Genomic DNA, 55,519 nt, shown 5'->3' on the forward strand with positions numbered 1-55,519 from the left:
TTACCGAATCATTTTTTAAAGTTTATATCTGAGCAAAGACAACCAGCTGCGAAGAGAATACTAGATGATATGCATTATGCGATTAGTTCGTATATTAGAGGCCAAATTATTGTTAGTTTATTTATCGGTATTATGCTATTAATCGGTTATCTTATTATTGGTATTAAATATGCGGTACTACTTGCTATTTTAGCGATGATTGTAAATATCGTTCCGTACGTAGGACCAATCATTGCAATTACACCAGCTTTAATTATCGCATTTATCGACTCGCCATCAATGGTGTTAAAAGTAATTATCGTTATGATGATTGTACAATTAGCAGAAGGTAAATTTATTTCTCCGCAAGTCATGGGGAAAAAGTTAGATATTCACCCGATTACTATTATATTTATCATTTTAACTGCGGGAAATTTATTTGGAATTATGGGGATTATTTTAGCAATTCCAGGGTATGCGATATTAAAAGTTTTAGTTACGCACGGTTATAGATTTGTGAAGTTGAATACGTGAAAAAAGAGCTAAAACAGAGAAACCTGTTTTAGCTCTTTTTCATTAACAATTGATTTGCGTATTGGCGTGCCCATTGATCAGCTTCTAATATATCATCGAGTGAAGGATCTTTTACGTTATGATGAGCTTCAACTGTATTGTAAATTGTTTTTTCGATATCGAAAAATGCAATTTCATTTTTAAGAAATAGTGCATTTGCAATTTCGTTCGCTGCATTTAATACGGCTGGAGTTGTACCGCCAATTTTTCCACATTCAAATGCATATTGTAGACAGGGGAACTTCTCTAAATTTGGTTTTTCAAAATGCAAACTACCAATTTCTAATAAATTTAATCTTTCATAGGATGAAGGTAGTCGAGTAGGGTAGTGAAACGCATATTGAATCGGCATTCTCATATCAGGAGCACCGAGCTGTGCCATGACTGATCCATCAATAAATTCCACTAAAGAGTGGATGATACTTTCTTTATGAATCATAACATCAATTTTTTCATAAGGAATATCGAATAGCCACTTAGCTTCCATCACTTCAAACCCTTTATTCATTAACGTGGCAGAATCTATCGTTAGTTTTGCGCCCATTAACCAGTTTGGGTGTTTTAAAGCATCCTTCGCTTGTAATGTTTTCATTTCTTCACGTGTTTTATCACGAAAAGCGCCGCCAGAAGCTGTAACAATTAATTTTTCGATTTCCTTATTATTTTCCCCATTTAAACATTGGAAAATGGCTGAATGTTCACTATCAACTGGAATTAGGCGGCATCCGTTTTGTTTCGCTAGTTCGGTGACAATATGTCCAGCTGCAACTAAAGTTTCTTTGTTAGCGATAGCGATATCTTTCTTCGCCTTTAATGCTTCAATTGTTGGGAGTAAACCTGAAACACCGACAACTGAACTTAATACAAGATTTGTATCAGGATGGGTAGATACTTCAATTAAACCATCAGTTCCATATGTAATTTTTGTATTTGTTGAAATACGAGAACGTAATGTATCCGCTAATTCTTTTGTCGCTACGCTTACAATACGAGGCTGAAACGATTCGATTTGTTTTTCGAGAAGATCGATATTATAATTCGCGGTTAAACCGACGATTTTAAAATGTTCAGGATGAGCGGAAACGACATCTAATGCAGATGTGCCAATGGATCCTGTTGAACCTAAAATGGATATATATTTTACCATGAAAAAACCTCCAAAGTTGTTTCGAGTATTTCTGCAAACCTATATATTATTAGACAATCAAGGTGGAAATTCCTGCTATATAAAACAGAAAATTAGGGTTTAATTGGAAAGGGAATGTGATAAACTGTAAAAAACGAAAAAGCAATGAAAGAGAAGAGTACATGTTCAAAACTTTTCAGAGAGCTGATATGTGGTGGGAATCAGTAAGGGATGAATATGGAATGGGCTCTGGAGCTTCTAACTGAAATGAGTAGGTAAAGACGGTTACTTCACGTTATCGAAGTATGAAGTGAGCTAATGATAGCTAATAAAGGTGGTACCGCGGGAGTCTCTCGTCCTTTTTTAAGGATGAGAGGCTCTTTTTGTTTTTTATTTTGAGAAAGGAGGAGTTAGTATGAGTGGGAAAATAATGTTAACAGGAATTAAGCCGACAGGTTATCCGCATTTAGGAAATTATATTGGTGCAATTAAACCTGCATTGCAAATGTCAAAAAATAATGAAGGAAAAGCATTGTACTTTATAGCTGATTATCATGCGTTAAATGCTGTGCATGATCCAGCAAAGTTCAGTAGTTATACGAAAGAGGTAGCAGCTACTTGGTTATCACTTGGACTTAGCGAAGACGTTATTTTTTACCGACAAACGGAAGTGCCGGAAATTCTAGAATTAGCTTGGATATTAGCTTGTCTAACTCCGAAAGGGCTTATGAACCGTGCCCATGCGTATAAAGCGAAGGTAGAGCAAAATAAAGAAGCGGGATTAGAAATTGATGCAGGTGTGAATATGGGATTATATACGTATCCGATTTTAATGGCAGCTGACATATTACTATTTCAAGCTACTCATGTACCAGTTGGAAAAGACCAAATTCAGCATATTGAAATTACGCGTGATATTGCGGCGTACTTTAATCATACATTCGGCACGACATTTACACTTCCGGAGTATGTCATACAAGAAGAAGGTGCAATATTACCTGGTCTTGATGGAAGAAAGATGAGTAAAAGTTATGGGAATGTTATCCCGTTATTTGCAGAGCAAGAAAAGCTACGAAAGTTAATATTTAAAATCAAAACAGATTCTTCACTTCCGAATGAACTGAAAGAGCTAGAAACGTTATTTACGATATATAAAGAATTTGCGGCAGAAGATGAAATGCAGTCAATGCGTGAAAAGTATGAAACTGGCATTGGATGGGGCGATGTGAAAAAAGAGTTGTTTCGCGTTGTAGAACGTGAATTAGCCGGACCTCGTGAGAAATATGAGATGTATATGAATGAGCCGCATTTATTATATGAAGCGTTAGAGAGAGGTGCTGAGAGGGCACGAGCTATCGCAAAGGTAAATTTAGCAGAAATAAAAAAACGGATTGGATTTGAGAGGGAACGTTAAGCGTTCCCTTGTTTTTGCTGGTAATCTGTAATAATCCTATCAATAACAGGAGGGAGATTACTAGGTAATTCATCAAGTGAAAAGAAGCGCAGTTCTTTCGATTCCGTTTGATCGCATACAAGCTCACCGTGGAATTCTCGGCAAATATAAACAGCGAGTACACCGTGTACTTGATCGCCGTTTGGATAGATTTGAAAGAAATCAGGTCCTGAGTATGTACGGAGTAGTTCTGGATTTTTAATGATAAGTCCAGTTTCTTCATATACTTCTCGTTGTAAAGCGTCTTCTAACGTTTCGTTATATTCTAAGGCGCCACCAATAATACCCCAGCGGTTAAAATCTGTACGGAGCTGCAGTAATATTTCATTTTTCTCATTTAATATAATGGCGTGTGATCCGATTAAAATGAGTGGATGATTTCCTACTAGATTTCTCATGTCTTCAATATAGCCCATAATTCTTCTCCTTATATTTAGTAATAATTAGGCAGTTCTTTTAACATTTTTTCTGTTTTACGTGCTGTAAATGCTAAGTTATGATCATCTTTTGTTCTAAAAAATAATGTGCGTAAAAAGATTTTAATGTTTGCGCATAAAATACAATACTCATTAAGGGAAAGGCGTTTTCTAATTTGAGGAAGCCTTTTTATTTTTTTATAAATAATTGAAATTAACTCATCTTGCGGAAAGTCATGATATAGCATAGATAGTAACGGTGTAACAATTCGTTCATCTTCATTATTATGAAAAAGATCCGATGGGATGAAAATTTTATTTAATAAACAATGAATTAATTCCTCGTACCATTCAAAGGTCGTATAGGAATTGTGAACAATTTCAGAAAAGGCATCAGATACGTGGGCAAGACAATGAGCCCATCCTTTATTTTCAATATAGCCTCGAAAATCCATTTCTAAGTTTGTGTATGTAATGAGTTTGTTTTTTATTTCTTCGATATCCTCTTCTGTAAAAAAGTAGTGCGAGTTAGCGAATTGGAGTATTAATGCAAGTAACGAAACAGTATAAGAACGTGTGAAAACCCCATCTGTAAGTGGGGAGTGAATGTCACAATATAAATACTCATCACTTAAACAAGTTTGTAGAAGTAATTTCAACTGATCATCCATAAGGAATTCATGATGAATGAAATGTGCAAAACATTTATATATAAGTTGGTAACGAACGTAACTATCAGTTGTTCCGATATACTGAAGCATATTGAGCGTTAACTCATTAATATCTATATGTTGCAGTTGCGTATAGTCATTTTGTTGTATAAGCTCTAACTGTTGTTGCAATGCTGTAATATCCAATGGAGAACCTCCTCCGCACTTTAAAGATGCGATGTTTTCTAGTATTCTATATATTCAAGGACAATCCTGCTCATGCAAGGAGAACAAGTAGAAATTCGAGTATGACATAGATGAGGGAAGTATATGATGACTATAGAACAGTTAGAAAAACATTTTAAAATAAGAAAAAATGCTTCTTCTATAATGATAAAAGAAAATGATGCAGAGGTTTTTACAGAAGAGCAATTAGAAGAGATAATGCAATATTGCGTTGCTGAAGCTGAAAAAGATGGAATAGAAGAATTGCAATTTGAGATTTCTTCAAAAAGCCCAAATTATGATGTGTATAAGAAATGTTTCGAAACGTATTCATTTGAATATATTACTGAAAACATGATTGTATTTAAGGATATATATGAAGTAGAAGATATAGAAAGTGAAATTGATTTTAAGCTTATTGAAGAGATAGGCGAAGCCGCTTTTTATTCACTGTGGAATGAAGTGACGGGAGAACAAATCGATTATGATCAATTTGTAAATACGATGCTACAAGAAATAGGTGGGCAATGGAAAGAACATTGTTTAACAGCAAGTATCGATGAAGAGCCAATAGGAATTGTAATCCCGCATATTGAAAGAGGTACGTTAGAAGAAGGAAAACTTATGTATTTCGCAGTCGCTCCAAATATGCGAAATAAAGGGTATGAAGCAGCATTCTTTACAGGGGCAATGTTTGTCTTAAAAGAAATAGGCGCATCTTATTATATTGGCGAGACAAATGTACAAAACGAGTGGATGAAGGATGTCTTTGAAAAGAACGGATGTCAGCAGCTGAGCTCTACTGAGCGATATGTGAGAAGGTTTTAGAAGGATGGATGGCTTACTCTCTCGAACTCATTTAGCGGGAATCCATGTACAAATTTTGAACAAGTAAAAGAACTTTTTGCATGTTTGTAAGATAAAAAGAAAAATCGAAACGACAAAGTAAGCTTTCCTATAATACAATAGAGAAGGATTAGACTATAAGAAGAAAGCGTTGGTGAAAGTATGAAGCAGCAAAGAAATTGGCTACAAGCAACTGTAGAACGAAATGAAGATAATACGTTACATATAAAGTGGGAAAATAATATAGAAGAAGTTCGTATTTATTGGAGTACTTCACCAGATCATATTGAAGAAAATGGAGAATTACTTGTAACAGTAAGTGGGGATGCATGTACAATTGAAAACCCGAGTGAAAATGAGCGTCCATATTTTAGATTAGTAGGAAGTAATGGACAAGCAGTCACAGTAGCTGAGCGTAGATTGCCATTACAAGGAGCGTTTAACTTCCGTGATATGGGAGGATATGAAACGACTGAAGGCTGTAAAGTAAAATGGGGCAAGTTGTACCGTTCTGAAGAATTAGCAGGATTAACAGAATGGGATATCGAGTATTTACAGAAGTCGGGCTTAAAGTTAATTTGTGATTACCGTACAGATTTTGAAGTGAAACATAAGCCGAATCCAGGCATTACAGGTGCTCGCCAAGTATGCTTACCAGTAATGCAAGAATTAGCGAAAGATTTAAATATAAATGAATTTTTCCAAGTTGGTGACCTTTCTATGTTAGGGAAACCAGGCGAGTATCTTGTGAAAATGAATCAAGATTTCGTAAGTGGTAATGAAGCATTCGTGAGCTTCTTAAAACTGGCGCAAAACCCGGAAAACTTACCGTTAGTAAACCACTGTACAGCTGGAAAAGACCGTACAGGATTTGGCTCAGCATTATTATTACTTTTACTAGGTGTACCGGAAAAAACAGTAATGGAAGACTACTTACTAAGTAACGGTTTCCGTGAAAAGTTAAATGAAAAAATGATGGCATTTTTAGGCGCAAAATTACAGAACGACGAAAGTAGAGCAATATTAGGTGCGATGTTTGAAGCTCGTGCTGAATATTTACAAGCTGCGATTGATGAAGTTAAAAAGCAATATGGATCAGTTGAAGTATACGCTGAAAAAGCTCTTGGCTATACGAAGGAATCGTTAGAGGAAATGAAAGTGTTATTGCTAGAAGATAAAGTGAAACTTTAATCAGTGTGGGGGGGCATCCCCACTGATTATTAGCCTTCACCAATCGGACTGCCCGTTAATGCGGGATAAATAATGAGGAGGGAGGCTGATTGGATTAGCCTCCTTTTATTATTGTTGCTATAATTTTGTTTATGAGGATTGTTGTGCACCGGGGAGAAAATGGATGAAAAGAACTTACGAATCGGGGGATAAAATGATTCATACACGTTTAAAAGCAGAGGGGTTAAGAGGAAAGCTAGCAACAATACTAAGTCAAGATTATAAGGAACTAGCTGTTCAGGATTTAAAGGTGATTGGAACGGGAGTGCAAAATATTGTTTTTCGCGGAGATTCAGAAAAGGGAGCTTTAGCTTTTCGAGTGCCGTGGGAAAGAGAAGTAGAAAATATAAATGAAGATTTATTTAATAGTCGGATTTCATTGCAAAAGGAAACAGAGCTTTCTAAGTTTTGTTATTCAAAAGGTATTCCAGTGCCAAAGATACATGGATTGCATCTTTCTGCCGAACTTGATTTTTTAATATCGGATTATGTATCTACTGATCATATGCCAATTTCTGCATGTAAAATAGGGAAGTTAGTTAGTGAGCTTCATAGTATACCAATCGATGGTTTACAATATGAGCAGAACATTAGAGAGCCGATTAGTAAGTATATAGCGGAACGCATTGTGAAACGGATAGAAGGTTTTAATACAATTACGAACTGTGGAATTAAACTTCCAGAGACAAAAACAATTGAACATATTCTTAGTACAGCTGATCATATAAAGAGTTTATTGCATATGGACATTCGACCAGCCAATTTAATTGGATATAATGGAGAAATTAAAGCGATAGTGGATTGGGATAACGCTCTAATTGGTCATCCATTATTGGAGCTTATGAGAATAGCTGAAACGAATGAGGTGAATTGGGACGAATTTGAAGAGGGATATAAGAATGATAGTATCTTTAACGCTCCCCCGCATATTGTTAGTTTATTTTATAGGTTAGATACAGCAGTCATGCTTGCAAACTTATTTATAGCACATTTGAAAATAGAAGATAAAGGTGTATTCTATAAAGAGCGGGTTAAAGCACTTTATAATGAAATATATATAAGCTTATAATTAAGCTATGAGAATGAAGTTTTTAAATTAAGAATTGAGGCGAACATCATGAAATACAAAGTAATACTATTCGACGTAGACGATACATTATTAGATTTCCCTGAAACAGAAAGAAACGCATTACATAACGCGTTTGTACAATTTGGCATGCCTACAGGATATAATGATTATCTTGCAAGTTATAAAGAGATTAGTAATGGATTATGGAGAGATTTAGAGAATAAAATGATTACGCTAAGTGAATTAGCGGTAGATCGATTTAGACAATTATTTGCTCTTCATAATATAGAAGTAGACACGCAGCATTTTAGTGACGTATACCTTGAAAACTTAGGAAAAGAAGTACATCTTATAGATGGTGCAGTGAAACTATGTGAGAATCTTCAAGATTGTAAGTTAGGTATAATTACGAATGGATACACTAAGGTACAGCAATCTAGAATTGGAAATTCGCCTTTATGTAACTTCTTTGATCATATTATTATTTCTGAAGAAGTCGGCCATCAAAAACCAGCGCGTGAGATTTTTGATTATGCTTTTGAGAAGTTTGGGATTACTGATAAATCAAGTGTACTAATGGTTGGAGATTCGCTAACTTCTGATATGAAAGGCGGAGAAGATTACGGTATTGATACGTGTTGGTATAATCCGAGTCTGAAAGAAAATACGGCAGGCGTTAAGCCGACCTATGAAGTGGAGAACCTGCTACAAATTTTAGAAATTGCGGAAGTGGCGGAAGAAAAGGTAGCTTCATTTTAATAGAGTTAAGATTTTTCGATTAGTTGATATATATTAAGTTACGGTAGATATATTTGAAAAATCGTTCATATAAGTTCATATACTATGATATGGAACAAAAAAAGATGGTACCAAGTCAAAATAATTTTACTGAAAGAAAACAGAAATAACACTAAATAATATATTTAGCTGTTTGTAATTGGTCATTACAAACAGCTAAAAAAAACGATTGCCTCTTAGGATCCAAGCAATCGTTTTTTTATTTTTTTCGGAGATGAAATTTGTATTTTTATACCCTATCTCCATCAAGTTTAAAAAATGTTTGTTCCCCAGTAATGAAAAAAATGAATTTAATTCTCATAAATAACTGTAAAGTGGTAAAAATTTCGTTTTGGGTGTAATTTAAAATCTTAAGTTAATGGGCATGGGGTGGAACCCTTTCCTTGTTTAGACCGGATATCCGCCTGTTGGCGGTGGCCAAGCACTAAATAATCTGCGAATCAGCACAATTTCTCCTAAATGGTAGGAGTTATGAGATGCAATATTCCGTAGAACACCGCCAGGGGTTTCACCAGGCCATTCCTCCAATGTTTTGTCCAATTGAACAGTTTGGGCGATCGTGCATGCCTGTTCAATCCCTTGAAGAAAATACTGAATAATCTGTTGCCACTCTTCCTCACTGCCAGGGCATTCTTCTTCAGGCCAGCTCTCTTTTACATGGGCAGGCAATGCAGGCTTCTTCCCCTGAGCGGATAATAAGAGAAAATCTTGCCAATAGGTCATGTGTTTCACTAATTGATAAATAGAATAAGGCAGTTCCTCTCTGCGTTTTCCCGCAAGCGCCACGTCTATATCCGATAAAGCATTCTTGATGGGAAGATGTCCTCGTTCTCCTATTAATGATTTTACTAATGCCTGGCTAAACGCTTTATTTGATTGCTCCATAATAACTGACTCCCATCCTGTTTTATTTTCTAATTTGCTGATTTTATGATTCCGTCTTTTTTATATGTACTAAATAAATTATAGAAGCTTTACGACTATTAAGAGAAAGTAAAATAAGGCAAGAATCACTGACTTCTTAACGTACAGGAAATCGTAGGTTTTTATTTGATTAGTACCTTAATGTACAATTGTATTAACAGATAAATCAAAGGTTCGAATGACAACATTCAGGTCTGCGTTAATGTCAGCCACTTTTGATTTTAGCTTTTCCGATCCCTCCTGAATTTTATCCAATTGATTTTATTGTGAATGAACTATGAGTTGATTATAATAATTAGAGTGAACTCTAAGTCAAGAAAAAAATAATAAAAGGATAGTTATTCTATTATGAGGGAGTTCGCGAAGCAAAAATAGCGCTACTATACTAAGGTCTTTCACGTGTTATAATGCGATAATTAAATATTTATATATACATAGTTTCTCAGAGTGATGCGATGTCATGTATGAGCTGTGTAACAACTAGAGGTGAGTGAAGGATGTTAACGTTTTTATTTGAGTTAGACAAGGCTATCCCGCAGAAGGATGAGCCACGGTATGCCGCTTATGCAAATGGCTTTATTGAAGGGGATTTAACAATTCGCGTGAGTGACAGCGTATTTTTTCAGAGGTCATGCATGAAGGTTGCAGAGCTTGGCATTTATTTAGGACAGTGGATGGAACAAGTGCAACATGGGCAGAAAGAACAATTGAATTATGAAACGAGTGACCGTGAGGAAGTAATTCTCGGATTCGTATATGAAGAGGAAGATCAGTGGAGAGTTTTTTCCAGTTGGCAGCAATTTGAACTTCAAGAGCGTATATCAACTACAACATTAGTAGAGAGCGTTCAACACTATTTATATGAGCTAAATAAGGAACTGCGCGCGATAGGATATCCTGTGACGTTTGATCAGTACTTAAGAGGAGAGCGAATGATGCAGCTTTCTTATAAACGACTGTGTGATAGTAAAGCGGATACGACTTTGATAGAGGTTTACAATGGAAGCGAAGGAGTAGGCGCAGTACGGGGCTATTATAAAAATACGTTGATGAAAGTGCTAGACTTCATTCCGAAAGTCGGTAGTAATATCATTTATGAAATAAAGGATAGTAAGAACAATATTCGCGTCATTGCAAAGGATGTAAGTAGGCAGCGTCAAAGAAGGATTTTAGTAACGTACATCGATAATAATGATGCAGAGCATGAAATACTTGTATGTGACGGAAAGTTATTAGATGCAAATTTCTTATTTACTTTTACATATAAGACAGAAGAATATGTTGTTCACAAAACTTCAATTGGGCTTGGAAAATTATTACGAAACGGCTATGTAATCGCAGATTGGAATATTCGTCTTGAGGAAGATATGTATTATATCGAGATGGATGTATATGATGAGGATTATATAGAGGATCAATACTTACTGTTAGGTGTATTTCATGCTGTTTTGTATGGGTGATAAAGTGAAACTTTAATCAGTGGGGGTCTTATTGCCCGTAAATAGTGGGATAAATGAGAAGTACCGGTATTCTTCATGGAAAGAATACTGGTATTTTTTATTTGGTTCTGGAAAAAGTACGGTATTTTCGTTGCAACATACTGGTCGCTTTGATGAATGTAGTGATAAAAACCATAAAAAATAGGCGTATCAAGCAAAGTGTTGATACACCTTAAAACTACATTGTTAAACAACATGCGTCGTCTAGTATATCTTTAATTACTTTAGATTCAGTATTATATATTAAACTTGGTGCCCTTTATTAATCCTCAAAAATAAAAACCTCATCAATCGTACTATGAAGTGCTCTCGCTATATCATGAGCAAGCTGTAAAGAAGGGTTATACTTTCCTTTTTCAAGGTGGCTAATCGTTTCACGACGTACACCAACGCTTTTCGCTAAATCTTCCTGCGTCATATGCACTTTGGCGCGGTATTCTTTTATCTTCGTTACGAACGCCATGGTGCATCTTCCATTTCATCAACTGGTTTATCGTAAAAGAAGATAGAGAATCCGAATGTAAGAATGAGTGTGCTGAAAATAAGAGCAATATCAATCTCTTGTAGTGTAGGATTCGGAAATAACATTTCAATAAAGATAATGATAGCTGTTGTTAATATTGTAATAATGAATGCATTTCGGCACGATTTATTGACAATTTGTTCAAAAAGCTCATCGTGATGAACTTTTCTATACGTCGTGAAAAAGGAGAAGAAACAGAACATAGGAAACAATCCTTTTTCATAAAAAAATCCGAGAAACCCAAAGAAACCGAAAAATCCTAAATATTTTATCCAAGTCGTTTTCATGATAGATTCTCCTTTCGATGTTAGAAATAAAGTGAAACTTTAATCAGTGGGGGGGGGTTCTTCCCCCACTGATTATTAGCCTTTACCAATCGGGCGTTTACGGGCAGCCCGACTCCTACCTAACTTCTTTGCTCCAGCCGAATTTTGAGGTGGGAGTCTTACTGCCAGTTAATGCGGGATAAATCACTATATGTTATAAATATATCACATATGGAAATTCATAGTAATAATAGTTTTGCGATTTATTTCATAATAATAGTAAAAAAGGTTAAATATTCTGTAAAATAAAAAGGGAAATATCGTAAAATGGATGTAAGGAGGGGGAGGACGAAATGTTAACTGGGATAATGATCGTTATATTACTTGTAGTTATTACTGTAATTGGAACGGTGTTAATTGGGCGAAATGGTGATGCGAATTATAGTAAAGCGACAAAAGGAAATATTAAACGACTTACGATGATTTATATAATACTAGCTGTTGTTTTAATTGTTGGATTAGGAGTTTATATTTATTTTAAAGGTTAAAAAAACTGAAAAATGTAAAAATCTAAAAATATAAGTATGCTATAATGTTAATATAGTTAATTGGTAATTAAGGAAAGGATTGGATGTAATGATCGAAATTTTGAATGTGTCAAAAAGTTATAATGGATCTACCTATGCAGTAAAAGATTTAAGTTTATCTGTACCGAGCGGAGAAATTTTTGGGTTTTTAGGACCGAATGGTGCGGGTAAATCAACGACAATTAAGATGATTACTGGTATTCATGGGGTGGACAAAGGAACCATTACAATCAACGGTAAAGATATTATGAAAAATCCGATGGAAGCGAAGAAAACATTTGGCTATGTTCCAGATAGCCCGGATATGTTTTTACGATTAAAAGGGATTGAATATTTAAACTTTATGGCTGATATGTATGAAGTACCGAAGGAAGTAAGACAAGAACGAATAGAGTCATTAGCGAAGAAGTTTGATCTGTACAATGCTTTATCTGATCAAATTCAAAGTTATTCACACGGTATGAGACAAAAGATTGTTATTATAGGTGTGCTCGTACATGAACCAGATGTGTGGATTTTAGATGAACCGTTAACAGGTCTTGATCCGAAATCTGCATATATTTTAAAAGAAATGATGAGAGAACATGCTGATAAAGGGAAGATTGTATTTTTCTCGACACACGTATTAGAAGTAGCTGAAAAAATATGTGACCGCGTCGCGATTATTAATAAGGGAAATCTTCAGTTTAAAGGGAATTTAAATGAAATGAGAGATCATTTTGAATCCAATGAATCACTTGAAAAAATGTTCTTGGAGATGACGGGCAATGAGTAAAATTTGGACGTTAACGAAAGTATTATTGAAATTAAATTATGCAGATTTCATAACAGATAAAAAGAAAAGATGGGCGTATTTATTTTCATTTGCAGCCATTTTATTTGTAGGTTTTTTAATATTCGGTTCGATGACCCATGGAATATATGAAGGAATGATACACCTCGGACAGGATCCAGGAATTGTTATTGCGATGGGATTAGCAGTTGCTAGTATATGGGTATTTTTGATGAGTATTATGAACATTTTAACAGTGTTTTACTATAGTAATGATGTTGAAATGTTGCTACCGTTACCGTTAAAACCAGCGCAAATTATTTCGGCAAAGTTCTTTACAGTGTTAATTACACAATACGTAATGAGCTCGTTTATTTTATTGCCTATCTTTATTACTTACGGTTTAAAGAGTGGTGCTTTCATTACATATTACATTTATATGATTGTCATTTACTTATTCTTCCCGATCATTCCGCTAGTTTTAGCTTCGTTAATTATGACAATTATTATGAGGTATACGAATATAGCGAAAAATAAAGATCGAGGAAGTATATTTATTGGAATCGTAAGTATACTATTTATCGTCGGAATCAATGTATTTATGCAATGGAGAAATAAAAGTGCAGTATCTGGAGCTGGAGATTCAGTTGCGAATTATCTTACAAATAATCAATCCTCCCTTTTCATACAAATGACAAATTATTTTCCAACTACATATTTTGGTGCAATGGGATTAGTAGAAAATGCATCGTGGAAGGGAATATTATACGTACTAATATACATTCTTATTTCTATCGCATTTTTCGGTTTGTTTTATTACATTGCAGAGCGTACATATTTAAAAGGGGTTATTGGACTTTCAACGAGTACAGCAAAAAAAGAGGTAATTTCAGCAGAAGGTTTACAGAAATCAACAGTACAAAGTTCTCATTTAAAAGCATATGTGAAAAAAGAATTTAAAACGTTATTCCGTACGCCACAATTTTTCTTAAATTGTATTGTGCAAACTTTCGTTATGCCAATTATGCTGTTCTTTGTTTTGTTTGTACAAGATGGAAATTTAAAATGGATTACAGGGTATATTGATAATCCAGAATCAGCAGGTTTCGCAATTGGTGTTGGCCTTTGTGCATCCTTATTTTTAATGGGGAGTAACGTTATTGCAACAACCTCATTCTCACGAGATGGAAGCTCTTGGTTTGTGAATCGTTACTTACCAGTAAAGGCTTCGGATATCTTTTTTGCGAAAGCGATAACGGCCTGGTTAATTAATGTAGTCATTTTAGGAGTATTCGGTATTACAATGGCATTTGTAGCAGGTATTTCGCCAGTCTTCATGATACTTTGGTTCTTACTAAGTGCGAACGGTTTATTGTTAATTAATTTAATCGGTACACGCTGGGATGCACAAACTGCAGATATTCATTGGGATACAGAACAGAAATTATTTAAAAGTCGATATACAACTTTGTGGAATTTTTTAGCTAATATTTTAATAGCTTTAGTTATTGTAGCAGGTGTAAGTGTATTATACTTCTTCCTTCAAGTAGGACTTTGGATTATGTTTATCGTTTTATTTGTAATGTTTACGATTGTAAATTATATCTTTATTAAAATTTTAAAATTAGGCGCTGAGCGTATATTGTCAAATATTAATTAAAAAGGTAGATCCTCTGTATTCGTGCAGGGGATTTATCCATAGATGGAGGAGAAAAGGTGAAGAAAATAGCAATTGTAACAGGGGCAACTCGTCTGAATGGAATTGGTGCAGCTGTATGCAAGGTGCTTGCTCAAAATGGGATAGACATTTTTTTCACGTACTGGCCTCGGTATGATAAAGCGATGCCATGGGGAATGAATGATCAAGAGCCCTTTTTGTTGAAAAAGGAAATTGAAAGTTACGGCGTTCGATGTGAAATGGCAGAAATAAACTTATCGCAGTCTTATTCGCCTAATCGTGTATTGTATATGGTATCAGAACGTTTAGGGGATCCATCTATTCTTATTAATAATGCGGCGTATTCTACTCCTACGAAAATTGAAGAGTTAGATGTAGAACAGCTAGATAAACATTATACGGTTAATGTTCGTGCTCCTATGCTATTAAGTTCATTATTTATTAAACATTTTTCACTTAAAACGAGTGGAAGTATTATAAATCTTACTTCCGGGCAGTCATTAGGCCCGATGCCAGATGAACTAGCATACGTAGCAACGAAAGGAGCAATAGAAGCATTTACAAAGTCAGTTGCACCAGTAGCTATGAAGAAGGGGATTACAGTCAATGCTGTTGATCCAGGACCAACGAATACAGGATGGATTACAGAGGAATTACAGCATCATTTAGTATGGAAATTCCCGCAAGGAAGAGTTGGAGAACCGGTGGATGCGGCACGCTTAATTGCTTTTTTAGTAAGTGAAGAAGCGAAGTGGGTTACTGGGCAAGTCATTCATTCGAACGGTGGTTATTCATAAAAATATTATGTTAACAAGTGTTGAGAAATAAAAAAATTAGTAATTATTTTGTTTTTTGTATAAATAAAATGTCAAGAAAGATAAAAAATTGATAGGGGAGTATGTTGTCATTTGTAGATTGTAAATCTTCATGTGACAACATACTCTTTTTCTTTTGCTACAGAGGAGGAAAATGTAGTAGAAAAAACTCGAATATTAAAATAAATTTATCGTTTTTTGTACGTATTATTATGAAGATTACTGTCGGAAAGATGGTGATTCGTATGAAAAGGGATTTTTTAAGGGGAAATAGAATCGTAAAGAGAAGGATAAAATTGTAAACATAGGGGGATTTTTATGAAAATGAAAAAGGTCGCTATCGCATCAGTAGCAATTGGTACAATGCTTTCAATGGCAGCTTGTAGTACCTTCACAGATAAAGATGAAGCGAGGAAGGATCAGGTAACTGCACAAAATGAAGAGCAATCAAAAACGACAAGTGCAGATGAAGCGTCAAAAACAACGAAAGATACTGAAAAAGACACAAATACTTCTTCGAATGAAAAAACAGATAAGGATGCAAAAAATACAAAGGAATCATCAGGAACAGAAAGTAACGGCAAAACGTCAACTCAAAACCAAAATGGAAAAACGACAGATAAAGAAACGACAGGAAAAACGAAGGATCAAACTACTAGCGGAAAAACAACAGATCAAAGCACAAGTACAAACAATAACGGAAAGACAACGAAAGATCCGAAGAAAAACGTCGCTGTGAAAGCAAATGTAAAAGAAGTGGTTACATTAATTGAAAGCCTAGATAAGCAATTAGCTGCAAATCCTAAATTAGAAACAGTAAATAAACTTGGAAAACAAATTAATGAGAAGTGGGATGTAATTGAAAAAGATATAGAAGCATCACATCCAACTGAATACAAAACAATTGAACAAAGTTTGTATCCATTAATTATAAGAGCGGAGAAAGAAAATATCGATATTAATAAAATGAAGTCATTAACGACGAAAACGAAAAAAGATTTAAATCAGTTATTGACGAAGCTTTCATAGTTTCAAAAGCCTACTCGTGTGAGTAGGCTTTCTTAGTTTGTTGTACATTCTCGTTGGGTGTTAAGAAATAAAGACTTCATTTAAAAGGAACATCACAATGATAAAAACGAGTGATAACTATTAAAGATATTTTTTGATAGGAAGTCATATAAAACGCTCCCTTGTATTTATATTTGCAATTTAGTAGTTTTTAAAGTTCATTATTCTCTACAAAAATTTCATTTTGTAGAAAAGGAGAATGAATTGAGATGTACGATAAAGAGGAAGTTTATGATGAAGAAATTGCACCGTTAATGCAGCAGATTCTTGAAATCTGTAAAAGAGAAGAACTTCCAATGGTAGTTCAGTTTTATCTCGCTGAAGAGTCGCCATATGATGAGGAGTCAGTTACACCATTATATTGCACATCAATTATTATTCCTGGTGATCGTAACGATGAGGAAGGTATCCAACAATTGCAGGATATTGACGAGGTAATGAAATATGGAAAGAATGGTCCTCCATACTTTATGGCAGCAACAATACGAAAAGAATAAAAGAGCAGCTAGCAAAAGCTAACTGCTCCAATCGGTAATATTATTCCAAAAGTACTATTTTTCAAACTCGTCTAGTGCTCTTGCAGCAATTTTGACTTTAGAAAATGCACCACTGTTATTTTTAAATACAATCTGGTATTTACCATTAGGAAGCAAATCAGACCACTCAGTACTAAATTCATTAATAGTTTGTTGTCCAGGTGTTAACTTTCCGTTTGATAACCATCCACCTTTAGAATTATATAAATCATAACTGAAAGTTTCATTACCAATATTTTTAAGGAAAACTCTTAGATCCTTCCCGCCTTCATGGTGAAATTTGTAAATTCCTGAACCGTAAAAAGCGAACTCTTCATTAGCCTCTAAAGCATATTGAACTGGTGGAAGTTGCACTTGATTAGACTCAGTACTTGCAGGACTTACCTTTGTTTCTTCGGTTGCCGCGAATGTTGAAGTTTGACCTAAGCCGATAAGAGATGCAGCAATTACAGGGATAGCTAAGAATTTTTTCAAGATAAACACTCCTTATGGTTTTTAATTGAGATTTGCTCTCAAACACATAATAACCAATTAAGGTGAATAAGTTAATAGATGAATATTGTGTTTTACAAAAGTAAGCAATAATTTACAAATAACGCAACATATTGACAAAAAGTTAAATAAAATAATCCTTTTACTCAAAAAAGATTGCCAGTATCCTAAGAGGCAATCTTTTTTGAGTTGTTTGTAATGGCTGATTACAGGTTTTAAATACTATTTAGTGTTATCTCTACTTTCCAAAACCTGCTCCATATTATTAGTCGCCCATTCCATCATTAAAAGGATAATTGGACGTAATGACTCGCCAAGTACAGTTAACGAATATTCTACTTTAGGGGGCACTTCACGATATACCTCCCGATGTACGATGCCATCTGCTTCAAGTTCTCTAAGTTGAAGTGTTAACATTCTTTGGGTGATATTAGGTTTTAATCTTTTTAATTCATTAAATCGTTTCTTACCATCTAATAAATGATAAAGAATAACACCTTTCCATTTCCCGCCAATAACCTCGACCATAGCTTCTACTGGACAAGAATATTTATTTAAAAATGGATAATTTACATCATCTTCTTTTGAACTAATCATAAAAAGACTCTCCCTTAACAATAGTATCTTTTTTGATACTATAGCACATAAATGTGCGTACTTGTATCATTGTTACTTTAAAAATATAATTTGGTTAAATAATAATTTAATGAAAAGGGGATCTTTTATGACTAACACAAAACAAAATACAAAACAAAAAATTATTGAGGCTTTTAACTTTAGACATGCAAGTAAAGAATTTGATCCTATGAAGAAAATTTCAGAAGATGATTTTAAATTTATTTTAGAAACAGGAAGATTATCTCCTTCTTCTTTTGGATATGAGCCTTGGAAATTTATTGTGGTACAAAATAAAGAATTAAGAGAAAAACTATTACCATATTCATGGGGAGCAGGTGGGCAACTTTCAACAGCAAGTCATTTTGTCATTGTTCTTTCAAGAAACATCAAAGATATGCACTATGATGCAGAGTATATTCAGCACATGATGAAAGATATTATTGGATTGCCTGAAGAAGCCCAACAAATGAGATATGAATTCTTCAAAAAATTCCAAGAATCGGATTTTAAATTGTTAGACTCCGAACGTGCTGTATTTGATTGGTCATCGAAGCAATCTTATATTGCTTTAGCTAATATGATGACTAGTGCAGCTCAAATCGGTATTGATTCTTGTCCAATGGAAGGATTCGATAAAGAAAAAGTAGATTCTTTACTTCGTCAAGAAGGAATTTTAAAAGATGATAATCTTGAGGTATCAGTTATGGTTGCATTTGGATACCGTAAAGGAGAACCAAAATTTAATAAAACAAGACAAACTATGGATACTATTGTTGAATGGATTTAATAAGATAAATTTGTATCCATATAACGAAAAAAACGCTACCCTTTCTATAGAAAGGATAGCGTTTTTTTATGTCTGTTTTTAAATTTAGCGAGAATGCTTTGTGAATAGTAGAAGTGCTTTTTCAGGTACATAGAATTTCTCGTTGCTTTCTACAACGATGCCTCCTAATTCATAATCTTTCCTACCAATATAGATAATGCTTTTATTAACAAACAATTTGGCCTCCGTATTATTGCGTTTTACTACAAGCACCGGGTTTCGTACATCTTTTTTGTCAATCGTTACAGTTGCACCAATTTGTTTAAAGGATGTTTCAGCATCTAAGAATAATTTCTTAGTTAATTCTTCTAATTGAAAGCCCATTGCTTTGGCCATTATTTTCGCAATGTCTGTATTTTGGACTAAACCGTATGGCTTTTGAGGACCGTAAGAGTATAAGAATACATCTTCACCCGTATGACCACCAGTTGTAAAACCGATGTTCGCACGGTTGGCCAATAATTTAGTAAGGATTGGACCTACATCAGCTTTCTTTTTTGCAACTTTTAACCTTTCTCTTTCGTCATCAGTTAACTTGTCTAAACCGTAAAGAGCAGCAACTTCTTTTATATTAGATAAATCATCTTTTAGTTTATTTGTAGCACCCTCAAGTGTCATTTTCGCCTTTTTCAGTGGGGCAATGTAAGCTGATACTGGTGTGGTATCATATCCTTTTGTGGTATTGCTGTTGCCAATGGAAATACCGCTATTACCATGATCCGCTAATGCAATGACCATAGTGTTACCGTCTTTCTTCGCAAATTCTAATGCTTCTGTAACTGCATCATCAAATGCCAATACATCGCTAATCATCCCGATTGGGTCATTTGCATGTGCTGCCCAATCTGCCTTACTACCTTCTACAAATAAGAAGAAACCATCTTTATCTTTTGATAATGTTTGAATTGCTTTTCTCGTCATCTGGGAAAGAGTTGGCTGCTTAGGATTGGTTATTCTACGATCCATATCGAACGCAAGGGCAGTATTAGAGAAAGAACCCCAGATTTCCTTTGATTTGGAGTTTAATAACGCATCTTTTGTTTCGACAAAGTCATACCCTTTGTCTTGAATCACTTTTACTAAATCTTCGTTGTCTTTACGAATTCCGTTGCTTGTCGTAGGCTGAAGTGCTGCTTTTCCACCACCTAATACAACTTCTATATTTTGATAAACTTGCTGTTCACCAAGTACTTCGAAATCTTTACGGTTAACGTGGTGGGCAGAGAAACTAGCAGGAGTAGCATGCTGAATTTCTGATGTAGCAATGATTCCTGTCGCGCGGCCGGAACTTTTTGCGCCTTCTAAGACGTTGGCAACTGGACGAAACTTGCATTCTTCTTTAACTGGTTCTAAGCCAGGTGAATTCACAACAGAAGGTAATACGCCCACGTAGCCGGAATTTGATTTATTTCCTGTCGCTAAAGCTGTGGCTGCTGGTGCAGAGTCCGTAATAGCTGATTCTGCGGAATACGTACGAACACCTCCGGATACAATTTGATCTAGTGCAAGAGGTGAACCTTTATACCAGCGGGCTAATGTTGTAGCAGAAGAACTTGTCCCATCTATAACCATGAAAATCACATTTTTAGGTTGCTTTCCTGCTTTTTTCACCTCAGCTTTTACCTCGTTATCGTTCATTATGCTTCCTGTTGCTAATGTAAATAGTGCTACCGTTCCCGCTAATGTTAGTCCCATTATTTTTTTTCGAAGAGTAGTCATTGTGGTTCCTCCATAGGTCGTTTTCGATATCCCAATCTAACGTTCGTATGTAAACAAGATTTATTATTAGTAGTACCCCATTGCAACGAAACTAACAATAACGATTGAGTCAAAATGTTGGGCACAAAAAGTTAAATTAAAGCTATTTCTTCAGCAAAATATTCTCTTCATATAAAACTTCTTTGCACCCTTAGTTACATGGTCTTTCCTATAAAAAGAATCTTCTCTTTATTTTATGGGAAACATTTAAAAAAGGATGGTGGGGACATGACAATTGATCGAGTTTGTACAATTGGGCCAGCGAGTAATAATGAAGAAACGTTAGCGCAGTTAATAAACAATGGTATGAAAATTGTTCGGTTAAATTTATCACATGGTACGCATGAAAGTCATAAAGACATCATTCGTTTAGTAAAATCGTTAGACGATTCTATTAAAATTCTAGGGGATGTACAAGGTCCTAAAATAAGATTGGGTGAAATGAAAGAGGAACAAATTACACTTGAAGCAGGGGAGTTATTTACTTTACATACCAATCCAGTTCAAGGGAATAAAGAAGAAGCAAGTGTTGATTATGTAGGGATCGCGAATGACGTGAAAGTTGGAAGTAGAATTCTTATTAATGATGGAGAAGTTGAGTTAATCGTTGAAAAGATAAGTTCGGAAAAAATAGAAACAAGAATAAAAACAGGTGGAAATATTTCCTCTCATAAAGGGGTGAACTTACCAGGTACAATTGTTAGTTTGCCAGCTATTACGGAGAAAGATAAAAAAGATATTCAATTTCTTCTAGAAGAGGAAGTTGATTTTATTGCGTGTTCTTTCGTTCGAAAACCTAGTCATATAAAGGAAATACGAAGTTTTATACATGAACATAAAGAAACTTCCCCAAATTTAATTGCAAAAATAGAAACGATGGAAGCAATCGAGAATTTTCAAGACATATGCAAAGAAGCGGATGGCATTATGATCGCAAGGGGAGATTTAGGTGTGGAATTGCCGTATCAATTTATTCCGCTTTTGCAAAAAATGATGATTCGTGAGTGCAATCAAACGAATACATATGTCATTACAGCGACACAAATGCTTCAATCTATGGTAGATCATTCTATTCCTACAAGAGCTGAGGTGACAGATGTATTTCAAGCTGTATTGGACGGAACGAATGCTGTTATGCTTTCTGCTGAAAGTGCGTCAGGAGATCATCCAATCGAAAGTGTGAAAACATTACGTCTCGTTTCTGAATTCGCTGAGCATGTAAAAAAAGACGGTCCTTTTGCGATGAAAGATGTATTGGAATTGCTGCATAAGTCTCTTTAGTTTATATAGAAGGATTTATCTCTCATCCTAAAAACGTACGGAAAGGAATCAGGATAGGAGGTGCTATTTTAGTATTTACTTACAGATTGAAAGGTGGCATTCCAGCTGCCTATATGAAAGAATCATTATGGAACATGGAGGTCTTTCGGAAATCTAAAGAAGGATTTTAAATTAATTAATCCAATTATCTCATTTAAAATATGTTCATTCCTATTCATAAATGATATCCTTATAGTTGAATACTTTTGCTGAATCAGCAAGAATTTGTTGTTCTTTCTGTATGAATTCAACTTTTTTATGGAAAGATATGTTAGTAAGTGTGCAATTTGAACGTTTTATTTTTTAGAGTATGATAGGAGGAGAATGAATATGGAAGCAATTGAAGTAGGCGAAATTTTTAGTCTTACCGATGAGAATAATGAAGAACAGGAAGTTGAAGTGCTTGGAGCGATGGATGTCGAAGGTGCAGAATACATTGCAGTTGCCTTTGTAGAAGACATTCAAACAGAAACTGAGGAAGACATTGATATCTTCTTTTTAAAAGTAGAAGAAGATAATGAATTCTCATACATAGAGAATGACGAGGAATTTGAAAAAGTATCTGCGGCGTTCGAGAAGATTATGGACGAGCAAGAACAAGAATAATAATAAAAAGAGTTAGACAAAAGAGGGAGATGCATATCTGCCCTCTTTTTTTTATATGGTTGAAAATTACATTTATAGAAATCAATAATTATATTATGTAAACTGAATGACTCTTTATTTATGCACTAGAAAAACCACCCAAATGAGGGTGGCGCTTATTATATATAGTTATTAAATGTGTTATTTTCCAAGGAAGAGAGGGGAATCTTCACTTCAGTACCTTCCTTCATATTGCGCAATACAACGGTTTCTATAACAATTTCCTCTTCACCAATTATTAGCACATACGGGATATTTTCTTTATTTGCATAATTAAGGGCACGTTTCAATTTACGTCCAGCTAGTTCAAGTTCGATTTTTAAGGAAGTAGTAGAACGCAATTGCTGGGCGATTTGTAAACATTGTAATTCTGTCCCGAGTGGAATGATAAAAAGATCTGCTGTAGATGATATGGTTTCTTTCTGTGATAGTGCTGTATAAATAACGTCTAAACCGAATGAAATACCGACTGTTGGATAGTTCATATTATCACCACGGAATGCTCCGATAATATTATCGTATCGACCACCGCTACCGATGCTAGATGTAATCGTGCCATCTTTTAGAAAGATTTCATACACAGTGCCTGTATACATTGTGAGTCCTCTTGCTAAAAACGGATTGAATATCGTATTTTCATTTATTCCGAGAGCGAGTAAGTATTGCTGTAGTTGTTGTAGTTCTTCTACTCCATCGGCGACAAGTGTATTATTGAAAGTGTCTTTAAAGTCGGCTATAGGGAGCTTTAGGCAAGATAAAACAGTATTACATATTGTATCGGCCATTTCTACAGTAATCCCGCGCTCCAATACATCTTTTCGTACACCATCAATCCCAATCTTTTCGATTTTATCCAATGATAAAATTACGTCACTCGTTAGTTCAGTAGGGATGTTAATAGACTGGAGAATACCGTTTAACAATTTTCGGTTATTATATTGGATCGTTACTTCTAAGTTTAACGTTCGGAACAGCTCAAACGCCATGCTCATGAGTTCAGCTTCCGCCATGACTGATTCTACACCGACTATATCAACGTCACATTGAATGAACTCACGGAATCTTCCTTGTTTAATTGGCCCATCTCGAAATACTTTCCCAATTTCATAGCGTTTAAAGGGTAGGCGGATGTTCGGATTCATCGCCACGACTTTTGCGAATGGAATTGTTAAATCATAACGTAAGGCAAGATCGCGTTTTCCTTGATCCTTAAGTGTATATATTTCTTTTAAAATTTCATCGCCACCACCGTACTTGTATGACATAAGTTCATACATATTTAACGTTGGAGTTTCTAAAGGTTTACACCCATATCGTTCAAATGTATCTTCACATGCTCTTTTAATTTTATTCCTTAATACTTGTTCCTCTGGTAAATAGTCTTTTGTCCCTTTTACATTTTTCATTTCCACCATAATCACTCCTCTTTTAAATTAAAAAAAGCTATGCGGGTATAAAAATACCCACATAGCTTTATGAACGCTTCGTGGGTCAACAGGAAAAGCCCTGTACCCACGAAGAAAAATTTTTCTTCGGATACACGGCGTTACGTATGATGATGAAGTTGGAAAGACGTATTAAAAGTTCGCATTAAAAATCTCTCCTTAACATAAGTTTTTCCAAATTATATCAGATGAATTTGGAAATATCAATATTTTCAGTTTTAAAGGGAAGCCTATTAATTCCACAGTAGCTACAAGATATCTTCTGTTCGTGCCATTTTTACCGCCTCTTCACGATTGCTGACACCTAGCTTTGAATAGAGATTTGAACAGTAATTACGGATCGTTCCTTCAGATAAAAATAGCTTAGCAGCAATAGATTTATAGCGTAATCCTTTTGATAGATGCTCTAAAATTTCTATTTCGCGTTTTGTAAGTCCGTACGGGTAAGTTTGTTTAGTCGATCCGATTTTTTCTAATTGCTCACGTTGAAGTTTCATTTCCTCGAAAACTCGTGTAGCAACCGATTGATCGATCCAAGTCCCACCATTATAAATAAGCTTCAAGGCTTCCTTCATTTCTTGTGGATGAATAGACTTCAACATGTAACCTTCGGCTCCATGCTCTAGTGCAGTTGCTGCTTGTAAGGAATCTTCAAATGTTGTCATAAGAACAATTTTCATATTAGGCCAACGTCGCTTCATTTCTAGTAAAGCTTCAATACCATTCATTTCTGGCATTTGAATGTCCATTAGTACAATGCCAGGCTGTAATTGTTCACATAGTTTTAAAGCTTCAGCTCCATCGTGTGCTTTACCAACAACAGTAAAATCAGTGTGATGCTCTAAAATTTGCTCTAAACTATTTGTAATAAGTTCCTGATCATCAACGACCAATAAGCGAATTATGTTATGTACAAACTCTGTTTGTAATGGAATATTACAAACGATGAATGTTCCTTGCTCAGTACTAGAATGAACAGATAATGTACCGTGAAATTGTTCAAGTCGTTCTTTCATTCCACTGAGGCCAAAGCCAAATTGAATTTCTTCCATTCCAATACCGTTATCTTCAATTTGCAATCGAAGTTGTTGTCCGTCGAAATGCAGTTGAACGGATATGGTGCTCGCTTTACCGTGCCGAACAGCGTTTGTTAACGACTCCTGAAGACAACGATATAAGCAAAAATTCACTTTTTGCATCACAAGAGTTTCATTGCCAATCGTACGAAATGTAACGGTTGTACCTGTAGATTTTATAAATTCTTCTGTTAATTGTTGCAGTGATTCACTTAATGAATTACTAAGTGGATTATGAGATAGCTCGTGTAGATGCTTTCGAATGTCATCTAGACTATGCTGAGCAATGCTGATAAGTGAATCAATTCTTTCAAACTGTGAATTCGGTACTGATGATTTTAGTGATGTGACACCAGCGATGAGAGAAGTAAGTGTATGACCAATTGTGTCATGTAGCTCATGTGACAATCGATTACGCTCTTCTATTAGAGTAAGCTCTTCAATCCTTTTAATATGTTGTTCTAATAGTAGTTTTTGCTCTTCAATAATTCGAGATTGTTTATGATACTGAATTAATATATTAAAAGAAACACCAATTGCAAAACCGATACTACAACTAACAATCATTTCGTATGGCGACCGCCCGGCAATCAAGGCGTTCAATAATGGGAATACAAATCCACAAAAAATACCGCTCCATATATAATTATTTTGATTACTACATAGGCCAATAGTGATTACGAGTAAAATGAAAGGCCAAAGTAAATTTGGGGCTACGGATGCTAAATAAAGATAAAAACAACCTGTGGTGATAATATCGAATGCAGGGTACCATTCTGCTTTCTTATATCGAATAATTAATGGTACAAGGTAAACGACAAAAGCGAGAGCAAGTACGATTATACTTGACGTATGAATGAATGATGGAAACATAAAATTAGTACCGATGATAATGAATAGCCAAAACGTTCGTACTAATATAAATATCCAATCATACCAAAACCATTTTTTTGTGAATGAGAACATGAATTATGCACCTACTTATATTTTAAGATTAATTATCTAATGATTCAGATTCATCATGTAACATATCTTTTAAATCGTCAATAGAAAGACAGACAACAAAGCATGTCATATGAAGCAGTTGACAGTTTGTCACATGTTTTATGTGACAGAGTTGCACATAGTGTCACGAGTAAATTAAAGCATTTTGTCACTATGTTATTTAACAATATTGAAGTTAAGGTGAGGGAGTGAGGCAACAGAAAAATTCAAAATAATAGGAGCGATGTATAATGAAGTCATTTTTCTTAAAAAAAGGAACGGTCCTTACTTTAACAGGGACTATATTGGTTGGAGCGTTAGCAATACCTTCTTATGGAAACACACATGCGGTGAATAAAAAGACATCAACCGAGCAAGCTGTTGATAAAGCTGCCGATGCGGCAAATATTCCAGGAGTTATTGTTACTGTAAAAAATGGAGAGGCCAGCTGGTCATATGCTTCTGGTGAAGCAAATATTGAGAGGAATCATAAGGTAGATGCTGACTCTGCTTTCAGAATCGGGAGCACAACGAAGACGTTTGTAGCTACGGTTGCATTGCAGCTTGCTGGAGAGAAGAAACTAAGTCTAGATGATACGGTAGAGAAATGGTTGCCGGAACTTATAAAAGGGAAAGGCCATGATGGTAACAAAATTACGATTCGTCAATTATTAAATCATACAAGCGGAATTGCAGATTACTTGACTCCAGATCTTAAAGCGAAATTAATAGAGAATCCAAGTGAGAATTATACAGCGGAACAATTAATTTCCCGTGCCTTAGAATTAGAACCGGTAAAAGGCTGGTCATACTCGAATACGAATATGGTTATTGTAGGATTGATTATTCAGAAGATAACAGGGGAATCATATGCCGAGCAGATAAAAAAACGAATTATTGAACCTCTTAGTTTAACAGAAACAGTCCTTCCTGGAAGTTCGATGGATATTCCGAAAAAAAATGCCCGTGGCTACTTGAATACGGGAGATAAATTAGTAGATATTACTTTGTTTAATCCATCATTTGCTAATGCTAGTGGTGAAATGATTTCGACAGGAGAAGATATAACAACGTTTTTCCGTGCCTTATTAGGTGGGAAATTACTGACACCGGAAATGCAGAAGGAGATGGTGACTAACACAGTAGATACCCCATTAGGAAAGTATGGGCTTGGTATTCACGCAACAAAATTGCCAGATGGTACTGAAGTATGGGGACATGGTGGTGGTATTCCTGGTTTTACTAATTTTGCTGGTGGAACGAAAGATGGTCAACATGTTATCTCGATAAATATTAATGTATTAGGGGCAGAAAAACAGATTAACAATATTTTAGCTTCAGAATTTGCAGCGAAATCAAAAAAGGAACCCACAGATAAGGAAAAGAAAAGTAAACATCGAGAAGAAGTGCAAAATGTAATAGATCAAGTAGTAACGAATAAAAAAATTCCAAGTGTTATAGCTGGCGGATTAAAGGATGGAAAGCGTTGGTCGTATGCCACCGGAACAGCTAGTTATGAGATGCCACGCCCCGTAGAGCCGAATTTTTCTTTCCGTATCGGAAGTATAACGAAGACATTCACTGCTTCTGTTGTACTGCAATTGGCTGAAGAGAAACAATTAAACCTTGATGATACAGTTGAAAAATGGTTACCGGGAGCTGTACAGGGTAACGGATATGATGGGAGTAAAATTACAATTCGTCAGTTATTAAACCATACAAGTGGGATTGCGGCGTATACAGATTTAGATATGCGAGATATTACATTGCCTCAAAACCCATTTCGTTATTATAGTACCGATGAGCTCATAAGTTTAGCACTTGCAAAGCCGCCTGTATTTGCACCAGGGGAGGGCTGGGACTATTCGAACACAAATACTGTTATAGCCGGGGAAATTATTCGGAAGGTAACAGGAGACACGTATGCGGAGCAAATTAGAAAAAGATTCATTGAACCGCTCGGGTTAAAAGAGACTTTCGTAATGGAAGCAAGTTCGCACATACCGGGTAAGCATGCTAATGGATATAATATGGATAGATCAGGTCGTTTATATGATTTGACAGAAATTAATCAGTCATGGGCAAATGCAGCTGGAGATATGGTTTCAACAGTGAAAGATTTGACTACATTCTTCAGTGCACTGTTGGGTGGAAAGCTCTTAAATCAAGAGCTAATGAATCAGATGTTCACAACAGTAGATTCACCTATAGGTAAGGTTGGACTGGGAGTTTATGAAGAGAAAACACCAGACGGGCAATCGTATTGGGGGCATGCTGGTGGGACTTTTGGATTTGAAACAAGGGTCGGTGGACCTATTGGGGGAGAACATATTTTAGTAACTGCTATTAATGCAGTAGGTCCAGAAGTCATTACAGGCAGGGATAAAATATTTAATAAAGAGTTTGGACGTTAAATGTAAAACCGACATCAAGCCTTTTATTTGAAGGTGAGAGTCGGTTTTCTTTTTGCTCTCTTAGTACCTTTAAGTTGAGGATGTTTAGAGTCAAAACCTAATAATTAAAGTTTTACTTTAAATTGAATAAAATAATATGTGAAGTTTTGTAGGAGAATTTGAAAAAGGTGTATAATAAAAGGAAAATTAATGATGTGAAATAAATTTCTATGTATTAAAAGGAGAACCTCATGAAAAAAGATAAAACAAATGCGATGCGAATATTGGATAAAGAAAAAATTGAATATTCCATGATGTCATACGATCCAAACGACGGGAAAATTGATGGAGTATCAGTAGCGGAGAAGATTGGACGAGAAGTGAGAGAAGTATATAAAACACTTGTCGCTCAAGGGAATAGTAAAGATTATCATGTGTTCATTATCCCGGTAGATGAGGAACTCAATTTAAAAGCAGCCGCAAAAGCAGTAAGTGAAAAGAAGATTGAAATGATTCCTGTTAAAGATATTACGAAAGTTTCAGGATACATTCGCGGCGGTTGTTCACCAGTAGGAATGAAGAAGTTATTTTCTACATGTATTGATGGAAGCGCCCAATCACTTGAAACGATAATTGTAAGCGGCGGGAAAATTGGCGTGCAAATTGAGCTTAAAGTTGAAGATTTGATGAAAGTGACGAGAGCGCAGTTTGGTGAGATAACGAAGTAAATAGTGGAATTTAAAGGGACATAGAAGCCTTACATATTTGAAAAAAGAACCTGTGAATTTGAAATAAAGTCATTTAGCAATGCTTATCAAGACTTAATTTCTAAAAAACACTTTAATATCAATCCCACAGCATGTTATATGTGTATAACATGCTGTGGGATTTTTCTACTTGAAATGTAAATCTTTGTTTTTGATAAATGAAATAATTTTTGTTTGGTATATAGATTTTAAGTTTTTTGCGACAGAATCCATTGGGAAACAAAAAAACTATACCTGTTATTCCGATAAAAACGAACATTTTTTAATGAACATTAAAAAATGTTCATATTTTCATTGTGTATTTACTAATAGTTTGTTATATTACCAATATAATAATTTTAAATAACATCACTCGTATATACTCGGTAATATGGTCCGAGCGTTTCTACCTAGTTCCCAATGAAAGAACTGGACTACGGGTTAAAGTATTCGGTCGTTCGGTGTATTGAGCCGCTACCGATCTATAATTTAGCATTGGCCTCATCTTTTGCTTAATTAACTTTGACTACCGTAGTTCTAGAAAGTAGAGATTCTTCTACAATTTCTAGAGCTTTTTTCTTTGGACCAAAACTTCGAGTATAGAAAACAACAAGAGAAAGAGGAGAGATTATTTATGAAGAAAAATCTGTTGAAAAAATATGGTGCCCTAGCAACTACTATCGCATTGTCATTCTCAATACTTGCAGGATGTAATGCTAGTCCAAAACAAGTAGCAGAGGCAAAAAGCACTCAAAATCCTATCTTAATTCAAGGCCCAATGCCAATAGAAGCTGAAAAATTTGCAAAAAGGTTAAAAAATGTGAAAGAAGAAAAATCTGGGAGTTTTGTATTTTATAAAGGAACTGTAGACAATTATCCTGTAATCGTTGCGAAAACAGGTAAAGGAATGGAAAATACAGCAGCCGCTACAGCAGTGGCTATTGAAAAATATAAGCCTATAGCGATTATTAACCAAGGAACATCAGGTGGACATGATCCTAATTTAAACGTATTTGATATTGTTTTAGGAAAACAAGTGACGAATATAGGTTCGTTAAAAACAACAAATATGAATGAGAACCAAGGGATTGAGCCGGCAAAATGGATATCTATGGACCTGATGGCTTCTGAAGGAAGTGCAGGAGAAGATCCAAATGCTGAGAAAATCCGATACTACGAGGGAGATAAGGATTTACTTGCAGCAGCTAATGCAGTAAAAGACAAGTATACAAAAGGTAAAGTGGTGGAAGGTACTATAGGTTCAGCAGACGTTTGGAATAATGAAGTTGATAGAATTAAGTGGTTCCATACAAAATACGGTACATCTGTAGAAGAAATGGAAGGCGCTGCCGCAGCGCAAATCGCAAAAGCTTATGACGTACCATTTTTAGGAATTCGAGTATTATCTAACAATAAAACAAACGGCGGAAAATACAACCCGAATACAGCAGCGGCAAATCAAGAATATGTATATGAAGTAGTTAAAAAGTATATAGATTCGATACCAAATAAATAGTAGTAGTTCTGTCTCAATATAAAAATGGTATCATTACTGCACAATGTGTTGTGAACTCAGAATTACCAAAGTTTCTTTAATTAAAATAGATTGGTGCCTTACATGGTATCCAATCTATTTTTGTACTTATTCTACAGAGGAAGAAGGGTTTTACACAAAAAATAAAGACAGTTATAGAAAAAAGAAAAGTCGAACGATTTATCAAATATGCATAATTGCATAAAAAAATTGAAATTTATAAGTTAACATTAAACTACTTTTTAATTGTAAAGAATATTTTAATAATCTTTACTAGAGAAGGATATTCCTTGTGAAAAGTAGATAAACAAAAAGTGTGGAAATAATACAGACTCAATAGAGTTTTGTATTAAATAAAAAGAAAAGGATGGGTATGGCTTTCTAAAAGTTTTTGGGGGCTAGAAAGCATTTTTTAGTTAATAGCTTCAAATTATATTTTAAAGGGGAAATGGGTATATGAAGTTTAGAAATACAAGGCTTGCTATGGTTACACTATCTTCATTTTTTATTTTAGGTACTGCATCTCTATCATTCACAGATATCATACACGGTGAAGTAGCTTCTGCATCACCACAAGAGATTATTGTAAAAAGCTATGACGATACATATTATAATAATGCAATAGGAAAAATGGGTTTAGAATTAAAGAAGGAACTTCATAATATTATTGATGATCATACAAAGTTATCATACAGTGCGGTTTGGGAAGCACTAAGAGATACTGATGAAGATCCAAATAATAAAAACAATGTGCTACTCTTATATACTGGGCGTTCGCAAGGGAAACTTACGAATGGTTCAGGAGTTGATAATTGGAACCGAGAGCATGTTTGGGCAAAATCTCACGGTGATTTTGGAACGACTGCAGGAGCTGGAACAGATTTGCATCATTTAAGAGCGACGGATGTATCTGTAAATAGCTCACGTGGAAATCTTTATTTTGATAATGGTGGTGTGAATCATTCAGAAGCGACAGAATGTAAGTACGATAGTGATTCTTGGGAACCTCGTGATAGTGTAAAAGGAGATATCGCTAGAATGCTATTTTACATGGCTGTTCGTTATGAAGGAGACAACGGCGAAATAGACTTAGAATTAAATGAAAAGGTGAATAACAATAAAGATCCATACATGGGTAAACTATCCGTTTTACTAAAATGGAATGAACAAGACCCGGTAGATGATTTAGAGCGAAAGCGTAATGAAGTGATTTTTACGAAATATCAACATAATCGTAATCCTTTTATTGATCATCCAGAATGGGTAAATAAAATTTGGAATTAAAATATTTAAAGGTATTTTGCTTTGAGAGAAGGGATTGATCACTATGATCAATCCCTGTTTATATCTATACTAGAATAAGTGATTTTTATAGGATTGGAGAATAGAATAGATATTTTATTAAGTTAAGTATAATATGAGTCTTTTAATACGGTCCCCACTCAATATTCACGCCAACAATAAGAAAAATAAGTCCAATGATAAACCAAATGAATGCAAGTGGAGCCATGAAGCGAATCCATTTTCCATAAGAAATGCCGCTCGCTGCGAGAACGCCCATTAAAACACCGGAAGTTGGATTGAGGCAGTTCACTACACCTTCTCCAAGCATAACAGCCTGTACTGTAACTTGGCGTGTAATATGCATGAAATCGGCTAATGGAGCTAATATCGGAATGAAAATAACAGATTCTCCTGTCCCGGATGAAATGAGGAAATGTAATGCGGCACTACTTACATACATGCCGAGAACGCCAAATACAGGGCTATGTCCTTCGAGAGACTGTGCGAGTTGATTAACGATTGTATCAAGTAATTTGCCTTGTTCTAAAATGACTGAAATACAACGAGCCATTCCGACGATCAAAGCACCGTATATGAGATTTTGGCAGCCTGCTAGAAAAGTAGAAGCGATATCGTTTGCTTTCATACCACCTATTATTCCCGCTGTAATTGCTATGAATATAAAAGTAGCGGTCATTTCTGCGTCCGTCCAATGTAGACGAAAAGCGCCTATTAAAAATGCAATTAATGATAAAGCTGAAACGAATAAAATTAATTTATGACGTATTGTCCAAGGAACTTCTGTTTTCCCTGTTTCTTTCTCACTTGAAAGAGCATTACTTGGAAACCAGTTATCTCCGAGTATGCTTCCTTTATTCGATTTTTTTAAGCGTTTTACATACCAATTAATATACAAAATGGTAGCAATTAAAAAAGAGATATAAATTGCCGTACGTAAACCAATTCCTGAAAACATCGGGAGTTCTGCGATTTTTTGTGAAATGCCTAAAGGTGAGGGAGATAAAATAGTAGCATTAAAACCAGCATAAGTGCCTAAATAAATAATTGCTACGCCGACGATAGCGTCCCATTTTAATGTGCGCGCAACGATGATGCCGATGGGGATAAAGCCAATAACTGAGTTAACGATAATGCCAGTTGTGCCGAGAATAGAAAAGAGTGCGGCGACAATGCAAATGAAAAGTAATTGCTGATTACGAAATTTGTTAATCACATGATAGATTAAACCGTCAAGAGCACCTGTTTTTTCAAGAATCGCAATAGCTCCACCTGTAAATAAAATTAAGAAGATGATCGGAGCAGCAAGTGTCATTCCTTTTTCAATAGCGGTAAAAAAAGAAACAAACCCTACCGGCGATTGTGGAACAGAATGATAACTTCCTGGTATTGTCGTTGTAACAGTACCGTTTGTAACTCTTTTAAATTCTCCAGCAGGAACGAAATATGTAGCAATGGCACAAAGTAAGGCGATAAAAAATAGTAGTACGTACGCGTCAGGCATTTTAAACTTTCGTTTACTCGGCTGTTTTTTTACCTCGGTCTGTAATTGCATAAAACCCCTCCTTTTTCACCTGGTTAATTTTTAATATTCTGAAATTTATCTGTGAAATAGATTATAATAAAGGTGGCTTCTTAAGGCAATAGTTTTTCTATCCTTTTTCTGCACATACAAATTCTTGCAACGTTTGACAGGGAAACGAAAAAAATCCAAGAATATGTAATATAAAAGGAAAAGAAAAGAGGGAAAGAGATGTGGAAAACTACGGATCTATGTGATGAATTTGAAAAGGAATTACAAATATGTCGCCAGTCTTTTCGGTCTTTCGGGAAGAAAAAACAATTCTATGGGAAAATCGCAACGGTAAAAGTGAAGGATGATAATGTGCTAGTAAAAGAGGGGTTACAAACACTGCCGGAAGGTACAGTATTAGTTGTTGATGGCGGAGCTTCTAAAAATTGTGCGTTACTCGGTGATAATTTGGCCGCTATTGCGGAAGAAAGAAACTTAGCAGGAATTATTGTAAATGGGTATGTTCGTGATTCTAGTGAATTAAAAAATATTAATATTGGTATTGTAGCGTTAGGGACAATGCCAAATAGAAGTGTAAAAGAAGGAAAAGGAGAAAGAAATATTCCGGTGCAATTTGGTGAAGTTGAATGGAAACCGAATGAATATGTTTATGTAGATGAAGATGGAATTATTGTTAGTGATAAAAGCTTACATAGTGAGGGATGACTTCTAATAATGGAAGGCTATTAAGCTATTATTCTTAGAAAATAAATCCGATAAAGCATGGACAAAATTCTTTGTCAATAGTAAAATAATACAGAATTTAAAAATTACAGAATGTATAGGTTTATCGATTTACGATAAAGTGAAACTTTAATCAGTGGGGATTTTGTTCATCCCCACTGATTATTAACCTTCACCAATCGGGCATTTACGGGCAGTTGATCCCCACCTAACTTCTTTGCTTTCGCTGAATTTGAGGTGGGGGTCTTACTGCTCGGCGAATAGCGGGATGACTTGAAAAGGGAGTAAATTTTGCCTAGAAAAGTGAATGTTATCACAATGGTGCGTTCATAAACGAAATTATTTTTCCTATACAAATATAGCCGCGAATAATGCGGGTAGGAGGTGTTGTACATTTTTGTTCGACACTTACAAAAAGAGAGTGTCAACCGCATGCCCTTAAAGGGTCTTTTTTTGTGTGAATGTTAGTAAAGGGAGGGAATTTTGGGATGGCAATGTTAAAGAAATGGCTGCTTACATCATTAATGGCAGTGGCACTTGTATTTGTTTCTTTTGCGAATACAGTACATATTACGTTTGCTGAAGGAAAGACAGCGAAACTTGCAATTATTGGTGAATCACAAAAAGGAATTATGTTATGTCCGAAAGAAGTTTCCATTGAAGATGGAGAAACAGCTTTTAGTTTGCTACAAAAAGTTATGGGTGACAAAGTAACATCTGAAAGTATGTCATTTGGAACGTATATAAAGGGCATCGATGGATTAATGGCCGGAGCAACGAGCGGTTGGTTGTATGATGTAAATGATAAATCTGCAGAAGTTGGGGCGGATAGTTATAAATTAGAGTCTGGGGATGTTGTTGCATTTCGTTACGTTGCAGACTGGAGCAATATGAGTCAACAAACGTTGCAACAAACGTTAGATAAATTTGGCACTTGTAAAACTGTAGAAGAGCCAAAACCAGAGGAACCGAAAACAGAAAAACCAGATGGTAAACCAGAGGAACCGAAAACAGAAAAGCCAGATGATAAACCAGAAGAACCGAAAACAGAAAAGCCAGATGGTAAGCCAGAAGAACCGAAAACAGAAAAGCCAGATGGTAAACCAGAAGATAAAGTAACAGAACAACCAAAGCAAGAAAAAGTCGAAATTCCAGCAGCACAATTAAACGAAGCGATTTCTAAAACGTCAGAAAAGATGTTACAAGATGGAATTGGTAGTGATTGGGTTGCGATTGGACTTGCTCGTTCAGGTGTAAATGTTCCGCTTGAAACGAAAATAAACTATGTTAAGCCAGTAGCTGAAAAGGTTAAGAAGCGTTTAAATCGTTTTTCAGCAACAGATTTAGCTAGAACGATTATTATGATGAATGCAATGAATGTTGATCCTACAAAGGTAGAGGGACAAAATTTAGTACAAAATTTATTTGAATCAGATAAAGTGAATTCTGTTACAGGATACGCATTTACATTACTTGCATTAGATACAAAGAAATATGAGATTCCGGCCGAAGCAAAATGGAATCGAGCTGCTTTAGTACAAGCACTTTTACAAGCGCAGCATACAGACGGTGGCTGGACATATGATAGTTCAAGTAGTAAAGAAAGTGCTAGTAACGTTGATGTAACAAGTATGGTATTAGCAGCATTAGCTCCTTATCAAGATCAAGCAGATGTAAAGCCAGCTATTCAAAAAGCTGTTGATTATTTATACAAGCAGCAGCTAGGTAATGGTGGTTTTGCCGCTGATGGACAAGAGAATTCTAATAGTACTGCACAAGCAATTATTGGACTATCGCTAGTTAAAGATTTAGATCACGATCGTCTTAATAAAGCAGTACAAAATTTAATGTCATACCAGCTTCCAAATGGTGAGTTCAAATGGTTACCAAGTGATCAAAAAGGTAGCGGAATGGCTACAGAGCAAGCATTTTTAGCGTTACTTCAGTTTAAAGATCTCGGGAAATCGATTTATGATTGGTCAAATGTAGTAGAGAATGAAATTGATACGAAACCAATTGTAGAGCCAGAGACAACTGTAGAAGAAAAAGAAGTTGTAGAACAGCCGAAACAACAAGAAGAGTTACAAAAACAACCAAAAGATGAAAATCTAAAAGTTGTTGTAGATAACGAACGAGTTAATAAAGAAACAAACAAGAATAAGAATCAATTACCACAAACAGGAGCATCTTCTCATAGTGCAGCAACACAAGTAGGTATGGGTGTATTATGTATCGCTTCTGCATATGTATTATGGAGACGTAAAGCAGCTTAACAAAAATTAGGAGCAATCATTTGCTCCTAATTTTATTATAAAAGTGAGGGCTAATAATGAGTGGGGATGAACAAAATCTCCACTCATTAAAGTTTCACTTTAATATGAAAGGTGAGGGACAGCATGAGTAAGATGAAATGGTTCATTTCTTTAGTTCTTTCATTGGGATTATTAGCCGGATGTGAAGAAACGGCTGTAAAACCTGAGAAGAAGGCAGAACCGAAGCAAGAAGAGCAAAAAGAAGTAGCGAAACAGGAAGAACAAAAAGATGTACCGAAACCGGAAGAGAAGCAAGCTGAACCGGAACCGGAACAGAAACAACAAGAAGAGCAGAAAGATAAACAAGAACAAAAAGTAGAAGAGAAACCGAAAGAAGAAAAAGCGCAGGAACAACCTGAAGTAAAGAAAGAAGAGAAACAAAAGGAACAGCCTGCTGCAAATAAACAACCAGAGCAACAAAAAGTACAAGAAGAGAAACCCCAGCAGCCGAAAGCGCCAGAGGTTAAAGAAGAAGCAAAGGTTGTTAATCAGCCGAAAGAAACACCAAAGCAGGAGCAAAAAGTAGACCCGAATAAAGAGGAGAAAAACATACCAGCTCCGCCAGTACCAACACCGGTACCGCCACCACCGCCACCACCAGTACCTAAAGCAAAACAAGTTACTATCTCCGTAAAAGGAAATGAAGGGTACTTATTAGGTGCGAAAAAGGTTGATGTTCAAGAAGGCGATACAGTTTACAGTGTGTTAAAGAGTACAGGATTAGATGTTGATGCAATGGGCTCTAAAGGTGATATTTATGTAAAAGGTATTGAAAACTTATATGAAAAAGATGTAAATGATAATAGTGGATGGAAATATCGTGTGAACGGTGCATTTCCGAACCGTAGCGCAGGTGTAGTTACAGTTAAGCCTGGAGATAAAGTCGAGTGGGTGTATGTATACTAAATTAAGAAAGGATCTTCGGTAAAGGACTATGAAAATAAGCTTTTCTTCTTTACATCCTTTTGTGAATTTTTTCTATTATATTGGGGTGATGATACTATGTATGATGTGTCTTCATCCTCTTTTTTTAATTGGAGCGATTATACTAATCCTTATTATAAATATCATGCAAGGGAATAGCGAAAAGATAAGAAAGATGTTACCGGGTACAATCGTTTTCTTTCTTATGGTAATTTTATTTAATTCTTTATTAACACATAGAGGTGCAACTACTTTATTCTGGTTAGGAGATAGCCGAATTAAGCTTGAGGCCTGTATGTATGGACTTGTTATGGGATTATTATTAGTTGCGATTATGTTTATGTTTGCTTCTTATAACGATATTATTTCGAGTCATAAATTTTTATATTTATTTTCAAGAATTTCACCGAAAGTTGCATTGTTAACGATGATTACAGTGAGGTTTGTTCCTTTGTTTATTAGGCGGTTAAAGAAAATTACACTCGTCCAAAAAACGAAAGGTGTGCAATTAGATTCAGGTTCACTCATTGAGCGTATAAAAAATGGAATGAAATTACTGCAAGTGTTATTAGTTTGTTCGTTAGAAGATGCACTACAAACAGCAGATTCTATGCAAGCTCGTGGGTTTGGTGTAACGAAGCGTACGACATATATTCGATATAGAATGGAAAGACGTGATTTGTATACGCTAAGTTATTTAGTTTTTCTATTAATAACTTCATTTATATTTAGTTATTATGGCGGAGGGAAATTGATTATCTATCCGAAAGTGGAATCAATACTGTTCCAGCAATACGATGGAATTATGTTTATATTATTTATGATGTTTGTTAGTTTACCAATTATGATGGAAGGAAGGGAATGGATATGGTGGCGCATGCAGAAATGAAGAATTTATCATTTATATATACTGATGAAAATGAAGAAGCGTTACAGCATATTTCTCTTTCTGTTCAAAAAGGAGAATTTATAGTACTTGCTGGCGGTTCAGGTTCTGGGAAGACAACTTTATTAAAACATTTTAAAAAGGAGTTACTTCCAATTGGCACGCGTTCTGGACATACATATTATGATGGTGCTTTATTAGAAGAAGTACCAGATTTATTATCTGCCCAAGAAATTGGTATGGTATTTCAAAATCCAGAAAATCAGATCGTAATGGATACCGTTATTCAAGAATTAGCATTCTCTTTAGAAAATATCGGATTACCATCACATATTATTCAACAAAGAATAGCGGAACTCATTAGCTTTTTGGGATTTCAAGATTTATTACATCAATCTGTTCATACTTTATCTGGTGGTCAAAAACAACTTGTAAATTTAGCTGCGGTGTTAGTCATGCAGCCGAAACTATTATTACTGGATGAACCGACAGCACAACTAGATCCGATTGCTGCGAAAGAGTTTTTAGGATTATTAAAACGTATTAATGAAGAACTTGGAATTACGATTATTTTAAGTGAACATCGTTTAGATGAAGTTATACCGCTCGCAACACGCGTTGTTTGTATGGATAATGGCAGAATCATTTATGATGGTACTTCTAAAAGTGTGATAGCGAACATGTGGGAAGTAGAAAAGTTTCGTCCATTCATTCCGCAAATTCCAAGATTGTTTTTAGAGTGGAATGTGAAAGAGATTCCATTTACAGTGCGAGAAGCACAAATGAAAATGAATGATTTTTCAGCGATATCATATAGGAATGGGCAAGTAGAACAATATGAAAAGCAAGAAGTAATTTTAAGTGCAGAACATATATCTTTTCAATATGAAAAAAATAGTCCACTTATTTTACGAGATTTAACAGTGAACATCGAAAAGGGAAAATGGACAGCTCTAGTTGGGAAAAACGGAACAGGGAAGTCTACACTGTTAACGATTTTAGCAGGATTGCAAAAAGCTAGAAGAGGTAAGGTAAATTGGAATGGGAAAGTGGTACATAAAATTGATTCGAAAGAACGATTTAAAAGTATAGGGTACGTATCGCAACATCCGTACTATCATTTTACTTTTGATACAGTATGGGAAGAGGTTTATGAGCGTGCGCGTGAATTATATGGTGAAGAGGGAAAAACAATAGCAGAAGAAATGTTGAAAAAGTTCTGGTTAGATTCACTTAAAGAGCGCCATCCACATGATTGTAGCGGAGGAGAGCAACAATTACTCGCATTATGTACAACGTTATTATCAAAGCCAACTTTATTATTACTCGATGAGCCGACAAAGGGACTAGATCCATGGAAAAAGGAAAGAGTAGGAGAGCTATTTAAACAGTTGCAAAAAGAAGGTACAACAATTGTAATGGCAACGCATGATATTGAGTTTGCAGCGAAATACGTTGATCAGTGCATGATGTTATTTGACGGGAAAGTCATTATGAATGATGCACCGAAGGAGTTCTTTAGTGGTAACTTCTTTTATACAACATCTATTAATCGATTCATCCGTAGAGAGTTGCCATTTGCATTAACGTGGGAGGATGTGTACGAAGCGTGTCCAAACGATATGTTGCATTCATAATATTTATTTTTGCTGTTGTAATATGTACACTACTCTTTACGACTTTTATTATGGACGGGTATTACATGGTAAGTAGTTTGTTTTTATTAGCTGTCATTATGTTACCTTTCTATGTTCGTTTTGAAAGGAAGGCGTTTGTTTCACGTGAAATTGTTATCGTTGCTGTGTTAGCCGCGATTGCAGCGGTTAGCCGGGTACCATTTTCTATTTTACCAAGTGTACAACCGACTTCTTTTGTCATTATCGTTTCTGCAATTGTTTTTGGGAGTGAAACTGGCTTTATGATTGGGGCAACGGCGGCTATTGTATCTAATATTTTTTTAGGACAAGGTCCGTGGACGCCGTGGCAAATGTTCTCTTGGGGCATGATCGGGTTTATAGCAGGACTATTACGTAATACATTTTTAATGAAAAAACTGTGGGGAAGATTGTTGTACGGATTTGCCGTTGGATTTCTATTTGGCTGGATTATGAATTTTTGGGGTCTTCTTGGTTTTATACAGGAAGCAACGTGGGAAACAGTTATTGCTTACTATGTCGCAAGTTTTTCTTTCGATCTTAGTCACGCGATATCGAATGTTATTTTCCTTCTGTTATTTAGTACGTCATGGATTACGATCCTCACAAGATTTAAAAAGAAATACGGTATATTAGATGAGCATAACGTGACATAGAAAAGCATACTCATATAAGGTAGGGTCGCGACTTACATATTCGTTTGCCTCTTTCATGCTTCTTACATATTGTAAGAAGCATTTTTTATTGTCAAAAAATAGATTCAATATATATCCGTTATTATATGAAATTATTTGTATAATAGTAGGTGAGAATTATTTTCAAGAGGGAGGTGTATAGTTAATGAAGTTAGTTATTCCGAAGCAACATGGAGCATGGGCGATGCTTGTCATCCCATTTCTATTAAGTGTATTACTTGGTAAACCTACTTTTTATCATATCCCATTGTTTTTAGCCTGGTTCTTTATCTATCTAGCCACGTATCCATTTCTCATGTACATAAGGCAAAGACGAAAAAAAGAATTTCTACACGCCGCAATTGTTTATTTTATCATTGCATTTATATTTGGGATGATTTCTTTATTATATGAATGGCGAATTCTTTTATTCGCAGTATTAATGATTCCATTGTTTATTGTAAATATGTATTACGCTCGTCAAAAAAATGAACGAGCATTACTAAATGATGTTTGTGCGATTATAGTGTTTTGTATAGGTGGTTTAATCAGTTATTATTTCTCCGTGAAATTCATAGATAAAACAGCATTATTCATTGCGCTTATTTCATTTCTATATTTTTTAGGAAGTACGTTTTATGTGAAAACGATGATTCGTGAAAAAAATAATCCGAAGTATCGTTTTATATCTTGGGGATACCATATTGTATTAACGGTAATTGTATTTGCTATAAATCCATGGTGTTCACTCATATTTTTACCAAGTGTAATTCGGGCCATTATGTTGTATGGCAAAAAGATTTCTATATTAAAAGTAGGGATTTTAGAAATTGTTAATTCTGTATATTTTTTTATAATAACGGTAATAATGATGAAGTATGCCATTTGAAAAAAACTTCCCATTTTTTGATGGGAAGTTTTCATTCTTGTTCTAAAATGTGAACGGTATAATCGCATCTTTGTAATGCTTGCTCTACAGCGTAAAGGGATTGTTCAATACGTGCGCGATTAAAATCTTCTTCAACAGTTTGTAATGCATCTTCTAAACAATGTTTCGCTTCTTGTAAGGAATGAAAAGAATCTTGTACGTATCCACGAGCATTCTTTTTCAAAGTAGTAGCCTCCTTTTGTACATCTTTTTGTAGTATGAACAATAAAGAAGAAAATATAGTTTTTTATATTTATTTGACAATTATAATAAAATTACGTATAGTTAAATTTAAAGTGAATATTTTCTTATCCAGAGAGGTGGAGGGACTGGCCCGATGAAACCCAGCAACCGCGATGCAGGTGCTAATTCCAGCAGAACATATTTGTTCTGGGAGATAAGACGAAGATATACGTAACTTCTTCTTATCGGAGAGGTTTTTTTGTTGCAAAAAAACCGATTACGAAAACATATAATAAGAAGAAAGGGGTTGCGAAGTACTGTGACACTCGAAAAATACGTAAAACTGCGTAGTACAGTTTATGAATATATGATAGAGCAAGATAAGCCAATATCATTGTTAGATATTCAAGAACATATCGTTTCGCATCATGAAGGAAAATTCACTAAAAAAATGTTACATCAATTTTATTTATCAAGACTATTAGATGAACTCAAACTGGATGGGAAAATTACTTTAGCTGATGATGAATATCGCTATGCTGAAAAAGGGGTATTTTATAAAGCGGGAAAAGGGAGCTAGGCTCTCTTTTTTTCTTGAAATAACAAAGTATGTAGCGTAAAAGACTGCTAAAGCAGCCTGATACAAGGGAATGGTGTTGAGTGTGTAGTGTCAAAGATTGAATGTGCCTGAAAGAGGCACTTCATATCGGCTGCAAATGAAAAGAGACACCTCCGCCGAATAGGTGTCAGTCGTTTTGTCACGTAGACTCGCTACTTGACAGTTATTAGAATAACATGCAGGATTTTGGAAGTCAAAAGGGAATTAGAGGAAGAGGTGTTGTTATGTACGCTTACTTATTAAAAGATATAATGAAATGGATTCCAAAGTACATTATAGATAGAGGATATGAATATTATGAAGAGGGACATGTAGAAGATGTTGAAATACACGACAAGAAAGTATCTGCGTTCGTTACTGGAAATGCAGGGAATTATGAAGTGATTATTGATCTTGAAGATTTTGCAGAAAGTAGCTGTGAGTGTCCTTATGAAAATTATTGTAAACATATGGCGGCAGTTGTGTATGAAATTCAAGGTGCTGGTGAGGGTACAGTTAAAGAGCAATTGAAAGGTCTAGAAAAAGAAGAGTTACTAACAGTATTAAATCGTTTGTTACAAAGTTCGAAAAATGTGCAAATTGTAGAGACGATGTTAAAGAAGGGGAAACTTTAACTAAAGAGGGAGTTGTTTTGTAATGAACGTACTAATTATATATGCTCACCCTAATCCTTCAAGCTTTAATGGGGCAATTTTAGAGCATGTGCAAAAAGGACTTGAGAAAACAAATCACTCTGTTACGCTACTTGATTTATATAAAGAACAATTTGATCCAGTGCTTGTATTTAATGAAGAGAAGAAAAGACGTGATTTACTAAATGAAGAAGAGACGAAGCGATATAGAGAATTAGTGCAGAAAGCGGATATTCTTCTTTTCATATATCCGATATGGTGGTGGGGCATGCCTGCTATTTTAAAAGGATTTATCGATCGTATTTTTGTAGCTGGATTTGCTTATAAATATGAGGGGTCATTACCGAAAGGCTTATTTAAAGGAAAGAAAGCATGGGTTATTAATACGTTAGACTCACCGTTATGGTACGTGGCCCTATTATATCGATCAGCGGATTGGATTATGATGAAAAGAGGGGTTTTACGTTTTTGTGGTATTCGCGATATAAAACGTTCTGCTTTTCAATCTGTGAAAACGAGTAAACAAGAGAAGCGTGAAAAATGGCTGTTACAAATAGAAGAAGCGGCTCGTACATTATGAATGAAATCGATCGTATTATAAAGTGTTGCAATTGTGATGACGAACTTTTGCGTACGTATATTAATTGTTTAGTCCAATTGAAGAAATACAGCGAAACGTTTCAACAAATTCAAATACAATTAAGAAATGATTATTTAATAAGAGGGATTTGTGAAAGAGAAGTTGATGAGGTAATAAAGGGAAGTAAAGAATATGAAACGTATGTTCTCCCTGGAGTATTGCAGTGGAATTTCCTTAAGAACAATCCTCATATGATTGAAAAAGTATGTGAAGATTTGTTTACATATGAAGCATTAAATCATGTAGAGGTAGAGTGGAGGAAGGTAATAAGCTGTATAGATAATGAATGATTTATTATATAAAAAAGCTAGTATAAAACTAGCTTTTCGTTTAAATAAATAAGAAACATAGACTAATGATAAATCCTGCATATAGTAAGTTAACAACACAAAATCCCATAATATCACGCGCGCTTAAACCAGCTATCGCTAATGCCGGTAATGCCCAGAAAGGTTGAATTAAATTTGTCCAAGCATCGCCCCATGCAATTGCCATCGCTGTTTTCGCGGCAGGTACACCAAGTTCAGCGCCAGCTGGAATCATAATTGGTGCTTGCACTGCCCATTGACCGCCTCCAGATGGAACGAAAATATTTACAATGCCAGCACTTAAAAATGTAAAGAGCGGGAATGTGGTTTCATTTGAAATACTAATAAAGAAAGTAGAAATAGCTCCTCCAAGCGAAAGACCTTCACTATTTACTCCAATCATCATCCCCATAATTCCAGCATAGAACGGAAACTGAAGTAAAATACCTGAAGCACTCTTAGTTGAGTCAGAGAAAGCGCGAATATATTGGATAGGAGTACGGTGGAAAATAAGACCGGCAATTAATAACATAAAAATAACGATATCAAGTGTAAGGTTAAAGCCTTTCGTACTAAAATAGTTAAAAATATAAATAAGACCTAATAATCCGATGCAAAGTGTAATAATCATACTATTTTCCATTTTTTCAGCGAACGTATTGTTCCCTACTTCTTGAGCGGCAGCTTCTTCATGGAATACGCTAGGATCTACAGTTATCGTATGTTTTTCATCTGGATGCATGGCCCGGTTAATGAGAGGCATCGTAACGAGAAAAATAATAACTGGCACGAGTGCGTATGGTGAGAATAACGTTTCTGTTATTGGAATCGCTTCTTTAATACTTCCAGCTGTCGTTTTAATTAACGTTTCGCCGCCAGTTGCTAACGTAAGAGGGATAGAAGCAGAAAGGCCTGCATGCCAAATGAGAAATCCAGAGTAGGAAGAAGCAATTGCTAACCTATAATCTAATCCTTCTAACTGTCTGGCCACTTCTTTTGCATATAAAACCGATACAACAATACCAAATCCCCAGTTTATGTATGCTCCTAGTAAACTTACGATTGAAATAGCAATAATACCTTGTCCATTTGTTTTCGGTAATTTCGCTGCTCTCGTTAATCCTTTTTTAATAAGAGGAGCGTTTGCTAATGCAGATCCTGTCACGAGTACAAGAGCCATTTGCATAGAAAAAGCGAGAAGTCCCCAAATTCCATTACCCCAGTGATTAATCATTTCTACAGGTGTTTGGCTCGTTGCAAACATACCGAAGAAGATAACGAAAACAGTTAATAAACATGATAAAATAAACGGTTCTGGTAAGAAACGCTGCACAAGGGCAACACATCCATTTGTAAATGAACGAAACAAAATAGCTCAACCTCCTTATGTATATTTATTACAATTATTCGAGGTTGTTTGAGTAATATCCTTTAATATATGGAAAATTCAGATATTTAAGGTGATTGTCAATGAAGTATGGGTTATTTTTTAATTTAGATATATAAGGCCACTTAATCTTGTGTGTGGGACAATATTTTTATACAATTTTTAGAAATAATAGGATGACTTTTTATGGTTCTGGTGCGAAAAATTCAAGACCCTTGCAAGTAATCTCTTAAGCTTGGACATATTGAAAGTATGACTCTAAAACAGGTGCGTGATAAGTATGGAAAAGGAAAATTTGTTTAAATGGAAGCATTATCAGTCTGAACTAATCTTATTAACAGTAAGATGGTATCTACGGTACAATTTGAGCTTCCGTAACCTGGTGCAAATGATGGAGGAAAGAGGGTTATCAATAGCTAACACACAGGAAAATGCGAATTTACAACACTAAGAAGTTTTAATCCATAAAAAAGTGCACCTCCGATTGTTAGACTGTGTCTAATAAACGAAGGTGCACTTCAAAGGAATCAACTTTTTTTATTGAACTAAAGCACTTGTTAGCTTAATAGCAAATGATTGTAACCGGCTATTTCTCCCACAGCTCAATCAATCGACCTTCAGGATCTTTAATCCAAATAAACTTTCCAAATTCACTAATCTCTTCTTTCTTTTCAAGAGGTACACCAATATGTTCAAGATGCTGAATAGTCTCGTTTAGATTATGTACTTGGAAATTTAACATCACTTGTTGTTCTGTTGGAAAATAATTGTCATTTTCAGTGAAGAAAGAAAAGATAGTCTCAGTTCCTAATTCGGGTTTAATCACAGTCCCGTTCCAATTTTCTATTTCAATTTTCAACACTTCACTGTACCATTTTTTTATAACATCAAGATTTTTAGTTCTCCAAAATATTCCTCCGAAACCTTTTATCATTGTATTTAACTCCTATCTATCTTTAAATTTTTAATGACATAAGTTCAACCTTCAATAAAACGCAGTGCACAACGGGAATGGTGATCGGTTAGATCTTTTGCAAATTGTTGATTCGGAAATCCTCTGTGAAGCAATCTCAACCCGCCTGAAGTTAAGGATATATGATGATGGAATCGATAGAATAACATCCTGTTGGGGTCGAGAGTATCATTCTTTAAATATCGATAATAATCCCCAAATCGAAACTGCAAAAAACTGTGCTCATGCTCAATATCAAAGAACTCGGCGCCTTCGATATCAATCAAATAAGGTTCTAGTTTGTCATTAATTAATACATGATCAGGGCCGAGTTCCCCATGTATAAATCCATAACGACTTCTTGGTTCAATTTTTGATTCAAGCTCGTACAATGTATCGAGTAGATTGCTATGACTAGCCCTGATGCTGTCAATATGTTGGCATGCGTAATCTAAATCTTTTTTTGCATTCTTCATTTGCAAGTGATGACATTTTTCCGTGTTGATCCCACTTTGATTCGCTCTCCCATGAGTAAGTCTCTCGTTGGCATGCATGTCTGCCAGCATATCTCCTATCCGCTGAAACACTTTATCTTTAACACATGAATCGGAATGTTGAAAATAAACTTCTGCCTTTTGTCCATTTACATATTCAACGAGAGCATAATCATAAGGATAACGGTTTCTTTCCTTATTCAGATCATATAGAAGGGGAGTTTGAATTCCTTGTTGGATTAAATACTTGTTATTTAATTCAAATAAATCACTACTATAGGAGTGCTCATGTATATCTCCGTTTGCTATTTCTTCTTGAAAATAATTCATGGTAAGATCCCAAACATACAGAACGCAGGAAAATCCATTGCTGCAGTCAATCTTATAGACTACCTTTTGTGCACCGCCATGCATTTTCGTTACACTAGAAACCAAATAACTGGTACCAAAGACTTTTTGCATATACTCCTGTAAATCAGATTGATCAAGGTGACAAGTGATTCTCAATGAATAACACCCCTTTTCTTAGGTTTTGCTGTCAATCAAACTATATAAAAAATCTAACCAAAAGTATAGACTGTTTATTTGTAATTTGTTATGATGTTAAATTGGGTCTGGAAAAATAGTCATATAAAAACGGGTTGGAGCTCCAATGGTTTTTTTGATGAAATCATTCTTACTTCTCAAATACCTCGCCAAACAAAAACTTAAAATGTATTAAAATGAATGAATCTATACGATTTTCAATCCTTCTTCTTTTCACTAACTTTACCATTATTTTTAATTGAGTATTACTGCCCCGTCAGTTTAGGTGAAAACCTTCGCAATCTCAATGATCTATTCAAACTTGAATAATCTAATTGCCTGAAAACGTTCTTCAACAATCTGGCCCTTTAGTGGAGTAACTTTATTGCTACTCAGCAGTTTCTTAATCCGCCTTTCAGTTCAGATCTTCTTTTCACTATAAAAACATCTCTTTAGATAAACAGATCCAAAGGGACAAAACATCGCGCCTTTTTTATAAACACCGTGACTTTATTTAAAAGCGATATTAAAAATATTCTTCAAATCCTGGAAGCATATGTTTGCCGCAAATAAAAAGAACCATAAGCTTGCCAAACGGCAAAATTATGGTTCTTATCACAAAGTAAAAGCAATGTACGGTCTTTTAAATATAGTACAGTATTACGAAGTTTCGCTAATTTTAGTCTCTGTATGAGTGTTATTAGCAATTCTTTTCTTAATCTTAAAGTGATAGTAGGTGTAGCAAAAAATGATAAATGGTACAGTGCAATAGATTCCTAGTCTTTGACTTGGGATAAAGATAAGACTTATTAATATAATGCCATACAATCCAAAACCAAGAATTGGTACAAGAGGATAAAGTGGAGTTTTAAATTTTAAGTCTTCTAATTTTCCACCGTCGGCTAAATAATGTTTACGGAAAAAGAATTGAGAAACACAAATTGACATCCAAACAATAATTGTAATGACTCCAGAAATTGAAATGAGCCATAAGTAAACAGTTTCAGCAGCTACAACGCTTGTCAAAAGAGAAAAAGCAGAAATAGCTATCGTTAAGATTAAAGCGTTTAAAGGTATTCCTCGTGATGATAATTTCTTTAAAAAGGCTGGAGCCATATCATTTTTTGATAATGACCAAAGCATTCGAGTTGCAGCGTACAGTCCTGAGTTTGCGACAGAAAGAACAGCAGTAAGAATAACAAAGTTCATAATATCAGCTGCATATGGAATACCTATATTATCAAATACAGCAACAAACGGACTCTTTGTTAATCCTGCCTCTTCCCAAGGAATTAAAGCCACGAGAACAAAGATTGCTAAGACGAAGAAAAACATCGTGCGCCATATTATATTTCTAATAGAACGAGGTAAAGTCTTTGCTGGATCTTCACTTTCACCTGCTGCGATTCCAACAAGTTCTGTACCTTGGAAGGAATAATTGACTGTAACCATTGTTAATAAGATAGCGGCAAGTCCATTTGGGAATAAACCACCATGATTTACGAAATTTGAAAGAAGCGGAGCGGGTTCGTTTCCTTTTAAATCAATAAAGCCGAACATAGCGGCGCCGCCAAGAATAATGAAAGCAATAATGGCAGATACTTTTATACTTGAGAACCAAAATTCTGTTTCTGCATAACTACGAGCGGATAATGCGTTAATAGTGAATATTGTAACACCAAATATTAAACACCAAACCCAGACAGGAATATCAGGAAACCATCGCTGCATTGTAATACCAGCAGTGGTAAATTCAAGACCAGTCGTATTCGCCCAGCTTAGCCAATACAACCATCCGATGGTAAACCCAGTTGCGGGATTGATGAACTTAGTGGCATATTCCTGGAAGGAACCTGAAACTGGCATTGCTACAGCAAGCTCACCAAGACATAGCATAACGAGATACATTAATAATCCACCGGCCATAAAGGCAAGTACGGATCCACCAGGTCCAGCTTGACTTATAATAAAACCAGATCCGTTAAATAACCCCGTTCCAATCACACCACCGAGTGCAATCATGAATAAATGTCTACCTTTCATCGTGCGCTTTAATTCATTGTTTGTATTGTTTACTTGCGTCATTGTTTTCCTCACTTTCATAATTGGTAGTATGAAAATTGATGTTTTTCCGTATTATGGAATGTATTCCGTGATGTGAAATCTTGTTCTAATTTTCAGATAATTAAAAAGAAAAGTCAATATTTTTTTGTTTGCGTTTTCATTTTTTGATAGTGTTATATCTCTATTTTTAGAAAATTAAATAAATTAATTGATTTCAGTTTGAATTTTTGATAAATTGATAGGTAATTAGGCTAAACATACTACAAGTAAAGTTGAGGCGAGTTATGGTACAGTCCATTGATCGAGCGATAGGTATTATTAAGTTACTGAATTCTACAAATGAAAAAGAGTATTGGGCTATTTCTGATATAGCTGATAGAACACATCTCCCGGTTAGTACAGTACATAGGTTACTGAACTCTTTAATGGAGCATGGATTAGTTACGCAAATTTCAGAAACAAAACAGTACAAGATTGGACCAATGTGGATGGAAATAGGATTACGTCAATTGGAGAAGGTAGACTACAGATCTGTTGCAAGAGAAGTGATGAAGCGTTTGGCCTCAGAAGTTGAAGAAAGTGTTTATTTGAACATTCCAAATGGAACACATTCTATTATCATTGAAAGAATTGATAGCCCTTTAAAAATTCGAGTTATCGATAACTTAGGGGAGCAGATTCCACTTTCGATTGGAGCCGCAAATAAAACGATGCTTGCCAATATGAACACGAATGAAATGGAACACATTGTAGAACATTTACTTTCTTCTTTACCAGAACAAAAGCAAATTCTTTTCGATCAAATAAAGCAGATAAGAAATGAAGGATATGCTGTGAGTTATGGTGAAAAAACAGAGGGGACAGCTTCAGTAGCTGCACCTATTATAGGATTTAATCATAAAGTAGTAGGAGCATTAAGTGTTGGGTTAATTAGTCATCGAATTAATGATGATCGACTATCTTTTCTTATTAGTAAGGTAAAACAAGCAGCTCATGAAATATCAGTAAAAATCGGCAGTACATCAGAATTATAATTTTGATAGCTGTCGTCATTTTTTATTCATATATTGGAATTGATTTTCATAATGCGGAAAAATAGGGGGATTTATATGTCAAAGTGGCAATCTAAAGAACAATTGGTTCAATTATTAAGCAATCTTGTTGAAATTCCTAGTATTACAGGTTCAGAAGCTGAAGTTATATTGCCAGACTTTGTTGTAGAACAATTATCTGACTTACAGTATTTCAAACAAAATCCGCATCATTTACAAAAAAATCCGACGGGGGATGGACGATATTTTGTTACAGCTCTAGTAAAGAAAAGCGATAGTACGAAAAATACCGTAATTCTTGTTAGTCACTTTGATGTTGTAGATGTACAAGATTATGGAGTGTGGAAAGAAGATGCATTTAACCCTAAAAAATTAACATCTATGTTTTATTCTCATAAAGATGAGCTACCAGATCATGTACGTGAAGATATTGAACAAGGAGATTGGCTATTTGGTAGAGGAACGATGGACATGAAATGTGGTCTAGCTTTACAAATGGCGATGGTTGAGCAAGCTTGTGAAGGAAGATTTGATGGGAATGTTCTTTTATTGGCTGTTCCAGATGAAGAAGTGAACTCTGTAGGGATGAGAGCTGCTGTTCCAAGATTATTAGACTTAGCAAAAGAACATGACTTAGAGTATAAAACGGTCCTAAATTCAGAGCCTATGTTTTCAAGACATCCTGGTGACCAAAATAAGTATATTTATACTGGTTCTATTGGTAAGGTGTTACCTGGTTTCCTTTGCTATGGAAAAGAGACACATGTAGGCGAACCTTTTGCAGGATTAAATGGGAGCTATATGGCTGCATTATTAACAGCTGAATTAGAGTTGAATACGGACCTTTGTGATATTGTAGATGGTGAAGCGAGTCCTCCACCAACTAACTTGCTGCAAAGAGACTTAAAGGAGGATTATTCTGTACAAATTCCTCATCGTGCAGTCACATTATTTAATTTGTTTTTACTAGAAAAAACGATGACAGATGTAGTTTCATTGTTACGCCAAAAAGTAACGAAAGTAGCAGAGAAAATCGAAGAATCGTATGAGGAGCGAGCGTATCATTTTTCTAAGTATAATCCGTTCATACCGCCGAATCTTAAAGTAAATGTATTAACGTATGAAGAGCTTATCGCTTATGCAATTGAACAACATGGAAGAGAAAAAATAGATGAAATTCAATCCGATATTATAAAAAATAGAGAAGATAAAGATGATCGTGCAGTAACTATTGATTTAGTAGACAAATTATCTATCTTATGTAAAGAAAAGGCTCCAATGATTGTACTTTTCTTTGCGCCGCCATACTATCCAGCTGTGAGTTCACGCAACAATCCTTTCATTAAAGAGGTAGTTGTAGAAATGGAAAAGTATGCCCACTATAATCATAGCATTACATTTGAAAACCAAAATTATTTTGGAGGAATTTCAGATTTAAGCTATGTGGGCTTACAAAACCCATTGGATTCAATGAGTTCTCTTGTAGACAATATGCCATTATGGGATAAAGGTTATTCGATTCCACTTCAGGAATTAGAAGAGTTTGACGTTCCAGTATTAAATATGGGACCAGTAGGAAAAGATGCACATCAATGGACGGAGCGTCTGGACGTAAATTACGCATTTGAAACGTTATTAGATATGTTACCTATATGTATTGAAAAACTACTTGTTTCTAATAAAGTTACACAGTCATAGTGTTTGCATAAGAGCGAGAAAAGGACCGTAGTGATACGGTCTTTTTTTCGTAATGAATAGTTTGAAACCTTAGATTTATGAAATTGTGATGTAAGAATTCTCCTTAAAATAGATTCGCAATAAACTATTTAGAGAGAGTAGATATGGCTTGTACACTTTTTGTAACGGTATTTGCTGAGTTTTTGTATAATATAATTATGTGAAGTTAACATAACTTATTGTATCAATAATATATATTTGCGTAGAATATCCATTTTAAGGTTTTGAAGTACCCCCCTAAATGAAAAATTTATTTCGCTAAAGTTAGTTACTTAGTGAAGTCTGCTCATTTTTTCGTATTAGGGAAGAAGGTACTCCTTAACTTGATGGGTATGGGGTAGTACCCCTTGTAGCAAAACCGGAGTGGAAATGATGAGTATAAATAGTTTTGTGAGATTGATAAAGGACGAATTACTAAAAGAGGTAAGCATAAGAAGTGAGGATGAATTCGAGCCTATAGTAGTTAAAGATATTCCTAGACTTTGGAATTGTTTAGGGACAGGTAATTATGCCGCAGTATTTATGCACAAAGAATACAAAGATTGGGTAGTGAAAGTTTACGCGCGAGAAGGAGAAGGAATTGAAAAAGAGTCAGAAGTATACCGAAGAATCGGAAATCATCCTTCTTATTCGAATCTTATATATAAAGGAGAAAATTTCATAGTATTGAAACGTTTAAAAGAAATTACCTTATACGATGCTATTCATAAGGGGATTAAAATTCCTAAGCAGGTAATCCTTGATATCAATGAAGCTATAGAGTATGCAAGGGAGAAAGGATTAACTCCTTGTGATGTTCACGGAAAAAATGTGATGATGGAAAACGGAAGGGGATATGTAGTCGATGTATCTGATTTCTTAAAAACAAAAGAAGATAGTAAGTGGAGAGACTTAGAAAAGGCATATTTCACCTTTTACTTGCCTTTCATTTATAAATTGCCTTTCCCTGTTAAAATACCGTATTTCATGTTAAACATTGTTAGACGTTCATATAGAAAATATAAGAAGCTTACAAAGAAATTCAAATTGTAAATGGACCACATACTTATCTTTAGGTTAGCTAAGTGAACCACTAGTAAACAAAAGGACCATACATTTTAGATATGTCTAATATGTACGGTCCTAATTTTATAGCTTCATGAAGTAATTTATTTATAAAATGATTGTAACAATAGAATATACCCATTTCAGTACATTTCATTTTAAACATATTGATGTACTATAGTTCTAAACAAATCACAATAATGGATTAGAAGGGGAATAAACTATGTACACAGACGCAATTGAGTATTAAAATTTCAATCTAATTTACCTTTGCATAGATGCAGGTATCAGTTAGTTCTTTACCGTCAGCTGAAAGATCTTCATTACGTAATATCCCTTCAAGCTCAAAACCTAGTTTTTCAGGGATCGCACGACTTTTAGTGTTAGTAGATTCACAGCGTATTTCAATCCTTCTAAATTTGAGTAACTGAAATCCAAGATTTGTTAACTCACTTACTGCCTCTGTCATATATCCATTGCCACTAAATTGCGTATTAATCCAGTATCCAATTTCACATTTGGAAATTTTCCAATTAATTCCGTGAAGGCTAGCAGTTCCAATAAAATCATTAGTATCCTTATGATAGATAAGATAGCGAAAGCTTTCTCTTTTCAAAAAATCTATATGGGCATTTCTCAGGAGAATTTCCGTTTCTTCAACAGTAGGAATTGACTGAAATAAAAGCAACCATTGTTTTAACTCATTAATTGAATCTTTAATAGCTTGGTGTACGACATTCCCGTCACCAGCTTGAAGTGGTGCTCGAAGAATTAGTCTGTCTGTTTCTATTTGTAACGGAACATCTAATAAAATAGAATTCATATCATTTCTCCTCTCGAAAACTTTAAATTATGACAGAATGAAACTTATATAATAAAAAAACTTTCACCCAAAAGAAATAATTCTTGAGGACGAGAGTTGCAATTTCGTGGTACCACCTCAGTTTGTTGATATGTCACCATATCAACCTCTTCGGGTACGTTACTATAATAAATAAATTAAAAAATACCCTATCTCACTAACAGGAGATCCCGTCAAAGCAGCACTATAAGTTATTATAGAACCGTGCGAAGCTCCTAGTCTTTCTTCATTAAGAACTTGATAGCAATACAGTAAAGCTTATCTCCCATAGTGGGGCCTCTCAAAATTAGTAAACAATAAATATGTATTCAATTAATCACTTAGGAATCCCTTTTCACATATTGAAAACTAAACTGCCAGTTGGTACAAAAAATGGCTACCGAAGCAGCTTTAGGTTGTTTAACTCATGCATGCGTTAGTTGAATAAGGAATTATTATTTTTCATCTATTGGTTTCCAATTTTTTATCTTTTGCATAATAGGGTACCACCCCATCACCATCAAGCTAAGCTCATGCAACGTCAATTTTAAGAGAGATTATTTTCTTTTTCTAAAGATTATATGTAGGTGATTTAAAGATTTGCATACGAAATAAACCCTAACGGGTTTCATTTTTTTCATTTAGGGGAACAATTAGTCTCTTAAGTTGATGGGCATGTATGGTGCCCCCACACCCATCAACTTAAGGGATATTTTTATACAAAATGCGATTTTTTCACGTAGTATTTTATTATCGTTTATAGATGGTATAAAAGTAGGCATTTCAAATAAACCCTGACGGGTTTGAATCTTTTTACTATGTTACCTGATAAGTAGAAGTGGTATACTCATAGACAACACCCAAAATATCAAAGACTGTCTTTTTCTCATAACAGTGGAACTTTCGCCCGTTTTTCTGTAGGAGGATAAACAGGAAAAGCAGGATCACTTGAGTTGGAAGCTTTTGATACAATCCGATATAGGCTTCGTGAATTTCATGGGTTTGCCCTGGTTGTAGCTGGAATGGATTTGGAAATTGTTACAGGAAAAAGACCCGCCATTTTTACAAATCTGGAAAATCGAAAATGGCTGTTTATGAAACTTTCTATATTTATACTTAAAGTTCGTGCTACTTCTTTATTGCATTAGATAGTAATGTAATTTATAATACGTTTAAATGATTAAATTCTTAAACGGAAGGTAATGTTAGCCAAATGAACTGTAATGATAAAGT

At 35.1% G+C, this 55,519-nt stretch carries 53 protein-coding genes, 1 pseudogene, 2 riboswitches and 1 other annotated feature (1 of these 57 running past the window's edge); of the genes and pseudogenes, 36 read left to right on the forward strand and 18 right to left on the reverse strand.

The features are described 5' to 3' along the window. Positions 1–513, forward strand: the end of a protein-coding gene (locus B5P42_RS13130; RefSeq protein WP_002033358.1) for an AI-2E family transporter. Its footprint begins 609 nt before the window's first position; the window shows 513 of its 1,122 coding nt (coding positions 610–1,122); the start codon falls outside the window, past its left edge; its stop codon occupies positions 511–513. A gap of 28 nt (positions 514–541) precedes the next feature. Here B5P42_RS13130 and B5P42_RS13135 read toward each other — a convergent pair whose 3' ends face one another. Further along, positions 542–1,699, reverse strand: coding sequence for a 1-deoxy-D-xylulose-5-phosphate reductoisomerase (locus B5P42_RS13135; protein WP_113734361.1), 1,158 nt, complete (start codon positions 1,697–1,699; stop codon positions 542–544). A 135-nt stretch (positions 1,700–1,834) separates the two neighbouring features. Next, positions 1,835–2,042: a binding site (T-box leader), on the forward strand. Positions 2,043–2,093: 51 nt separating this feature from the next. Here B5P42_RS13135 and B5P42_RS13140 point away from each other — a divergent pair. Further along, positions 2,094–3,092, forward strand: coding sequence for a tryptophan--tRNA ligase (locus B5P42_RS13140; protein WP_113734362.1), 999 nt, complete (start codon positions 2,094–2,096; stop codon positions 3,090–3,092). On the opposite strand, the gene B5P42_RS13145 is transcribed toward B5P42_RS13140, so the two are convergent. Continuing rightward, positions 3,089–3,547 (reverse strand): NUDIX hydrolase, encoded by a 459-nt coding sequence (locus tag B5P42_RS13145; RefSeq protein ID WP_097810179.1) that lies wholly within the window; start codon positions 3,545–3,547, stop codon positions 3,089–3,091. The two genes, B5P42_RS13140 and B5P42_RS13145, sit on opposite strands and share 4 nt — an antisense overlap. Positions 3,548–3,564: 17 nt before the next feature. Further along, a complete protein-coding gene (locus B5P42_RS13150; RefSeq protein ID WP_002013997.1) occupies positions 3,565–4,404 on the reverse strand; it encodes a DUF2785 domain-containing protein in 840 nt (279 codons plus the stop codon). A gap of 123 nt (positions 4,405–4,527) precedes the next feature. On the opposite strand from B5P42_RS13150, the gene B5P42_RS13155 reads away from it, so the two are divergent. The 4 genes from B5P42_RS13155 to B5P42_RS13170 all read left to right on the forward strand — a co-directional run bounded on the left by B5P42_RS13155 (position 4,528) and on the right by B5P42_RS13170 (position 8,326). Then, entirely contained in the window at positions 4,528–5,250 is a 723-nt protein-coding gene (locus B5P42_RS13155; protein WP_002033371.1) for a GNAT family N-acetyltransferase, read from the forward strand. Positions 5,251–5,430: 180 nt separating this feature from the next. Continuing rightward, positions 5,431–6,459 (forward strand): tyrosine-protein phosphatase, encoded by a 1,029-nt coding sequence (locus B5P42_RS13160; RefSeq protein WP_113734363.1) that lies wholly within the window; start codon positions 5,431–5,433, stop codon positions 6,457–6,459. Between the two features lie 163 nt (positions 6,460–6,622). Next, positions 6,623–7,567 (forward strand): phosphotransferase family protein, encoded by a 945-nt coding sequence (locus B5P42_RS13165; protein ID WP_113734364.1) that lies wholly within the window; start codon positions 6,623–6,625, stop codon positions 7,565–7,567. Between the two features lie 48 nt (positions 7,568–7,615). Further along, on the forward strand, positions 7,616–8,326 hold the full coding sequence (locus B5P42_RS13170) for a YjjG family noncanonical pyrimidine nucleotidase (protein WP_113734365.1): 711 nt from the start codon (positions 7,616–7,618) through the stop codon (positions 8,324–8,326). A 426-nt stretch (positions 8,327–8,752) separates the two neighbouring features. On the opposite strand, the gene B5P42_RS13175 is transcribed toward B5P42_RS13170, so the two are convergent. Then, positions 8,753–9,250, reverse strand: coding sequence for a DinB family protein (locus tag B5P42_RS13175; protein ID WP_113734366.1), 498 nt, complete (start codon positions 9,248–9,250; stop codon positions 8,753–8,755). A 536-nt stretch (positions 9,251–9,786) separates the two neighbouring features. Between B5P42_RS13175 and B5P42_RS13180 the strand changes: the two genes are divergently transcribed. Next, the gene (locus B5P42_RS13180; protein WP_113734367.1) at positions 9,787–10,749 is read left to right on the forward strand and encodes a tubby C-terminal domain-like protein; all 963 of its coding nucleotides are present in this window, start codon (positions 9,787–9,789) and stop codon (positions 10,747–10,749) included. A 301-nt stretch (positions 10,750–11,050) separates the two neighbouring features. Here the strand turns inward: B5P42_RS13180 and B5P42_RS13185 are convergent, their stop codons facing one another. Together B5P42_RS13185 and B5P42_RS13190 are read right to left on the reverse strand one after the other, a co-directional pair. Then, positions 11,051–11,251: a helix-turn-helix transcriptional regulator gene (locus B5P42_RS13185; RefSeq protein WP_113734368.1), complete on the reverse strand. Its 201-nt coding sequence runs from the start codon at positions 11,249–11,251 to the stop codon at positions 11,051–11,053. Further along, a complete protein-coding gene (locus tag B5P42_RS13190) occupies positions 11,239–11,598 on the reverse strand; it encodes a DUF2178 domain-containing protein (RefSeq protein ID WP_113734369.1) in 360 nt (119 codons plus the stop codon). The genes B5P42_RS13185 and B5P42_RS13190 overlap by 13 nt, the downstream gene beginning before the upstream one ends. A gap of 332 nt (positions 11,599–11,930) precedes the next feature. Between B5P42_RS13190 and B5P42_RS13195 the strand changes: the two genes are divergently transcribed. The 6 genes from B5P42_RS13195 to B5P42_RS13220 all read left to right on the forward strand — a co-directional run bounded on the left by B5P42_RS13195 (position 11,931) and on the right by B5P42_RS13220 (position 16,994). Further along, positions 11,931–12,125 carry a hypothetical protein gene (locus B5P42_RS13195; protein ID WP_002142517.1) on the forward strand — a complete coding sequence of 65 codons (195 nt, stop codon included), beginning with the start codon at positions 11,931–11,933 and terminating at the stop codon, positions 12,123–12,125. 88 nt (positions 12,126–12,213) lie between these two features. Next, on the forward strand, positions 12,214–12,939 hold the full coding sequence (locus B5P42_RS13200) for an ABC transporter ATP-binding protein (protein WP_002033261.1): 726 nt from the start codon (positions 12,214–12,216) through the stop codon (positions 12,937–12,939). Then, on the forward strand, positions 12,932–14,596 hold the full coding sequence (locus B5P42_RS13205; RefSeq protein ID WP_002167957.1) for a putative ABC transporter permease subunit: 1,665 nt from the start codon (positions 12,932–12,934) through the stop codon (positions 14,594–14,596). Before B5P42_RS13200 ends, B5P42_RS13205 begins: the two co-directional genes overlap by 8 nt. Before the next feature lie 56 nt (positions 14,597–14,652). Further along, positions 14,653–15,411, forward strand: a complete 759-nt coding sequence (locus B5P42_RS13210; protein WP_012261288.1) for an SDR family oxidoreductase — start codon at positions 14,653–14,655, stop codon at positions 15,409–15,411. Positions 15,412–15,747: 336 nt separating this feature from the next. After that, the gene (locus B5P42_RS13215) at positions 15,748–16,458 is read left to right on the forward strand and encodes a hypothetical protein (protein ID WP_113734370.1); all 711 of its coding nucleotides are present in this window, start codon (positions 15,748–15,750) and stop codon (positions 16,456–16,458) included. Between the two features lie 248 nt (positions 16,459–16,706). Further along, complete coding sequence (locus B5P42_RS13220; RefSeq protein ID WP_044443329.1) at positions 16,707–16,994, forward strand: hypothetical protein; 288 nt, start codon at positions 16,707–16,709, stop codon at positions 16,992–16,994. 54 nt (positions 16,995–17,048) lie between these two features. Here B5P42_RS13220 and B5P42_RS13225 read toward each other — a convergent pair whose 3' ends face one another. Together B5P42_RS13225 and B5P42_RS13230 are read right to left on the reverse strand one after the other, a co-directional pair. Then, positions 17,049–17,507, reverse strand: coding sequence for a hypothetical protein (locus tag B5P42_RS13225; RefSeq protein WP_113734371.1), 459 nt, complete (start codon positions 17,505–17,507; stop codon positions 17,049–17,051). 240 nt (positions 17,508–17,747) lie between these two features. Then, a complete protein-coding gene (locus B5P42_RS13230) occupies positions 17,748–18,122 on the reverse strand; it encodes a winged helix-turn-helix transcriptional regulator (protein ID WP_113734372.1) in 375 nt (124 codons plus the stop codon). A 127-nt stretch (positions 18,123–18,249) separates the two neighbouring features. Between B5P42_RS13230 and B5P42_RS13235 the strand changes: the two genes are divergently transcribed. Further along, entirely contained in the window at positions 18,250–18,930 is a 681-nt protein-coding gene (locus tag B5P42_RS13235; protein ID WP_113734373.1) for an NAD(P)H-dependent oxidoreductase, read from the forward strand. Positions 18,931–19,014: 84 nt separating this feature from the next. Here B5P42_RS13235 and B5P42_RS13240 read toward each other — a convergent pair whose 3' ends face one another. Then, on the reverse strand, positions 19,015–20,688 hold the full coding sequence (locus B5P42_RS13240) for an alkaline phosphatase (RefSeq protein ID WP_113734374.1): 1,674 nt from the start codon (positions 20,686–20,688) through the stop codon (positions 19,015–19,017). 267 nt (positions 20,689–20,955) lie between these two features. Between B5P42_RS13240 and B5P42_RS13245 the strand changes: the two genes are divergently transcribed. Both B5P42_RS13245 and B5P42_RS13250 read left to right on the forward strand, forming a co-directional pair. Continuing rightward, a complete protein-coding gene (locus tag B5P42_RS13245) occupies positions 20,956–22,008 on the forward strand; it encodes a pyruvate kinase (protein ID WP_113734375.1) in 1,053 nt (350 codons plus the stop codon). Positions 22,009–22,371: 363 nt separating this feature from the next. Further along, entirely contained in the window at positions 22,372–22,653 is a 282-nt protein-coding gene (locus B5P42_RS13250) for a DUF1292 domain-containing protein (protein ID WP_002013967.1), read from the forward strand. Positions 22,654–22,811: 158 nt separating this feature from the next. Here B5P42_RS13250 and B5P42_RS13255 read toward each other — a convergent pair whose 3' ends face one another. Next, positions 22,812–24,107, reverse strand: coding sequence for a histidine--tRNA ligase (locus tag B5P42_RS13255; protein WP_113734376.1), 1,296 nt, complete (start codon positions 24,105–24,107; stop codon positions 22,812–22,814). A 278-nt stretch (positions 24,108–24,385) separates the two neighbouring features. Beyond that, positions 24,386–26,179 (reverse strand): helix-turn-helix transcriptional regulator, encoded by a 1,794-nt coding sequence (locus B5P42_RS13260; protein WP_113734377.1) that lies wholly within the window; start codon positions 26,177–26,179, stop codon positions 24,386–24,388. A gap of 269 nt (positions 26,180–26,448) precedes the next feature. Between B5P42_RS13260 and B5P42_RS13265 the strand changes: the two genes are divergently transcribed. From B5P42_RS13265 to B5P42_RS13280, 4 genes are all read left to right on the forward strand, one after another. After that, positions 26,449–28,611 carry a serine hydrolase domain-containing protein gene (locus B5P42_RS13265; protein WP_113734378.1) on the forward strand — a complete coding sequence of 721 codons (2,163 nt, stop codon included), beginning with the start codon at positions 26,449–26,451 and terminating at the stop codon, positions 28,609–28,611. Between the two features lie 230 nt (positions 28,612–28,841). Beyond that, positions 28,842–29,318, forward strand: coding sequence for a Cys-tRNA(Pro) deacylase (ybaK, locus tag B5P42_RS13270; protein ID WP_113734379.1), 477 nt, complete (start codon positions 28,842–28,844; stop codon positions 29,316–29,318). A gap of 371 nt (positions 29,319–29,689) precedes the next feature. Next, a riboswitch (purine riboswitch) is annotated at positions 29,690–29,793 on the forward strand. A 177-nt stretch (positions 29,794–29,970) separates the two neighbouring features. Next, on the forward strand, positions 29,971–30,852 hold the full coding sequence (locus B5P42_RS13275) for a 5'-methylthioadenosine/S-adenosylhomocysteine nucleosidase (protein WP_113734380.1): 882 nt from the start codon (positions 29,971–29,973) through the stop codon (positions 30,850–30,852). A 474-nt stretch (positions 30,853–31,326) separates the two neighbouring features. Then, on the forward strand, positions 31,327–32,154 hold the full coding sequence (locus B5P42_RS13280) for an endonuclease I family protein (protein WP_113734381.1): 828 nt from the start codon (positions 31,327–31,329) through the stop codon (positions 32,152–32,154). A gap of 142 nt (positions 32,155–32,296) precedes the next feature. Here the strand turns inward: B5P42_RS13280 and B5P42_RS13285 are convergent, their stop codons facing one another. After that, positions 32,297–33,727 (reverse strand): YfcC family protein, encoded by a 1,431-nt coding sequence (locus tag B5P42_RS13285; RefSeq protein WP_113734382.1) that lies wholly within the window; start codon positions 33,725–33,727, stop codon positions 32,297–32,299. Between the two features lie 198 nt (positions 33,728–33,925). Here B5P42_RS13285 and rraA point away from each other — a divergent pair, with 198 nt between their 5' ends. The 7 genes from rraA to B5P42_RS13320 all read left to right on the forward strand — a co-directional run bounded on the left by rraA (position 33,926) and on the right by B5P42_RS13320 (position 41,769). Next, positions 33,926–34,411 (forward strand): ribonuclease E activity regulator RraA, encoded by a 486-nt coding sequence (rraA, locus tag B5P42_RS13290; protein ID WP_002013954.1) that lies wholly within the window; start codon positions 33,926–33,928, stop codon positions 34,409–34,411. A gap of 506 nt (positions 34,412–34,917) precedes the next feature. Further along, entirely contained in the window at positions 34,918–36,702 is a 1,785-nt protein-coding gene (locus B5P42_RS13295; protein ID WP_113734383.1) for a DUF4430 domain-containing protein, read from the forward strand. 123 nt (positions 36,703–36,825) lie between these two features. Further along, entirely contained in the window at positions 36,826–37,647 is an 822-nt protein-coding gene (locus B5P42_RS13300) for a DUF4430 domain-containing protein (RefSeq protein WP_113734384.1), read from the forward strand. Between the two features lie 28 nt (positions 37,648–37,675). Further along, on the forward strand, positions 37,676–38,554 hold the full coding sequence (locus B5P42_RS13305) for an energy-coupling factor transporter transmembrane component T (RefSeq protein WP_113734385.1): 879 nt from the start codon (positions 37,676–37,678) through the stop codon (positions 38,552–38,554). Then, positions 38,527–40,188, forward strand: a complete 1,662-nt coding sequence (locus B5P42_RS13310) for an ABC transporter ATP-binding protein (protein ID WP_113734386.1) — start codon at positions 38,527–38,529, stop codon at positions 40,186–40,188. Before B5P42_RS13305 ends, B5P42_RS13310 begins: the two co-directional genes overlap by 28 nt. After that, positions 40,161–40,862, forward strand: coding sequence for an ECF transporter S component (locus B5P42_RS13315; RefSeq protein ID WP_088031816.1), 702 nt, complete (start codon positions 40,161–40,163; stop codon positions 40,860–40,862). The genes B5P42_RS13310 and B5P42_RS13315 overlap by 28 nt, the downstream gene beginning before the upstream one ends. Before the next feature lie 184 nt (positions 40,863–41,046). Further along, positions 41,047–41,769, forward strand: coding sequence for a YwiC-like family protein (locus B5P42_RS13320; RefSeq protein ID WP_113734387.1), 723 nt, complete (start codon positions 41,047–41,049; stop codon positions 41,767–41,769). Positions 41,770–41,800: 31 nt separating this feature from the next. On the opposite strand, the gene B5P42_RS13325 is transcribed toward B5P42_RS13320, so the two are convergent. Then, positions 41,801–41,992 (reverse strand): hypothetical protein, encoded by a 192-nt coding sequence (locus B5P42_RS13325; protein WP_002084448.1) that lies wholly within the window; start codon positions 41,990–41,992, stop codon positions 41,801–41,803. A gap of 121 nt (positions 41,993–42,113) precedes the next feature. Then, positions 42,114–42,212: riboswitch (SAM riboswitch) on the forward strand. Positions 42,213–42,250: 38 nt separating this feature from the next. Between B5P42_RS13325 and B5P42_RS13330 the strand changes: the two genes are divergently transcribed. The 4 genes from B5P42_RS13330 (at position 42,251) to B5P42_RS13345 (ending at position 44,172) form a co-directional block, all read left to right on the forward strand. Next, entirely contained in the window at positions 42,251–42,571 is a 321-nt protein-coding gene (locus tag B5P42_RS13330; RefSeq protein WP_002110869.1) for a hypothetical protein, read from the forward strand. Between the two features lie 215 nt (positions 42,572–42,786). Beyond that, the gene (locus tag B5P42_RS13335; RefSeq protein WP_113734388.1) at positions 42,787–43,224 is read left to right on the forward strand and encodes an SWIM zinc finger family protein; all 438 of its coding nucleotides are present in this window, start codon (positions 42,787–42,789) and stop codon (positions 43,222–43,224) included. 22 nt (positions 43,225–43,246) lie between these two features. Beyond that, entirely contained in the window at positions 43,247–43,822 is a 576-nt protein-coding gene (locus B5P42_RS13340; RefSeq protein ID WP_113734389.1) for an NAD(P)H-dependent oxidoreductase, read from the forward strand. After that, entirely contained in the window at positions 43,819–44,172 is a 354-nt protein-coding gene (locus B5P42_RS13345; RefSeq protein WP_113734390.1) for a group-specific protein, read from the forward strand. Before B5P42_RS13340 ends, B5P42_RS13345 begins: the two co-directional genes overlap by 4 nt. A gap of 40 nt (positions 44,173–44,212) precedes the next feature. Here B5P42_RS13345 and B5P42_RS13350 read toward each other — a convergent pair whose 3' ends face one another. Then, positions 44,213–45,559 carry a short-chain fatty acid transporter gene (locus B5P42_RS13350; RefSeq protein WP_002128252.1) on the reverse strand — a complete coding sequence of 449 codons (1,347 nt, stop codon included), beginning with the start codon at positions 45,557–45,559 and terminating at the stop codon, positions 44,213–44,215. A gap of 298 nt (positions 45,560–45,857) precedes the next feature. On the opposite strand from B5P42_RS13350, the pseudogene B5P42_RS13355 reads away from it, so the two are divergent. Further along, positions 45,858–46,001 (forward strand): annotated as a pseudogene (locus tag B5P42_RS13355) (IS6 family transposase); the annotation flags it as partial. Between the two features lie 162 nt (positions 46,002–46,163). On the opposite strand, the gene B5P42_RS13360 reads toward B5P42_RS13355, so the two are convergent. The 3 genes from B5P42_RS13360 to B5P42_RS13370 all read right to left on the reverse strand — a co-directional run bounded on the left by B5P42_RS13360 (position 46,164) and on the right by B5P42_RS13370 (position 49,633). Beyond that, positions 46,164–46,511, reverse strand: a complete 348-nt coding sequence (locus B5P42_RS13360; RefSeq protein WP_002013943.1) for a VOC family protein — start codon at positions 46,509–46,511, stop codon at positions 46,164–46,166. A 44-nt stretch (positions 46,512–46,555) separates the two neighbouring features. Beyond that, on the reverse strand, positions 46,556–47,485 hold the full coding sequence (locus tag B5P42_RS13365) for a phosphotransferase (RefSeq protein WP_113734399.1): 930 nt from the start codon (positions 47,483–47,485) through the stop codon (positions 46,556–46,558). A 723-nt stretch (positions 47,486–48,208) separates the two neighbouring features. Continuing rightward, positions 48,209–49,633 carry an amino acid permease gene (locus B5P42_RS13370; protein WP_044443369.1) on the reverse strand — a complete coding sequence of 475 codons (1,425 nt, stop codon included), beginning with the start codon at positions 49,631–49,633 and terminating at the stop codon, positions 48,209–48,211. A gap of 263 nt (positions 49,634–49,896) precedes the next feature. Here B5P42_RS13370 and B5P42_RS13380 point away from each other — a divergent pair, with 263 nt between their 5' ends. The 3 genes from B5P42_RS13380 (at position 49,897) to B5P42_RS13390 (ending at position 53,433) form a co-directional block, all read left to right on the forward strand. Further along, positions 49,897–50,646, forward strand: coding sequence for an IclR family transcriptional regulator (locus B5P42_RS13380; protein ID WP_002128249.1), 750 nt, complete (start codon positions 49,897–49,899; stop codon positions 50,644–50,646). 75 nt (positions 50,647–50,721) lie between these two features. Beyond that, a complete protein-coding gene (locus tag B5P42_RS13385; RefSeq protein ID WP_113734391.1) occupies positions 50,722–52,362 on the forward strand; it encodes a M20/M25/M40 family metallo-hydrolase in 1,641 nt (546 codons plus the stop codon). 402 nt (positions 52,363–52,764) lie between these two features. Then, on the forward strand, positions 52,765–53,433 hold the full coding sequence (locus B5P42_RS13390; protein ID WP_113734392.1) for a protein kinase family protein: 669 nt from the start codon (positions 52,765–52,767) through the stop codon (positions 53,431–53,433). A 271-nt stretch (positions 53,434–53,704) separates the two neighbouring features. Here B5P42_RS13390 and B5P42_RS13395 read toward each other — a convergent pair whose 3' ends face one another. Beyond that, positions 53,705–54,268: a GNAT family N-acetyltransferase gene (locus B5P42_RS13395; RefSeq protein ID WP_113734393.1), complete on the reverse strand. Its 564-nt coding sequence runs from the start codon at positions 54,266–54,268 to the stop codon at positions 53,705–53,707. A gap of 971 nt (positions 54,269–55,239) precedes the next feature. Between B5P42_RS13395 and B5P42_RS13400 the strand changes: the two genes are divergently transcribed. After that, the gene (locus B5P42_RS13400) at positions 55,240–55,434 is read left to right on the forward strand and encodes a hypothetical protein (protein WP_113734394.1); all 195 of its coding nucleotides are present in this window, start codon (positions 55,240–55,242) and stop codon (positions 55,432–55,434) included. Positions 55,435–55,519: the final 85 nt, after the last annotated feature.

The sequence above is a fragment of the Bacillus sp. SRB_331 genome, from assembly GCF_003264175.1.
Classification (GTDB): Bacteria; Bacillota; Bacilli; order Bacillales; family Bacillaceae_G; genus Bacillus_A; species Bacillus_A mycoides.

Coding starts and splice junctions, on each gene's coding strand:
- B5P42_RS13135 (WP_113734361.1), bottom strand. CDS start 1,699: ATGGTAAAATATATATCCATTTTAGGTTCAACAGGATCCATTGGCACA.
- B5P42_RS13140 (WP_113734362.1), top strand. CDS start 2,094: ATGAGTGGGAAAATAATGTTAACAGGAATTAAGCCGACAGGTTATCCG.
- B5P42_RS13145 (WP_097810179.1), bottom strand. CDS start 3,547: ATGGGCTATATTGAAGACATGAGAAATCTAGTAGGAAATCATCCACTC.
- B5P42_RS13155 (WP_002033371.1), top strand. CDS start 4,528: ATGATGACTATAGAACAGTTAGAAAAACATTTTAAAATAAGAAAAAAT.
- B5P42_RS13160 (WP_113734363.1), top strand. CDS start 5,431: ATGAAGCAGCAAAGAAATTGGCTACAAGCAACTGTAGAACGAAATGAA.
- B5P42_RS13165 (WP_113734364.1), top strand. CDS start 6,623: ATGAAAAGAACTTACGAATCGGGGGATAAAATGATTCATACACGTTTA.
- B5P42_RS13170 (WP_113734365.1), top strand. CDS start 7,616: ATGAAATACAAAGTAATACTATTCGACGTAGACGATACATTATTAGAT.
- B5P42_RS13175 (WP_113734366.1), bottom strand. CDS start 9,250: ATGGAGCAATCAAATAAAGCGTTTAGCCAGGCATTAGTAAAATCATTA.
- B5P42_RS13180 (WP_113734367.1), top strand. CDS start 9,787: ATGTTAACGTTTTTATTTGAGTTAGACAAGGCTATCCCGCAGAAGGAT.
- B5P42_RS13185 (WP_113734368.1), bottom strand. CDS start 11,251: ATGGCGTTCGTAACGAAGATAAAAGAATACCGCGCCAAAGTGCATATG.
- B5P42_RS13190 (WP_113734369.1), bottom strand. CDS start 11,598: ATGAAAACGACTTGGATAAAATATTTAGGATTTTTCGGTTTCTTTGGG.
- B5P42_RS13195 (WP_002142517.1), top strand. CDS start 11,931: ATGTTAACTGGGATAATGATCGTTATATTACTTGTAGTTATTACTGTA.
- B5P42_RS13200 (WP_002033261.1), top strand. CDS start 12,214: ATGATCGAAATTTTGAATGTGTCAAAAAGTTATAATGGATCTACCTAT.
- B5P42_RS13205 (WP_002167957.1), top strand. CDS start 12,932: ATGAGTAAAATTTGGACGTTAACGAAAGTATTATTGAAATTAAATTAT.
- B5P42_RS13215 (WP_113734370.1), top strand. CDS start 15,748: ATGAAAATGAAAAAGGTCGCTATCGCATCAGTAGCAATTGGTACAATG.
- B5P42_RS13220 (WP_044443329.1), top strand. CDS start 16,707: ATGTACGATAAAGAGGAAGTTTATGATGAAGAAATTGCACCGTTAATG.
- B5P42_RS13230 (WP_113734372.1), bottom strand. CDS start 18,122: ATGATTAGTTCAAAAGAAGATGATGTAAATTATCCATTTTTAAATAAA.
- B5P42_RS13235 (WP_113734373.1), top strand. CDS start 18,250: ATGACTAACACAAAACAAAATACAAAACAAAAAATTATTGAGGCTTTT.
- B5P42_RS13240 (WP_113734374.1), bottom strand. CDS start 20,688: ATGACTACTCTTCGAAAAAAAATAATGGGACTAACATTAGCGGGAACG.
- B5P42_RS13245 (WP_113734375.1), top strand. CDS start 20,956: ATGACAATTGATCGAGTTTGTACAATTGGGCCAGCGAGTAATAATGAA.
- B5P42_RS13250 (WP_002013967.1), top strand. CDS start 22,372: ATGAATATGGAAGCAATTGAAGTAGGCGAAATTTTTAGTCTTACCGAT.
- B5P42_RS13255 (WP_113734376.1), bottom strand. CDS start 24,107: ATGGTGGAAATGAAAAATGTAAAAGGGACAAAAGACTATTTACCAGAG.
- B5P42_RS13260 (WP_113734377.1), bottom strand. CDS start 26,179: ATGTTCTCATTCACAAAAAAATGGTTTTGGTATGATTGGATATTTATA.
- B5P42_RS13265 (WP_113734378.1), top strand. CDS start 26,449: ATGAAGTCATTTTTCTTAAAAAAAGGAACGGTCCTTACTTTAACAGGG.
- ybaK (WP_113734379.1), top strand. CDS start 28,842: ATGAAAAAAGATAAAACAAATGCGATGCGAATATTGGATAAAGAAAAA.
- B5P42_RS13275 (WP_113734380.1), top strand. CDS start 29,971: ATGAAGAAAAATCTGTTGAAAAAATATGGTGCCCTAGCAACTACTATC.
- B5P42_RS13280 (WP_113734381.1), top strand. CDS start 31,327: ATGAAGTTTAGAAATACAAGGCTTGCTATGGTTACACTATCTTCATTT.
- B5P42_RS13285 (WP_113734382.1), bottom strand. CDS start 33,727: ATGCAATTACAGACCGAGGTAAAAAAACAGCCGAGTAAACGAAAGTTT.
- rraA (WP_002013954.1), top strand. CDS start 33,926: ATGTGGAAAACTACGGATCTATGTGATGAATTTGAAAAGGAATTACAA.
- B5P42_RS13295 (WP_113734383.1), top strand. CDS start 34,918: ATGGCAATGTTAAAGAAATGGCTGCTTACATCATTAATGGCAGTGGCA.
- B5P42_RS13300 (WP_113734384.1), top strand. CDS start 36,826: ATGAGTAAGATGAAATGGTTCATTTCTTTAGTTCTTTCATTGGGATTA.
- B5P42_RS13305 (WP_113734385.1), top strand. CDS start 37,676: ATGAAAATAAGCTTTTCTTCTTTACATCCTTTTGTGAATTTTTTCTAT.
- B5P42_RS13310 (WP_113734386.1), top strand. CDS start 38,527: ATGGATATGGTGGCGCATGCAGAAATGAAGAATTTATCATTTATATAT.
- B5P42_RS13320 (WP_113734387.1), top strand. CDS start 41,047: ATGAAGTTAGTTATTCCGAAGCAACATGGAGCATGGGCGATGCTTGTC.
- B5P42_RS13335 (WP_113734388.1), top strand. CDS start 42,787: ATGCAGGATTTTGGAAGTCAAAAGGGAATTAGAGGAAGAGGTGTTGTT.
- B5P42_RS13340 (WP_113734389.1), top strand. CDS start 43,247: ATGAACGTACTAATTATATATGCTCACCCTAATCCTTCAAGCTTTAAT.
- B5P42_RS13345 (WP_113734390.1), top strand. CDS start 43,819: ATGAATGAAATCGATCGTATTATAAAGTGTTGCAATTGTGATGACGAA.
- B5P42_RS13360 (WP_002013943.1), bottom strand. CDS start 46,511: ATGATAAAAGGTTTCGGAGGAATATTTTGGAGAACTAAAAATCTTGAT.
- B5P42_RS13365 (WP_113734399.1), bottom strand. CDS start 47,485: ATGCAAAAAGTCTTTGGTACCAGTTATTTGGTTTCTAGTGTAACGAAA.
- B5P42_RS13370 (WP_044443369.1), bottom strand. CDS start 49,633: ATGACGCAAGTAAACAATACAAACAATGAATTAAAGCGCACGATGAAA.
- B5P42_RS13380 (WP_002128249.1), top strand. CDS start 49,897: ATGGTACAGTCCATTGATCGAGCGATAGGTATTATTAAGTTACTGAAT.
- B5P42_RS13385 (WP_113734391.1), top strand. CDS start 50,722: ATGTCAAAGTGGCAATCTAAAGAACAATTGGTTCAATTATTAAGCAAT.
- B5P42_RS13395 (WP_113734393.1), bottom strand. CDS start 54,268: ATGAATTCTATTTTATTAGATGTTCCGTTACAAATAGAAACAGACAGA.